Annotated in this window: 34 protein-coding genes and 1 pseudogene (1 of these 35 running past the window's edge); 18 read left to right on the top strand and 17 right to left on the bottom strand. The window is 71.6% G+C overall.

Annotated features, from left to right (window positions below; all coding sequences use genetic code 11):
- Together AB0F88_RS26830 and AB0F88_RS26825 are read left to right on the top strand one after the other, a co-directional pair.
- A partial coding sequence (locus tag AB0F88_RS26830) for an amino acid adenylation domain-containing protein (protein WP_362689568.1) occupies nt 1–3,885 on the top strand: 3,885 nt, incomplete at its 5' end.
- A gap of 55 nt (nt 3,886–3,940) precedes the next feature.
- Nucleotides 3,941–20,665 (top strand): non-ribosomal peptide synthase/polyketide synthase, encoded by a 16,725-nt coding sequence (locus AB0F88_RS26825; protein WP_362689565.1) that lies wholly within the window; start codon nt 3,941–3,943, stop codon nt 20,663–20,665.
- A 219-nt stretch (nt 20,666–20,884) separates the two neighbouring features.
- Here the strand turns inward: AB0F88_RS26825 and AB0F88_RS26820 are convergent, their stop codons facing one another.
- Nucleotides 20,885–22,168 (bottom strand): MFS transporter, encoded by a 1,284-nt coding sequence (locus AB0F88_RS26820; protein ID WP_362689562.1) that lies wholly within the window; start codon nt 22,166–22,168, stop codon nt 20,885–20,887.
- A gap of 42 nt (nt 22,169–22,210) precedes the next feature.
- Here AB0F88_RS26820 and AB0F88_RS26815 point away from each other — a divergent pair, with 42 nt between their 5' ends.
- Nucleotides 22,211–22,378 carry a hypothetical protein gene (locus AB0F88_RS26815; protein ID WP_362689559.1) on the top strand — a complete coding sequence of 56 codons (168 nt, stop codon included), beginning with the start codon at nt 22,211–22,213 and terminating at the stop codon, nt 22,376–22,378.
- A gap of 633 nt (nt 22,379–23,011) precedes the next feature.
- Here the strand turns inward: AB0F88_RS26815 and AB0F88_RS26810 are convergent.
- A complete protein-coding gene (locus AB0F88_RS26810; protein WP_362689603.1) occupies nt 23,012–23,221 on the bottom strand; it encodes a hypothetical protein in 210 nt (69 codons plus the stop codon).
- 120 nt (nt 23,222–23,341) lie between these two features.
- Between AB0F88_RS26810 and AB0F88_RS26805 the strand changes: the two genes are divergently transcribed.
- The 8 genes and pseudogenes from AB0F88_RS26805 (at nt 23,342) to AB0F88_RS26770 (ending at nt 33,236) form a co-directional block, all read left to right on the top strand.
- The gene (locus tag AB0F88_RS26805) at nt 23,342–24,157 is read left to right on the top strand and encodes a glycerophosphodiester phosphodiesterase family protein (protein WP_362689556.1); all 816 of its coding nucleotides are present in this window, start codon (nt 23,342–23,344) and stop codon (nt 24,155–24,157) included.
- Nucleotides 24,158–24,358: 201 nt separating this feature from the next.
- Entirely contained in the window at nt 24,359–25,042 is a 684-nt protein-coding gene (locus AB0F88_RS26800; RefSeq protein WP_362689553.1) for an SAM-dependent methyltransferase, read from the top strand.
- A 344-nt stretch (nt 25,043–25,386) separates the two neighbouring features.
- A pseudogene (locus AB0F88_RS26795) lies at nt 25,387–25,509 on the top strand (transposase); the annotation flags it as partial.
- Between the two features lie 43 nt (nt 25,510–25,552).
- Nucleotides 25,553–26,308, top strand: coding sequence for a DinB family protein (locus AB0F88_RS26790; protein ID WP_362689550.1), 756 nt, complete (start codon nt 25,553–25,555; stop codon nt 26,306–26,308).
- Between the two features lie 42 nt (nt 26,309–26,350).
- A complete protein-coding gene (locus AB0F88_RS26785; RefSeq protein WP_362689547.1) occupies nt 26,351–26,557 on the top strand; it encodes a hypothetical protein in 207 nt (68 codons plus the stop codon).
- 166 nt (nt 26,558–26,723) lie between these two features.
- A complete protein-coding gene (locus tag AB0F88_RS26780) occupies nt 26,724–26,915 on the top strand; it encodes a hypothetical protein (protein ID WP_362689544.1) in 192 nt (63 codons plus the stop codon).
- 724 nt (nt 26,916–27,639) lie between these two features.
- A complete protein-coding gene (locus AB0F88_RS26775) occupies nt 27,640–32,091 on the top strand; it encodes a WD40 repeat domain-containing protein (RefSeq protein WP_362689541.1) in 4,452 nt (1,483 codons plus the stop codon).
- A 212-nt stretch (nt 32,092–32,303) separates the two neighbouring features.
- On the top strand, nt 32,304–33,236 hold the full coding sequence (locus AB0F88_RS26770; RefSeq protein WP_362689538.1) for a hypothetical protein: 933 nt from the start codon (nt 32,304–32,306) through the stop codon (nt 33,234–33,236).
- A gap of 170 nt (nt 33,237–33,406) precedes the next feature.
- Here the strand turns inward: AB0F88_RS26770 and AB0F88_RS26765 are convergent, their stop codons facing one another.
- Nucleotides 33,407–33,652, bottom strand: coding sequence for a Tn3 family transposase (locus AB0F88_RS26765; RefSeq protein WP_362689535.1), 246 nt, complete (start codon nt 33,650–33,652; stop codon nt 33,407–33,409).
- Between the two features lie 347 nt (nt 33,653–33,999).
- Between AB0F88_RS26765 and AB0F88_RS26760 the strand changes: the two genes are divergently transcribed.
- The 6 genes from AB0F88_RS26760 to AB0F88_RS26735 all read left to right on the top strand — a co-directional run bounded on the left by AB0F88_RS26760 (nt 34,000) and on the right by AB0F88_RS26735 (nt 39,968).
- Nucleotides 34,000–35,400, top strand: coding sequence for an FAD-dependent oxidoreductase (locus tag AB0F88_RS26760; RefSeq protein ID WP_362689532.1), 1,401 nt, complete (start codon nt 34,000–34,002; stop codon nt 35,398–35,400).
- A 94-nt stretch (nt 35,401–35,494) separates the two neighbouring features.
- Nucleotides 35,495–36,748, top strand: a complete 1,254-nt coding sequence (locus AB0F88_RS26755) for an MFS transporter (RefSeq protein ID WP_362689529.1) — start codon at nt 35,495–35,497, stop codon at nt 36,746–36,748.
- Nucleotides 36,749–36,780: 32 nt separating this feature from the next.
- Nucleotides 36,781–37,125 carry a metalloregulator ArsR/SmtB family transcription factor gene (locus AB0F88_RS26750; RefSeq protein WP_362689526.1) on the top strand — a complete coding sequence of 115 codons (345 nt, stop codon included), beginning with the start codon at nt 36,781–36,783 and terminating at the stop codon, nt 37,123–37,125.
- Between the two features lie 20 nt (nt 37,126–37,145).
- Complete coding sequence (locus AB0F88_RS26745) at nt 37,146–38,198, top strand: ArsO family NAD(P)H-dependent flavin-containing monooxygenase (protein ID WP_362689600.1); 1,053 nt, start codon at nt 37,146–37,148, stop codon at nt 38,196–38,198.
- Between the two features lie 244 nt (nt 38,199–38,442).
- Entirely contained in the window at nt 38,443–38,688 is a 246-nt protein-coding gene (locus tag AB0F88_RS26740; protein ID WP_362689523.1) for a hypothetical protein, read from the top strand.
- Nucleotides 38,685–39,968, top strand: coding sequence for a M28 family peptidase (locus AB0F88_RS26735; RefSeq protein WP_362689520.1), 1,284 nt, complete (start codon nt 38,685–38,687; stop codon nt 39,966–39,968). The genes AB0F88_RS26740 and AB0F88_RS26735 overlap by 4 nt, the downstream gene beginning before the upstream one ends.
- Before the next feature lie 88 nt (nt 39,969–40,056).
- On the opposite strand, the gene AB0F88_RS26730 is transcribed toward AB0F88_RS26735, so the two are convergent.
- From AB0F88_RS26730 to AB0F88_RS26710, 5 genes are all read right to left on the bottom strand, one after another.
- Complete coding sequence (locus AB0F88_RS26730; protein WP_362689517.1) at nt 40,057–40,482, bottom strand: arsenate reductase ArsC; 426 nt, start codon at nt 40,480–40,482, stop codon at nt 40,057–40,059.
- Nucleotides 40,475–41,593: an ACR3 family arsenite efflux transporter gene (arsB, locus tag AB0F88_RS26725; RefSeq protein WP_362689514.1), complete on the bottom strand. Its 1,119-nt coding sequence runs from the start codon at nt 41,591–41,593 to the stop codon at nt 40,475–40,477. Before arsB ends, AB0F88_RS26730 begins: the two co-directional genes overlap by 8 nt.
- Before the next feature lie 24 nt (nt 41,594–41,617).
- Nucleotides 41,618–41,959 carry a metalloregulator ArsR/SmtB family transcription factor gene (locus AB0F88_RS26720; protein WP_362689511.1) on the bottom strand — a complete coding sequence of 114 codons (342 nt, stop codon included), beginning with the start codon at nt 41,957–41,959 and terminating at the stop codon, nt 41,618–41,620.
- Nucleotides 41,960–42,329: 370 nt separating this feature from the next.
- A complete protein-coding gene (locus AB0F88_RS26715) occupies nt 42,330–43,580 on the bottom strand; it encodes a GNAT family N-acetyltransferase (RefSeq protein WP_362689508.1) in 1,251 nt (416 codons plus the stop codon).
- Nucleotides 43,570–43,926, bottom strand: a complete 357-nt coding sequence (locus tag AB0F88_RS26710; protein WP_362689505.1) for a metalloregulator ArsR/SmtB family transcription factor — start codon at nt 43,924–43,926, stop codon at nt 43,570–43,572. Before AB0F88_RS26710 ends, AB0F88_RS26715 begins: the two co-directional genes overlap by 11 nt.
- A 678-nt stretch (nt 43,927–44,604) precedes the next feature.
- On the opposite strand from AB0F88_RS26710, the gene AB0F88_RS26705 reads away from it, so the two are divergent.
- On the top strand, nt 44,605–46,965 hold the full coding sequence (locus AB0F88_RS26705) for a molybdopterin-dependent oxidoreductase (RefSeq protein WP_362689502.1): 2,361 nt from the start codon (nt 44,605–44,607) through the stop codon (nt 46,963–46,965).
- A gap of 59 nt (nt 46,966–47,024) precedes the next feature.
- Here AB0F88_RS26705 and AB0F88_RS26700 read toward each other — a convergent pair whose 3' ends face one another.
- The 9 genes from AB0F88_RS26700 to AB0F88_RS26660 all read right to left on the bottom strand — a co-directional run.
- Nucleotides 47,025–47,207 (bottom strand): hypothetical protein, encoded by a 183-nt coding sequence (locus tag AB0F88_RS26700; RefSeq protein ID WP_362689499.1) that lies wholly within the window; start codon nt 47,205–47,207, stop codon nt 47,025–47,027.
- Between the two features lie 22 nt (nt 47,208–47,229).
- Nucleotides 47,230–48,186: a GNAT family N-acetyltransferase gene (locus tag AB0F88_RS26695; protein ID WP_362689496.1), complete on the bottom strand. Its 957-nt coding sequence runs from the start codon at nt 48,184–48,186 to the stop codon at nt 47,230–47,232.
- Nucleotides 48,183–48,578 carry a metalloregulator ArsR/SmtB family transcription factor gene (locus tag AB0F88_RS26690; RefSeq protein ID WP_362689493.1) on the bottom strand — a complete coding sequence of 132 codons (396 nt, stop codon included), beginning with the start codon at nt 48,576–48,578 and terminating at the stop codon, nt 48,183–48,185. The genes AB0F88_RS26695 and AB0F88_RS26690 overlap by 4 nt, the downstream gene beginning before the upstream one ends.
- 65 nt (nt 48,579–48,643) lie before the next feature.
- Nucleotides 48,644–50,941, bottom strand: coding sequence for a heavy metal translocating P-type ATPase (locus AB0F88_RS26685; RefSeq protein WP_362689597.1), 2,298 nt, complete (start codon nt 50,939–50,941; stop codon nt 48,644–48,646).
- Nucleotides 50,942–51,123: 182 nt separating this feature from the next.
- The gene (locus AB0F88_RS26680; RefSeq protein WP_362689490.1) at nt 51,124–51,345 is read right to left on the bottom strand and encodes a heavy metal-associated domain-containing protein; all 222 of its coding nucleotides are present in this window, start codon (nt 51,343–51,345) and stop codon (nt 51,124–51,126) included.
- Between the two features lie 63 nt (nt 51,346–51,408).
- Nucleotides 51,409–52,632: a pyridoxal phosphate-dependent aminotransferase gene (locus AB0F88_RS26675; protein WP_362689487.1), complete on the bottom strand. Its 1,224-nt coding sequence runs from the start codon at nt 52,630–52,632 to the stop codon at nt 51,409–51,411.
- 10 nt (nt 52,633–52,642) lie between these two features.
- On the bottom strand, nt 52,643–53,068 hold the full coding sequence (locus tag AB0F88_RS26670; protein WP_362689485.1) for a FixH family protein: 426 nt from the start codon (nt 53,066–53,068) through the stop codon (nt 52,643–52,645).
- A gap of 64 nt (nt 53,069–53,132) precedes the next feature.
- Entirely contained in the window at nt 53,133–53,417 is a 285-nt protein-coding gene (locus AB0F88_RS26665; RefSeq protein WP_362689482.1) for a hypothetical protein, read from the bottom strand.
- Between the two features lie 4 nt (nt 53,418–53,421).
- Nucleotides 53,422–55,239 carry the 3' portion of an ABC transporter ATP-binding protein gene (locus AB0F88_RS26660; protein ID WP_362689479.1) on the bottom strand. The gene runs 93 nt beyond the window's last position, so 1,818 of the gene's 1,911 nt are visible here — the last part of the coding sequence; its start codon lies off the right edge, out of view; the stop codon is at nt 53,422–53,424.

Genomic DNA, 55,239 nt, shown 5'->3' with positions numbered 1-55,239 from the left:
ATCGAGACCGCCCTGCTCACCCACCCGGCCGTCGCCCAGGCCGCCGTCATCGTCCGCGAGGACCGGCCCGACGACCGGCGCCTCGTCGGCTACGTGGTGCCCGCAGGGGAGGCGGACGTCGCGGAGATCCGCGCCCACCTGGCCCGGCTGGTGCCCGAGTACATGGTCCCCGCCGCGATCGTGCCCCTGGACGCGCTCCCGCTGACGGTGAACGGCAAGCTCGACCGCGAGGCGTTGCCCGTCCCGGACCACGGCGCCGGCGTTACCGGGCGCGGCCCCTCCACGGCGCGGGAGGAGATCCTGTGCGCCCTGTTCGCCGAGGTGCTCGGCCTGCCGGCCCTGGGCGTCGACGACGACTTCTTCGAGCTGGGCGGGCACTCGCTGCTGGCGGTGACGCTGGTGGAGCGGGCACGCGCGGCCGGTGTCCCGGTGGACGTGCGGGCCCTGTTCACCAGCCCGACCGTGGCGGGTCTGGCGGCGCTCGCCGGAGAGGCCGCCCCGCGAGTGGTGGTCCCGGCCAACGGCATCCCCGCCGGTGCCACGGCCATCACACCCGAGATGGTGACGCTGGCCGACCTGACGGCCGAGGAGATCGACGGCATCGTGGCGCGGGTGCCCGGCGGGGCGGCCAACATCGCCGACATCTACCCGCTGGCCCCGCTCCAGCAGGGCATCCTCTTCCACCACCTGATGGAGGACGAGAAGGGCACCGACCTCTACACGCTGCCGTTCGTCCTGCGGCTCGACTCCCGGGCGCGGGTGGACGCGCTGCTCGCCACCATGCAGCGGGTCGTCGACCGGCACGACATCCTGCGCACGGCCTTCGTGTGGGAAGGGCTCAGGGAACCGGTCCAGGTCGTCCTGCGCACCGCGTCGATCCCGGTCGAGACGCTCCACCTGGACGGCGGCGACGTGCCGGTGGACGTCACCGGCCGCCTGCTGGCCGCCCGCACCACGCCCATCGACCTCCGGCGCGCGCCCCTGCTCCGGGTCGTCGTCGCGCGGGACCCCGGCGACCGGCGGTGGTACGTCCTGCTCGAAGTCCACCACATCGTGCAGGACCGCACGTCACTCGCGCTCGTCTTCCAGGAGATCCGCGCGATCCTCGCCGGGGCCGGGGACACGCTGCCCGCGCCGCTGCCCTTCCGGGACTTCGTCGCGCAGGCCCGGCTCGGCACGTCGGCGCGGGAGCACGAGCGGTTCTTCGCCGAGTTGCTGGGGGACGTCGCCGAGCCGACCGCGCCGTACGGCGTGCTGGACGTGCACGGGGACGGCGGCGACGTCTCCGAGGTGCGGGTCCGGCTCGACGACGCGGTGGCGCGGCGGGTGCGCGAGCAGGCGCGGCGGCTCGCGGTCAGCCCGGCGACACTGTTCCACGTCGCCTGGGCGCGGGTGGTGGCGGCCACCTCCGGCCGCGACGACGTGGTGTTCGGCACGGTGCTGTTCGGCCGGATGAACGCCGGCGCCGGAGCCGACCGGGTGCCCGGCCTCTTCGTGAACACCCTGCCCGCGCGCCTCGACACGGGCGCGCCGACCGTGCGCGACGCCGTGCACGCCATGCGGCGGCACCTCGCGGAACTCCTGGAGCACGAGCACGCGCCCCTCACCCTGGCCCAGCGGGCCAGCGGCGTTCCCGCCCGGACACCGCTGTTCACCTCGCTGTTCAACTACCGCCACAGCGGGGGATCCGAGGAGGCGCCTCTCGACGGGATCGAGTACGTGTACGCGCACGAGCGCTCCAACTACCCGCTGGAGCTCTCCGTCGACGACAGGGACACGTACTTCACCTTCCACGTCCAGGCGGTCGCCCCCATCGACCCGGGAACGGTGGCCGCGTTCACGCACACCGCGGTCGAGGGTCTCGTCGCCGCGCTCGAGGACGATCCGGAACGCCCGTTGCGGCGGGTCGGCGTTCTGGGCGAGCGCGACCGGCTGCCGGCCGGCCCGGCCGGCACCGCCCGCGACGTCCCGCAGGCCACGCTCGTGGAACTGTTCGAGGCGCAGGCGGCCCGCACCCCCTCGGCGACCGCCGTGGTCGCAGGGGACGTCCGCCTGAGCTACGCCGAGCTCGACGACCGGGCGAACCGGCTGGCGCGGATGCTCGTCGCACGGGGGGCGGGACCGGAGTGCCGGGTCGCGGTCATGATGGACCGCTCGCCGGATCTCGTCGTCACCCTGCTCTCGGTGATCAAGGCCGGGGCGGCGTACGTGCCGATCGATCCGGAGTACCCGGCCGACCGGGTGGCCTACCTGCTGGAGGACGTCGCCCCGGAACTGGTCGTCACCACGGGCGCGGTTGCGGGCGCGCTGCCGGACGGCGTGCGCCGCCTGGTGCTGGACGATCCCGCCACCGTCGCGTACCTGGACGGCCTCTCCGGTGGAGACCTGACGGCCGCCGGACGCGGTGGCGCGCCGCTGCCCGGCCATCCCGCCTACGTGATCTACACCTCGGGGTCGACGGGACGGCCCAAGGGCGTCACGGTCACGCACGGGAACGTCACGCGGCTGTTCGCCGCCACCGACGAGTGGTTCGGGTTCGGGCCGGACGACGCGTGGACGTGGTTCCACTCCTTCGCCTTCGACTTCTCGGTGTGGGAGCTGTGGGGCGCGCTGCTGCACGGCGGCCGGCTCGTCGTCGTCCCGTTCGCCGTGTCCCGTTCGCCGGAGGACTTCCTGCGCCTGCTCGTCCGCGAGCGCGTCACCGTGCTGAACCAGACGCCGTCCGCGTTCCACCAGCTCGTCCAGGCCGACGGCGACAACCCCCGGCTGGGGCGCGAGCTGGCACTGCGAACGGTGATCTTCGGCGGTGAGGCGTTGGACCCCGGCCGGCTGGAGGGCTGGTACGCCCGCCACGCCGACGACGCGCCACGCCTGGTCAACATGTACGGCATCACCGAGACCACCGTCCACGTCACCTACGCACCGCTGACGGCGCGGGACACGTCCGGGAAGGGAAGCGTCATCGGCCGGGGGATCCCGGACCTGCGGGTGTACGTGCTCGACGGAGGGCTCCAGCCGGCGCCCGCGGGCGTGGCGGGCGAGATGTACGTGTCGGGCGCCGGCCTGGCCCGCGGCTACCTCGGCCGGTCCGGGCTCACGGCCGAGCGGTTCGTCGCCGATCCGTACGGCGGCCCCGGGGAGCGCATGTACCGGACGGGCGACCTGGCCCGCCACAACGCCGACGGCGAGCTGGAATACCTCGGCCGGGCCGACCAGCAGGTCAAGATCCGCGGATTCCGCATCGAGCCCGGCGAGATCGAGGCCGCACTGGTCTCCCACCCCGTGGTGGGCCAGGCCGCGGTGGTCGTGCGCGAGGACCAGCCGGGGGACAGGCGCCTTGTGGGCTACGTCGTCCCGGCCGGTGAGCTGCCGTCCGGTGAGCTGCCGTCCGGTGAGCTTACGGCCAGGGCCATGGAGATCCTCCACGCGGCCTCCACCGGGGACGTGGAGGCCCTCCGCGCGGTCGGCGTCGCGCTTCGCGCCCATGCCGGGACCCTGCTGCCGGAGCACATGGTCCCCGCGGCCGTCGTGGTCCTTCCCGCGCTGCCGCTGACCGTGAACGGCAAGCTGAACCGTGCCGCCCTGCCGGCACCCGACTACACCGGCCAGACCGCGAGACGGGAACCCGCCTCGGCCGAGGAGGCGGCCCTGTGCCGCGTGTTCGCGGAGGTGCTGGGCGTCCCCGACATCGGGGCGGACGACAACTTCTTCGACCTCGGCGGGCACTCCCTGCTCGCCACCCAGCTCGCCGGTCACATCCGCGCCGCCCTCGGCAGGGACGTCCCGATCCGCGCGATCTTCGAGACGCCCACGCCGGCCGGGCTGGCGAAGCGGCTCGGCCCGGAACAGCGGCGCCGGCCGGTCCTTCGCCCCCGGTCACGCTGACCACCGCCCGTTCCCCGTCCTCTGTACAGCCCGTCGTCCGTCAAAGAGAGCTTCGATGATTCCCCTTTCCTTCGCTCAGCAGCGGTTGTGGTTCCTGGACGAGCTGCAGGGGCCCAGCGGGTTGTACAACATCCCGATCACGCTGCGGCTGGCCGGCGATCTCGACCGGGAGGCCCTGCGCAGGGCACTGGCGGACGTGATCGAGCGACACGAGGTGCTGCGCACGGTCGTCTCGGTGCGGGACGGCGTGCCGGAGCAGCGGATCCTCGCCCCGGACGAGGTCGATCCGCGGCTGCCGGTGATCGACGTGCCGGAGGACGAGACGGCGCGGGTGGTGGCCGAGGAGGCGGGCCGTCCCTTCGACCTCGCCCGCGACATCCCGCTGCGGGCCCGCCTTCTGGCGGTGGGCCCGCGGGCGCACGTCCTGGTCCTGGTGGTGCACCACATCGCGGGCGACGGCTGGTCGCTGGCCCCCCTGGCCCGGGACGTCTCCACCGCGTACACCGCCCGCGCGGCCGGCCGTGCCCCGGAGTGGGAGCCGCTGCCGGTGCAGTACGCCGACTACGCCGTCTGGCAGCGTGACCTGCTGGAGGAGTCGGACGATCCGGAGAGCTTCCTGAACCGGGAGCTGGCGTACTGGCGGAATGCCCTGGCCGGCCTGCCGGAGGAACTGCCGTTGCCCTTCGACCGTCCCCGTCCCCTGGAGGCGGGCCATCGCGACGGCACGGTGGACCTGAACATCGACGCCGGCCTGCACCGGCGGGTGAGCGCCCTCGCCCAGGCCGAGGGCGTCACCATGTACATGGTGCTCCACGCCGCCCTCGCCACCCTGCTGTCGCGCCTCGGCGCGGGCACCGACATCCCCATCGGCACCCCGGTGGCCGGGCGCACCGAGACGGCCCTGAACGACCTCGTCGGCCTCTTCGTGAACACCCTGGTGATCCGTGGTGACCTGTCGGGACGCCCCTCGTTCCGCGAGGTGCTGGGCCGGGTGCGCGAACGCCAGCTGGACGCCCTCACCCACCAGGAGCTGCCCTTCGAACGCCTGGTGGAGGACCTGGCCCCCGTCCGGTCCATGGCCCGCCAGCCGTTGTTCCAGGTCATGCTGGCGTTGCAGGACAACGCCGAGGCGACCCTCGGGCTGCCCGGTCTCGACGTGACCGTGGTGGCCGGCCGGGAGGTGCCGGCCAGGGCCGACCTCTCGGTGTCCCTCGGGGAGGGCTTCGGCCCCGGCGGCGTCCCGGCCGGCATCGCGGGCGGCATCGGCTACTCGGCGGAGCTGTTCGACCACGGCACGGTGGAGGCGCTGGCCGAGCGGTTCGTCCGGGTGCTCGACGCGGTGACCGCCGACCCCGCGCGGCCGGTCGCCGACATCGACCTGCTCACCCCGGCCGAACGCCACCTGGTCCTGGCCGGATGGAACGACACCGCGCACGAGGTCCCGGCGGCCACGCTGCCGGAACTGTTCGAGGCGCGGGTGGCCCGCACCCCCGGCGCGACGGCGGTGGTCTTCGAGGACACCGAGGTGACCTACGCCGAGCTCAACGCCCGGGCCAACCGGCTCGCCCGCCTCATGACCAAGTACGGGGCGGGCCCGGAGACCGTGGTCGGGGTCCACCTCGAACGCTCCGCCGACCTCGTCGTCACCCTGCTGGCCGTGGTGAAGGCCGGTGCCGCGTACGCGCCGCTGGACCCCGACCACCCGGTGGAACGGCTCGCCCACCTCCTCGACGACGCCCGCCCGGCCCTGGTCGTCACCACCGGCGACCTGCACCCGCGCCTCCCCGCAGGCGGGAGACACCTGATCCTGGACGCCCCGGACACGGCGGCCGTCCTCGACGGCCAGTCCGCCGGCGACCTGTCCGACGCGGACCGGCACGGACCGCTGCTGATCGACCACTCCGCCTACGTCATCTACACCTCCGGCTCCACCGGACGGCCCAAGGGCGTCGCCGTGCCGCACCGGGGAGTGGTCAACCGGCTGGCGTGGATGCAGCACCGGTACCCCATCGGGGACACGGACCGGGTGCTGCAGAAGACGCCGTTCGGGTTCGACGTCTCGGTGTGGGAGTTCTTCTGGCCTCTCCTCCAGGGAGCGGTCCTGGTCGTGGCCCGTCCCGGAGGGCACCGCGACCCCGCCTACCTGGCCGGCCTGGTACGGACCCGGCAGGTCACCGTCACCCATTTCGTGCCCTCCATGCTCAGGGCGTTCCTCGCCGAACCGGCGGCCGCCCGCTGCACGTCCCTGCGTGCCGTCCTCACCAGCGGCGAGGCGCTCACCCCCGACCTGCGCGACCGCTTCCTCGCCACGCTCGACGTCCCGCTGCACAACCTCTACGGCCCCACCGAGGCGTCGATCGACGTCACCCACGCCTCCGACCTCACGCCGGACGCTCCCACCGTCCCGATCGGAACTCCGGTCTGGAACACCCGCGCCTACGTCCTGGACGCCCGCCTGCGGCCCGTCCCCGCCGGCGTTCCCGGCGAGTTGTACCTCGCCGGGGTGCAGCTCGCCCGCGGGTACCTGGACCGTCCGGGCCTGACCGCCGAGCGGTTCGTCGCCGGCCCGTACGGCGCCCCCGGGGAGCGGATGTACCGCACCGGCGACCTGGCCCGCTGGAACGTCCACGGCCAGATCGAGTACCTGGGCCGCACCGACGACCAGGTCAAGATCCGCGGCTTCCGGATCGAGCCGGGCGAGGTCGAGGCCGCCCTCGCCTCCCACCCCGCCGTCACCGCGGCCGCCGTGGTCGTCCGCGAGGACCAGCCGGGCGACAAACGCCTCGTCGGGTACGTGGCCACCGGCGCCGACATCGAGGGCGCCGCCGTCCGCACCCATGTGTCCGGGCTGCTGCCCGAGTACATGGTGCCCTCGGCCGTGGTGATCCTGGACGCGCTCCCGCTCACGGTCAACGGCAAGCTCGACCGGGCCGCGCTCCCCGCTCCCGATTACACCGCCACCGGCAGCCGCGGACCGGTCACCGCCCGCGAAGAGATCCTCTGCGCCGCCTTCGCCGACGTCCTCGGCCTGCCCGCCGTCGGGGTCGACGACAACTTCTTCGACCTCGGCGGGCACTCCCTCCTCGCCGTCACCCTCGTCGAACGCCTCCGCGCCCACGGCCTCGTCGTCGACGTCCGCGCGCTGTTCACCACCCCCACCGTCGCCGGCCTCGCCGCCGCCGCGACCGACCCCGCCACCACCCATGCCCCCGCCGCCCGCATCCCCGCCGGCGCCACCGCCATCACCCCCGACATGCTCCCCCTGGCCGACCTGACGGAACAGGAGATCGCCCGGATCGTCGCGGCCGTCCCCGGCGGCGCCGCCAACATCGCCGACGTCTACCCGCTCGCCCCGCTCCAGGAGGGCATCCTCTTCCACCACCTCGTCGGCCACGAGACCCAGGACGACACCTACGTCCTCCCGACCGTCCTCGCCTTCGACACCCGCACCCACCTCGACACATTCACCACCGCCCTGCGGAAGGTCGTCGACCGCAACGACCTCCTCAGGACCGCCGTCCTCTGGCACGGCCTCCGCCGGCCCGTCCAGGTCGTCCTCCGCCGGGCCGCACCGCCGATCAGCGAGGTGACGCTGACCGGCGAACCCCGGGAGCCGGTCGCCGAACTCCTGGCCGTCTGCCCCAAGACCATGGACGTCACCCGGGCCCCCCTCGTCCAGGTGTACGTGGCCGAAGACCCCGGCGCCCCGGGCAGATGGCTCGCGCTGGTACAGGTCCACCACCTCATCCAGGACCACACCTCGCTCGACATCATCCTCGGCGAGATCAGCGCCTTCATCCACGGAACCGACGACCGGCTCCCGGCCGTCACCCCCTACCGGGACGTCGTCGCCCTCACCCGCTCCCAGGTCTCCACGCGGGAACACGACGCCTACTTCCAGCGCCTGCTCGGCGACGTCACCGAGCCCACCGCCCCCTACGGACTGGCCGACATCCACGCAACCGGCGCGGACACCGCAGAGGCCACCGCCCGGATCCGTCCGGACCTGGCCTCGAGGCTCCGCGAGCAGGCCCGCCACCTCGGCGTCAGCCCTGCGACGATCTTCCACCTCGTCTGGGCCCGTGTGCTGGCCGCGACCTCCGGCCGCGACGACGTCGTCTTCGGGACCATCCTGTTCGGCCGGATGGGCGCGGGAGCCGACCGTACCGTCGGGCTGTTCATCAACACCCTCCCGGTCCGTCTCGACACCCGCGGAACCCCGGTGCTGGACGCCGTCCGCGCCACCCAGGCCCAGCTCGCCGAGCTGCTCCGCCACGAACACGCCCCGCTCACACTCGCCCAGCGGGCCAGCGGCATCCGGGGGAACGCCCCCCTGTTCACCTCGCTGCTGAACTACCGCCACGGCGGCGCGAGCACCGGCCGGACCGGCACCGGACTGCCCGGCGTGGAGGTGCTCTTCACGCACGAGCGCAGCAACTACCCGGTCGGCATGATCGTGGACGACACCGGCGACGCGTTCCACCTCACGGCACAGTCCGTCGCACCGGCCTCTCCCCACGCCCTGTGCGCCATGGTGGAGACGGCCGTGGAGGGCGTCGTCACCGCGCTGGAGACCTCACCTCACCGGCCGCTGGACCGTATCGGCGTGCTGGGTGAGGCCGAGCGTCGGCGGGTCCTCGTCGAGTGGAACGACACCGCGCGAGACCTCCCCGCCCGGACGCTACCCGAGCTGTTCCAAGCCCAGGTCTCCCGCACCCCCGAGGCCACCGCACTCATCCACCACGACGGCGACCACGTCAGCTACGCCGAACTGAACACCCAAGCCAACCGGCTCGCCCACCTGCTCATCGCCCACGGCGCGGGCCCCGAACACCTCATCGCCGTCGCCCTGCCCCGCTCCATCGACCTCATCGTCGCGTTCCTGGCCGTGACCAAAGCAGGCGCCGCCTACCTACCCATCGACCTCGACCACCCCGCCGACCGCATCACCCACATCCTCACCAACACCGCCCCCACCCTCCTGATCACCCACACCACCACCCCGCTACCCGACGACCTGCCGCTGGTCACTGTCCACCTCGACACCCACCCCCACACCCATCACCCCGCCACCGACCCCACCGACCACCACCGCACCCAGCCCCTGCACACCCACCACCCCGCCTACCTGATCCACACCTCCGGCTCCACCGGCACCCCCAAAGGCGTCACCGTCACCCACCACGGCCTGACCCACCTCATCACCGCCCAAACCGAACGCTTCCACCTCACCCCCGCCAGCCGCGTCCTGCAATTCGCCTCCCCCGCCTTCGACGCCGCCATCGCCGAGATCACCGTCACCCTCACCACCGGCGCCACCCTCATCACCGCACCCCGCCACCACCTGCTACCCGGCCCCGACCTGACCCACCTCATCACCCACCACCACATCACCCACGCAACACTGCCACCCACCGCACTACCCCACCTGAACCCCGCCACCCTGCCCACCCTCACCCACCTCATCACCGCAGGCGAAGCCCTCCCCCCACACCTCGTCCACCCCTGGACCCGAGACCACACCCTCATCAACGCCTACGGCCCCACCGAGACCACCGTCTGCGCCACCACCGCCACCCTCACCCCCCACACACCCGATGCTCCCGTCACCATCGGCACCCCGATCACCAACACCCACACCTACCTGCTGGACACCGCACTAAAGCCCGTCCCGATCGGCGTGCCCGGCGAGCTCTACATCACCGGCCCCACCCTCGCCCGCGGCTACCACCACCAGCCCGCCCTCACCGCCGAACGCTTCGTCGCCAATCCGTACGGCCGACCCGGTGAGCGGATGTACCGCACCGGCGACCTCGCCCGCTGGAACGGCAACGGTCAGCTGGAACACCTGGGCCGCACCGACCACCAGATCAAGATCCGCGGCCACCGCATCGAACCCGGCGAGATCCAAGCAGCCCTGCTCACCCACCCGGCCGTCGCCCAGGCCACCGTCATCGCCCGCGAGGACCACCCCGGTGACAAACGGCTCGTCGGTTACGTGGCGGGGCGTGAGGGTGCCTTGGTCGACGCCGTGGCCGTACGCGCGCATCTGGCCGTCTCCCTGCCCGACTACATGCTCCCCGCCGCCCTCGTCGTACTGCCCGGGCTTCCGCTCAACGCCAACGGCAAGCTCGACCGGGCCGCCCTTCCCGCCCCGGCGTATGAGGCCATCGAGGGAAGCAGGCAGGCACGCGACCCCCGCGAAGAGCTCCTGTGCCAGGTGTTCGCCGACGTGCTCGGCCTGCCACAGGTCGGCATCGACGACGACTTCTTCGACCTGGGCGGGCACTCCCTGCTCGCCACCCGCCTGACCAGCCGGATCCGCGCCGTCCTCGGGGTCGAGGTGCCGATCCGGGCCCTGTTCGAGACCCCCACCGTCGCGGGACTCGCCGGGTATCTGGCCGGCGCCGACGCCGCGCGGCCCGCCCTTGTCGCCGGGTCGCGTCCGGAGGTCGTCCCGCTGTCGTTCGCCCAGCAACGCCTGTGGTTCCTCGGCGAGCTCGAAGGACCCTCCGCGCTCTACAACATCCCGTTCGCGCTACGGCTCACCGGCGACCTGGACCGGGACGCTCTGCGTGCCGCGCTGTCCGACGTCGTCACCCGGCACGAGGTCCTCCGCACCGTCTTCGGGCACGTCGACGGCGTACCCGAGCAGCGCGTCCTCGCCCCCGAGACGGTTCACCTCCCGGTGGCCGATGTCGCCGAGGGCGAGCTTGACGTGGCCATCCGGGAGGAGGCCGTGGGTCCCTTCGACCTCGCTCGTGACCTGCCGTTGCGAGCGCGGCTGCTGGCCGTCGGTCCCCGGGAGCACGTCCTGGTCCTGGTGCTGCACCACATCGCCGGTGACGGCTGGTCCCTGGCGCCGCTGGCCCGCGACATCTCCGCCGCCTACACCGCCCGCTCCGGCGGCCTGGCCCCAGAGTGGGAGCCGCTGCCGGCGCAGTATGCCGACTACGCCCTCTGGCAACGCCAACTCCTCGGCACCCCGGACGACCCGGCGAGCGCCCTCCACCACCAGCTGGACCACTGGCGCGAGGCCCTGGCCGACCTGCCCGAGGAACTCACCCTGCCCGCCGACCGGTCGCGGCCACCGGTAGCCACCCACCGCGGCGGCACCGTGCAGGTGCGCGTCGACGCCGACCTGCACCGGCGGCTCGCCGAGCTGGCGCGCGCCGAGGGCGTCACCATGTTCATGGTGCTCCAGGCCGCCCTCGCCACCCTCCTGTCACGCCTCGGCGCGGGCAGCGACATCCCCATCGGCACCTCCGTCGCCGGACGCACCGACGAAAGCCTGAACGACCTCGTCGGCTTCTTCGTCAACACCCTCGTGATGCGCACCGACCTGTCCGGCGACCCCACCTTCCGCGAACTCCTGCACCGGGTGCGCGAACGGACCCTGGACGCCTTCGCCCACCAGGACGTGCCGTTCGAACGGCTGGTGGAGGACCTGGCCCCCACCCGGTCCATGGCCCGCCACCCGCTCTTCCAGACCATGCTCGCCCTGCAGAACACCGCGCCCGCGAGCCTCGACCTGCCCGGCCTGGACATCGAGCAGGTGGGCTTCGGCTCCCTGCCCGCCAAGTTCGACCTCGACGTCGAACTGCACGAGACCCGGACCGGCCTGGCCGGCACCATCACCTACGCCGCCGACCTGTTCGACCACGACACCGTCGAGACACTGGCCGAGCGGTTCGTCCGGGTGCTGGACGCCGTGGCCGCCGACCCGGCCCGGCCGGTCGCAGGCATCGACCTGCTCACCCCGGCCGAACGCCACCGCATCCTGGTCGAGTGGAACGACACCGCGCGCGAGGTCCCGGCCGCCACGCTGCCCGAGCTGTTCCAGGCCCAGGCGGCCCGCACCCCGGACGCCACCGCCGTGGTCTTCGAGGGCACCGAGCTCTCCTACGCCGACCTCAACGCCCGCGCCAACCGGCTCGCCCGCCTGCTCGTCCGGCACGGCATCGGTCCGGAGACCCTGGTCGGGGTCCGGCTCGAACGCTCCGCCGACCTGGTCGTCACCCTGCTCGCCGTGGTGAAGGCCGGTGCCGCCTACCTTCCGATCGACCACACCTATCCCGCGGAGCGGATCGCCTATCTGATGGAGGACGCCGGGCCCGCGCTCCTGGTCACCACCGGCGAGCCGGACCCGGAGGACGGCGGGCGGGTGCCGTACCTCGTCCTGGACGCCCCGGAGACGGTACGCGCCCTCGCCGCGTTGCCCGCGACCGACCTCGGCGACGGCGACCGTGTCCATCCCCTCCTGGTCGAGCACCCGGCGTACGTCGTCTACACCTCCGGCTCTACCGGCCGCCCCAAGGGTGTCGCCGTGCCGCACGAGGCGATCGGCCGCCTGGTGCGGGAGGCCAACTACGTCGAGCTGCGTTCCGACGACGTCGTCGGCCAGCTGGCGTCGGTGTCCTTCGACGCCGCCACGTTCGAGCTGTGGGGCGCCCTGCTCAACGGAGCGGTCCTCGCCGTGGCCCCCTCCCGGAACCTCTCGGTCTTCGAGCTGCGCGAGTTCGTTCGCGATCACCGGGTGAGCGTCATGTGGCTCACCGCGGGACTGTTCCACGAGGTCGTGGAGACGGACCCGACCGTCCTGCGCGGGCTGCGCTGCGTGCTGGCCGGTGGCGACGTGCTGTCGCCCGCCGCCGTCCTGGCGGTGACGGAGGCGTTCCCGGAGATGCTGCTCATCAACGGCTATGGCCCGACCGAGGGCACGACCTTCACGAGCGCGCACACCCTGCGGCCCGGCGAACCGGCGGACGGCCGCACGGTTCCGATCGGCACCCCCGTCTCCGACACCCGCGTCCACGTGCTGGACGCCGCGCTCCGGCCCGTCCCGCCGGGTGTGATGGGCGAGTTCTACGTGGCGGGCGCCGGTCTGGCCCGGGGGTATGTGAACCGGCCGGGCCTGACGGCCGAGCGGTTCGTCGCCAACCCGTACGGCACACCCGGCGAGCGCATGTACCGCACCGGCGACCTGGTCCGCTGGACCGTGGACGGGCTCCTGGAGTTCGCCGGGCGGAGCGACGAGCAGGTCAAGATCCGTGGTTTCCGGGTCGAACCCGGCGAGGTCGAGGCCGCCCTCGTCACGCATCCGATGGTTGCGCAGGCCGCCGTGATCGTCCGGGAGGACCAGCCGGGCGGCAGGCGTCTCGTCGGCTATGTCGTTCCCCCGCGCTCCGGCTCCGGCTCCGGCTCCGGCTCCGGCTCCGGCTCCGGGGAGAGCGTGACCGGCGCGGAGGTGCGGTCGCACGCCTCGCGCCTGCTGCCCGATTACATGGTGCCCTCGGCCGTGGTCGTCCTTCCCCGGCTCCCGCTCACGGTGAACGGCAAGCTCGACCGGGCAGCCCTGCCCGCGCCGGACTACGTCGAGGGGACCGTCGGCCGCGAACCGCGTACGCCTGGGGAAGACCTGCTCGCCCGGGCGTTCGCCGACGTGCTCGGCCTGCCACAGGTCGGCATCGACGACGACTTCTTCGACCTGGGCGGGCACTCCCTGCTCGCCACCCGCCTGACCAGCCGGATCCGCGCCGTCCTCGGCGTCGAGATGCCGATCCGGGCCCTGTTCGACACCCCCACCGTCGCCGGGCTCGCCGGGTATCTGACCGGCGCCGACGCCGCGCGCCCCGCCCTTGCCGCCGGGTCGCGTCCGGAGGTCGTCCCGCTGTCGTTCGCCCAGCAACGCCTGTGGTTCCTCGGCGAACTCGAAGGCCCCTCCGCGCTCTACAACATCCCGATCGCGCTGCGGCTCACCGGCGACCTGGACCGGGACGCTCTGCGGCGGGCCCTGACCGACGTGACCGGCCGTCACGAGGTGCTGCGGACCCTGTTCCCGACGCACGACGGCGACCCCCGGCAGCGGATCCTCACCTCCGACGAGGTCGACGTCGACCTCCCGGTGGCCGAGGTCGCCGAGGACGAGCTGGCCGCGGCCATCCGGGAGGAGGCCGCAGACCCCTTCGACCTCGCCCGTGACCTGCCGCTGCGGGCGCGGCTGCTGGCCGTCGGTCCCCGGGAGCACGTGCTGGTGCTGGTGGTGCACCACATCGCCGGTGACGGCTGGTCGCTGGCGCCGCTGGCCCGCGACATCTCCGTCGCCTACACCGCCCGCGCGGCCGGCCTGGCTCCGGAGTGGGAGCCGCTGCCGGTGCAGTACGCCGACTACGCCCTGTGGCAGCGCGAGTTCCTGGGCGAGGACGGCGACGCGGCCGGTGCCCTTCACCGCCAGCTCGACTACTGGCGCGAGGCCCTGGCCGACCTGCCCGAAGAGCTTTCCCTGCCCGCCGACCGGCCCCGCCCACCGGTGGCCACCCACCGCGGCGGCACCGTGCAGGTGCACATCGACGCCGATCTCCATCGGCGGCTCACCGACCTGGCGCGCGCCGAGGGCGTCACCATGTTCATGGTGCTCCAGGCCGCCCTCGCCACCCTCCTGTCACGCCTCGGCGCGGGCAGCGACATCCCCATCGGCACCTCCGTGGCCGGACGCACCGACGAAAGCCTGAACGACCTCGTCGGCTTCTTCGTCAACACCCTCGTGATGCGCACCGACCTGTCCGGCGATCCCTCCTTCCGCGAACTCCTGCACCGGGTGCGCGAACGGACCCTGGACGCCTTCGCTCACCAGGACGTGCCGTTCGAACGGCTGGTGGAGGACCTGGCCCCCACCCGGTCCATGGCCCGCCACCCGCTCTTCCAGGTCATGCTCGCCCTGCAGAACACCGCGCCCGCGAGCCTCGACCTGCCCGGCCTCGATGTCGCGACGCTGACCGGCGGTGATCAGTCCGCCAAGTTCGACCTCGACGTCCAGTTCCAGGAGGCCTTCACGTCAGGCCCCTCCGGCATGTTCGGCAACCTCACCTACGCCACCGATCTGTTCGACCACGGCACCGCTGTGACCCTCGTGGAACGGCTCGTCCGGTTGCTCGACGCCGTCAGCTCCGACGTCACCCGGCCGGTCGCCGGAATCGACCTGCTCAGCCCGGCCGAACGCCACCGGGTCCTGGCCGAGTGGAACGACACCGCGCGCGAGGTCCCGGCGGGGACGCTGCCCGAGCTGTTCCAGGCCCAGGCGGCCCGTACCCCGGACGCCACCGCCGTGGTGTTCGAGGGCACCGAACTGTCCTACGCCGACCTCAACGCCCGCGCCAACCGGCTCGCCCGCCTGCTCGTCCGGCACGGCATCGGTCCGGAACAGCTCGTCGCGGTGATCCTTCCCCGCTCGGTCGACCTGATCGTCGCCCTGCTCGCCGTGGTGAAAACCGGCGCGGCCTACCTGCCCATCGAGCCCGACCAGCCCGCCGAGCGCGTCGCGCACCTGCTCGGGGACGCGCGTCCCGCGCTCCTGGTCACCGGCCACGACCTCCTGCCGCGGACGGAGGTCCCGTACCTGCTCCTCGACGACGACCTGGACCTGGCCGTCCAGCCCGGTCACGACCTGCCGGACGCCGAGCGTCACGGTCCGCTGCTGCCGGCGCATCCCGCCTACGTCATCTACACCTCGGGCTCCACCGGCAGGCCCAAGGGCGTGGCCGTCACCCACCGGGGCGTGGTCAACTACGTCACCCGTGCCCGCCACGCTTACCCGGACCTGTCCGGCAGCACCCTGCTGCACGCCTCCATCGCCTTCGACCTCGGCGTCACCGCTCTGTACGGCGCCCTGACCGCCGGCGGACGCGTGCACATCGCCGATTGGGACGAGACGCTCCCCGCCACGCTCGCCGGCCACGAGATCACCTTCCTCAAGGCCACTCCCAGCCACCTCGCGTACCTGCAGACCCTGCCCGGCGATTGGGCGCCCACCGGTCGGCTCATGCTCGGCGGGGAACCTCTCCACACGGCCCAGCTCGACCAGTGGCACGCCGCCCATCCCGACGTGCCCGTCATCAACCACTACGGCCCCACCGAGACGACCGTCGGCTGCACCGACCACCTGGTCACCTTCCCCCGGGAGAGCGGCCCCGGGACGGCCCCCATCGGCCGACCGATGTGGAACACGCAGACCTACGTCCTGGACACCCGCCTCCAGCCCGTCCCCCCGGGCGTCCCCGGGGAGCTGTACGTCGCCGGCGCCCAGCTCGCCCGCGGCTACATCCACCGTGCCGCCCTCACCGCCGAACGGTTCGTCGCCAACCCGTACGGCCGACCCGGTGAGCGGATGTACCGCACCGGTGACCTCGCCCGCTGGAACGGCGACGGTGAGCTGGAACACCTGGGCCGTACCGACCACCAGATCAAGATCCGCGGCCACCGCATCGAACCCGGCGAGATCGAAGCAGCCCTGCTCACCCACCCGGCCGTCGCCCAGGCCACCGTCATCGCCCGCGAGGACCACCCCGGTGACAAACGGCTCGTCGGTTACGTGGTGGGGCGTGAGGGTGCCTTGGTCGACGCCGTGGCCGTGCGCGCGCATCTGGCCGTCTCCCTGCCCGACTACATGCTCCCCGCCGCCCTCGTCGTACTGCCCGGGCTTCCGCTCAACGCCAACGGCAAGCTCGACCGGGCCGCCCTTCCCGCCCCGGCGTATGAGGCCATCGAGGGAAGCAGGCAGGCACGCGACCCCCGCGAAGAGCTCCTGTGCCAGGTGTTCGCCGACGTGCTCGGCCTGCCACAGGTCGGCATCGACGACGACTTCTTCGACCTGGGCGGGCACTCCCTGCTCGCCACCCGCCTGACCAGCCGGATCCGGGCGGTCCTCGGCATCGAGATGCCGATCCGGGCCCTGTTCGACACCCCCACCGTCGCGGGACTCGCCGCCCGGCTGGGCGAGGTGAATCAGGTACGGCCCCGGATCACGCCCGGCTCGCGGCCGGACGAGCTGCCGCTGTCCTTCGCCCAGACCCGGCTGTGGTTCCTGCGCGAGCTGGAGGGCGGCAACGCCAACTACAACATCCCGGTGGCGCTGCGCCTCCGGGGCGAGCTGGACGCCGGAGCGCTGCGCGCCGCCCTGTGGGACCTTCTCGTCCGGCACGAGGTGCTGCGAACCGTCTTCCCGGCCGCCGGCGGCGTACCTCGGCAGCGGATCCTCCCGCCCGAGCACGTCTCCTTCGACATGCCGACGGCCGACGTCCTCGAAGCGGATCTACGCGAGCAGGTCCTCCAGGTGTCGGCCCTGCCGTTCGACCTGCGTTCCGACATCCCGTTGCGGGCCCGGGTGTTCCGGCTGAGGCCGCAGGAGCACATCCTCCTGATCGTGGTGCACCACATCGCGGGCGACGCGTGGTCCATGGGTCCCATGGCGCGGGACGTGTCGATCGCGTATGCCGCCCGTTCCGGTGGCGAGGCACCGGCCTGGGAGCCGCTGCCGGTGCAGTACGCCGACTACGCCCTCTGGCAGCGTGACCTGCTGGGAGACCCGGACGACCCGCACAGCCCGCACGCCGCCCAGCTCGCCTACTGGCGCGAGACCCTCGCCGGGCTGCCCGAGGAACTCGCCCTGCCCGCCGACCGGCCCCGCCTCCCGACAGCCACCCAGCGCGGCGCCACCACCGGCATCCACGTCGACGCCGACCTGCACCGGAGGCTCGCCGAGCTGGCGCGTGCCGAGGGCGTCACCATGTTCATGGTGTTGCAGGCCGCCCTCGCCACCTTGCTGTCGCGCCTCGGCGCCGGCACCGACATCCCCGTCGGCACCCCCATCGCCGGACGCACCGACGACAACCTCGACCACCTCGTCGGCTTCTTCGTCAACACCCTCGTCATCCGCACCGACCTGTCCGGCGGCCCCACCTTCCGCGAACTCCTCCACCACGTCCGCGAACAAGCCCTCGGCGCCCTCGCCCACCAGGACCTTCCCTTCGAGCAACTCGTGGAGGACCTGGCCCCCACCAGGTCCATGGCCCGCCACCCCCTCTTCCAGACCATGCTCGCCCTGCAGAACGTCGCGCCCGCGAGCTTGGAACTGCCCGGCCTGCACATCGAAAGACTCGACATCGGCGACAACCCGGTCTTCGATCTGACGTTCATGCTGGGGGAACTCTTCGACTCCGAGGGGGGCGCCGCCGGGCTGGACGGTGCGGTCACGTTCGCGACCGACCTGTTCGACCGGGCTACCGCCGAGGTGCTGGTGGAGCGTTTCGTTCGGGTGCTGGCGGCGTCAGCGGCGGACCCGGATGTCCGGGTGGACACCGTCGACGTGCTGGGTGAGGCCGAGCGCCGGCGGGTCCTCGTCGAGTGGAACGACACCGCGCGAGACCTCCCCGCCCGGACGCTGCCCGAGCTGTTCCAAGCCCAGGTCTCCCGCACCCCCGAGGCCACCGCACTCATCCACCACGACGGCGACCACGTCAGCTACGCCGAACTGAACACCCAAGCCAACCAGCTCGCCCACCTGCTCATCACCCACGGCGCGGGCCCCGAACACCTCATCGCCGTCGCCCTACCCCGCTCCATCGACCTCATCGTCGCGTTCCTGGCCGTGACCAAGACTGGCGCCGCCTACCTACCCATCGACCTCGACCACCCCGCCGACCGCATCACCCACATCCTCACCGCTGCCGCTCCCACCCTCCTGATCACCCACACCACCACCCCGCTACCCGACGACCTGCCGCTGGTCACTGTCCACCTCGACACCCACCCCCACACCCATCACCCCGCCACCGACCCCACCGACCACCACCGCACCCAGCCCCTGCACACCCACCACCCCGCCTACCTGATCCACACCTCCGGCTCCACCGGCACCCCCAAAGGCGTCACCGTCACCCACCACGGCCTGACCCACCTCATCACCGCCCAAACCGAACGCTTCCACCTCACCCCCGCCGGCCGCGTCCTGCAATTCGCCTCCCCCGCCTTCGACGCCGCCATCGCCGAGATCACCGTCACCCTCACCACCGGCGCCACCCTCATCACCGCCCCCCGCCACCACCTGCTACCCGGCCCCGACCTGACCCACCTCATCACCCACCACCACATCACCCACGCAACACTGCCACCCACCGCACTACCCCACCTGAACCCCGCCACCCTGCCCACCCTCACCCACCTCATCACCGCAGGCGAAGCCCTCCCCCCACACCTCGTCCACCCCTGGACCCGAGACCGCACCCTCATCAACGCCTACGGCCCCACCGAGACCACCGTCTGCGCCACCACCGCCACCCTCACCCCCCACACACCCGATGCTCCCGTCACCATCGGCACCCCGATCACCAACACCCACACCTACCTGCTGGACACCGCACTAAAGCCCGTCCCGATCGGCGTGCCCGGCGAGCTCTACATCACCGGCCCCACCCTCGCCCGCGGCTACCACCACCAGCCCGCCCTCACCGCCGAACGCTTCGTCGCCAACCCCCACGGCCACCCCGGCGAACGCATGTACCGCACCGGCGACCTCGCCCGCTGGACACCCGACGGCCAGATCGACTACCTCGGCCGCACCGACCACCAACTCAAGATTCGCGGCCACCGCATCGAACCCGGCGAGATCGAAGCAGCCCTGCTCACCCACCCGACCGTCGCCCAGGCCACCGTCATCGCCCGCGAAGACCACCCCGGCGACAAACGGCTGATCGGCTATGTCGTGCCCACCGCCTCGACGGAGCCTCCCGAGGCCGCGCCCGCCGCGGGCCCTGACACGGACTTCGGCGCGGCCGCGGTACGCTCTCACCTCTCCCGCCTCCTGCCCGACTACATGGTCCCCTCGGCGGTCGTCGTCCTCGACGCCCTCCCGCTCAACGCCAACGGCAAGCTCGACCGGGCCGCCCTCCCCGCCCCCGACTACACCGGCGGCAGCACCGGCCGGGAACCGCGCAACCTTCGCGAGGGGCTGCTCAGCCGCATATTCGCCGAGGTCCTGGGCCTGCCGCAGGTGGGGATCGACGACAACTTCTTCGACCTCGGCGGACACTCGCTGCTCGCCGTCCAGCTGCTGAGCCACATCCGGGACGCCACCGGTGCGGAACTGTCCCTCGTGAACATGTTCCAGCACCCGACCGTGGCAGGGCTCGCGTCGTGGCTGGACGGCGGCGCCGAGGAGGACCCGTTCCAGCCCGTGCTCCCGCTACGAAGCCACGGAGAGCGGCCGCCGCTGCTCTGCTTCCCGCCCGCCAGCGGCCTGAGCTGGAGTTACACCGGCCTGATCAGGCACCTGCCCTCCGAGCAGCCGGTGTACGGGCTGCAGTCGCCGGCCTTCGAAGGCACGGCTCCCCCGGCCGATCTGGACGCCCTGGTCACTCTCTATCTGGATCGCGTCAGGAGCGTCCAGCCGAGCGGTCCCTACCACCTGCTCGGCTGGTCCATCGGCGGCAACCTTGCCCACGCCGTCGCGGAGCGGCTGCAGCGGAGCGGGGAGAAAGTGGCCCTGCTGGCCCTCATGGACAGCTACCCGCCGGACCTCGAAGCCCCGGTCGTCGAGGTCGACGACCACGACATCCTGCTCGATCTTCTGCGCTCGCTGGGGTGCGGGACCGAGGGGATCGAGCACCCGCTCACGGTGACGGAGACCCTGCGCGTCATCCGTCGCGAATTCGCCACCACCTGGGTCCTGGAGGAGGACCACGTCCGCGCCTTCGCGCAGACCATCAAGGACAACCTCCGGCTCTTCCAGCGCAGCGCGCCTGAGGTTTTCGAAGGCAACATCCACCACTTCCCCGCCACGGAAGGACGCGTCCCGGAGGAAGGGGTCATGGGCCGGTGGCGTCCCTTCTTCACCGGACGCCTGCACACCTACCCGGTCGATTCCACGCACAGCGACATGACCGGGCCGGAGCCCCTGCGCCAGGTGGCCGCGGTACTGGCCGGCCTTCTGGAAGGACGCCCGGAGTGACCCCTGCGTGCCGACGCCCGGCTCGTTCCCCAGCCGAGGGAGAGCCGGGCCCGCTCCGGAAAGGCGGCGGAGGGGCCACGCGGGTCCCCTGCGAGCCCGGCTGAGCTCTTGACGTGAGAAGGCCCGTTCCTCACCGGAACGGGCCTGGCGTAGGACCTTCGCCTGACCGCACGCCGCGACGGCCTCACCTCGGGCCGGCGGCACGTACACTTCGCCGGACTACGTCGCCGTGGTGGAACCGGTCTCCGCCCGCGACGGCCCTGGCTCCTGCGAGCCGGCCGGCAGGGTGGTGTCGGCGACGCGCATGCTCACGAGACAACCGCACAGGGCCAGCACGGCCGCCCCGGCGACGATCGGAGCCCGCGGCCCCATCGCATGGGCGACCGCGCCGGCGATCGGGGCGCCCAGCGCGCTCGCGCCCACGACCAGCATCTGGGTGGCCATGGACACCCGGCCCAGCAGTGCGGTGGGAACCGCCGTCTGGCGCAGTGACACCACAAGGAGCGCCCATACCGCGTTCACGACCCCGAACCCCAGGCTGAACAGGCACGCCACGAATCCCGAGGGGGCGACTCCGATGCCGATGCCCACCAGTCCGATTCCCAGGAGTCCGAGGCGGAGCAGCCTGCTGGTCCTGACACGTGACACCAGGTAGGGGGACACGGCTGCCCCGATCAGGCCGCCGACCGCGAACGCGGAGGTCAGCACGCCGTAGCCGAAACTGGACAGGCCCAGGGACTCGTGAGCGAAGAGCACCAGAACGGCCATCACCCCTCCTATCGTCATGTTGGTCAACACGGTCAGGAGGAGAAGCCGGTTCAGCAGCGGGTGACGGATCAGCCAGGCCACGCTCTCGGCGATGTCACGGCCCCAGGCCGCGGGGCCGCCCGCGGGGGTGTCGCCGCGGCGCTGGAGAGGGCCCGGCATTCGCATGACGAGTACGGCGGCGATCGCGAAGGTGGCGGTGTCCACGATGAGCGGAACGGCGGGAGAGATGTCGAAGAGGAACGCACCGACCGGCGTGCCGAGCAGTCCTCCGGTCACCAGCACGCTGATCTGCAGCCGGGCGTTGGCCTTGGGAAGCATGCCGGGCTCCACGATGGCGGGAACCATCCCCGCCCAGCCGCCGTTGAAGAACACCTGCCCGGTCGCGAGAAGGAATCCGGCGGCGACCACCACACCGAGCGCCAGGTCCTGGGTCGCCACGACGACCGTGAGAGCGCCCATGAGAAGGGCGCGCAGGCCGTCGACGATCCACAGGATGCGGCGACGGTCGACCCGGTCGGAGAGCACCCCGGACGCCAGGCTGAACAGCAGGAACGGCAACTGGCCCGCCAGCGCCACGAGCGCGATCTGCCGCGCGTCGTCGGTGATCTGCGCCGCGAGCAGCGGCAGGGCGACCGCGCGCATACCGTCCCCGATGCTGGAGATGGTCACCGCGGCCCAGATCCAATGGAAACGTGGCCCCAGCCGGGCCCCGGCCGTCGGCCGACTGAAGATCATTTACTTGCCTTGGGTACGGGCGGCGCGTGGGCCGGTGAACGAGTGATCGACGAGCGGGAGAGGGCACACACGCCCAAGCCGCTCGCCGCTCCGGCATCGAAGCCGTGGCCCCGTATGCCGGAGCTCGCCAAGGTCCGTGATCAGGAGGCGTTGTCCATCTGGGCGATCGAACTCCTGGGACACATGTGGGGCCAGGATCTTTCGACGTGATCGGGGCAGCTCACCCGGTCTGCCTCACCGAAGACGGCGGCCCGCCCCGCGGTCACGACGAGGAGGATCGGTCACGACGAGTACCGCCCCTCGTCGTGACCGAGCACGACACATGAGGCGTCGGGATCCTCGAAAGGGTTGGTCACGGTGATCCCCCGATCACTAAGGGACGAACAGCGGAAACGGCAGCCGCCAGGGCGGCCGACCACGCGAAAGCGCCTGGGCAGGATGGGGCTTCCGGCCTCCCTACGATGAACCGGTCAGGTGATGATTCGCTTAACAGGAGGCGACGCCTGAGCGAGTTGATTCCGATGTTTCTGTGGGATAGATGGCTTCCCGCGTGTCGCATGCGCCTGACTCGCAGGGAAATCGCTCATTCGGGGGCCACGCCGACGCGGATGCCGGTGGTGAGGACGCAGGCCGCCAAAGCGGGGTCAAGGTCGGCCAGGGGGGATGGCCGAGGAACTCGGCCATCGGGACACGGCTCGGGCGGACCAGAGGGCGGCCTCGGCGAGGTGAGCCGGCGTGTGGTTGTGGACCTTGCGGCTCGCCACCGGCCATCCCACGGTCAGCAGGGCCTGGATCGATGGTGGCTACCATCGCAACAACCCGCCGCCTCACCAGAGAAAACCCCTAAAACCGGCGCGGAACCTGGCGGATGACGAAGCGGGTGCGCTGCTCGGCGCGTGAGACCGAGAACCAGAGCTTGACCAGGTGCAGGCCCGGGTCGATCAGCATCTGCTCGAAGCGCGGGACCTGCCGCAGAAACTCCAGGTACTGCTCGGTCGTTCGGTTTTCCGTGCCCCTCTCCCCCGCCGGGCCATAGCGACACGCGCGGCACAGCGGTGCCGAGGCGATTGCTCATCTGCCCGGCATCGGCCAACCACTCGCATGTCAACTCGATGTCATGAACGCGGGTCAGATTCAGGGTCGTAGGACGTTCCCCGGATGTCGAGGAGACCCATGTTCCGACGACTCGGCCTCGCCGTCATGACCACGCTGGCGGTGCTGGCGGCGGTCGTTCCCTCGGCCGCCGCGCAGCCGCCGGCCCCCACCACGGTCGCCCACCGCGGGGCATCGGCGTACGCGCCGGAGAACACCGTCGCGGCCTTCGAGCTGGCGGACGCGCAGGGCGCCGACATGTTCGAGCTCGACGTCCAGGAGACCAAGGACCACGAGCTGGTCCTGATGCACGACACGACACTGGCCCGCACCACCAACGCCGAGAGAGTGTTCCCCGGCCTGGCGCCCTGGAGGGTCGGCGACCTCACCCTCGCGCAGATCCGCAGGCTGGACGCGGGCTCGTGGTTCGACGCGAAGTACAAGGGCGAGCCGGTGCCCACGCTCGGAGAGACCCTGCGCGCGATGAGCGCGAGCCGGCTCGGCCTGCTGCTGGAGATCAAGGCGCCGGGGCTCTACCGGGGCATCGAGACCCGCGTCGCCGACGAGCTGCGACGCCACCCCTCGTGGCTGGGGCCCGGACGGCTCGTCGTGCAGTCGTTCGACTGGAACTCGATGCGCACGTTCCACCGGGTCATGCCAGGCGTCCCGATCGGCCTGATCGGCACGCCCGCGATCGCCGACCTCCCGCGACTCGCGAGGTTCGCCGACCAGATCAACCCGCCCTACAACGAGCTCACCCCCGAGTACGTCAGACGCGTCCACCGCCACCGCATGGAGGTCTTCACCTGGACAGTGGACGACCCGGCGACGATGCGGCGCGTGACCTCCTACCGGGTGGACGGCATCATCACCAACAAACCCGACCTGACGCCCTGAGGGGGCGGACCACCCACCCGGCTCCTCGTGACGACGATCCCTCCGGCCGGGACTCCCCGGATCCCCGGCCACGGGACGCCGACCGGCGCAAGGGCCGGGGAGATGTCTCCCGGTGTTCACCCCGGCCAGGTGACGGCGGTGGCCGCCCTGTTGGAAGCATGAGCCCGAGAGACAGGAAACCACGACACTGGAGCACGCACGGTGACACCGACCAACCCCGCCGCCGACGCCTCCGGCGGCACCTCCCTGCTGCGCGAGTTCCTCCGGTCCCCGCTGCTGACCGCCACGGTCGCCCCGAGCTCGCGACGGCTCGCCGCGCAGATGGTCGTGCCGATCCCCGAACGCGGGGAGCCGACGGTCGTCGAGCTGGGACCGGGAACCGGCGCCTTCACCCGGGTCATCCAGGATCGCCTGGGGGGCAGGGGCCACCATCTGGCCGTCGAGCTCAACCCGCGCCTGGCCGTGCTCCTCGGCCGTCGCTTCCCCGGCGTGGAGGTCGTGCACGCCCACGCGGCGGAGCTGCCCGGGTTGATGGCCGAGCGCGGCCTGTCCGCCGACGTCGTGGTCAGCGGCCTGCCCTGGGTCGCGTTCCGACCGGTGGCAGGCGCCCGGCTGCTGCCGCTGGTGGCCGGCTCCCTGTCCCGGGACGGGGTGTTCACCCAGTTCGCCTACCGCTGGACGCGATGGGCGCCACCCGCGCGAGAACACCTCCATGATCTTCGTACGACCTTCGAGGAGGTCGTGCTCAGCCGGACGGTGTGGCGCAACCTGCCCCCCGCCCTGGTGTACCTCGCCCGCTGCCCCCGGCAACGGCGCGGAGAGGATGCCGACGAGCCGGTGACCGTTTCGACCTCCGTCTCCCGCCCAGGCCCTTCGCACCACTAGAGAGACGCGAGGCGGTCACAGACCCGGGACTGAAGCCGCCGAAACGGGCCTGGAGAAACTCGCCCCTGGTCACGCTGGTCACGCTCACCGCCCGGTAGAGCGGCTTGGCCACCTCGTACAACCGGGTGCCCAGCGGATCAAGCTGAGCGAGCGGTTCCTCGCGGGCGCGGCGCTCCCGATCGCCTGCACCGCGTGAGTGCGCAGGAGCGAAGCAGGCCCGCGCACGCCTCCAGGTTGACGGCAAGCAGACCCAATCGCCTGCAAGGACATGTCTGCGCTGCAATCCACTGCCCCTGGAAGCGCCTTCGGCCTCCTTGCCCCGAATCGATATCGAATACCCCTAAATCTCTGGTTCAGTGCAACGGATCGAGCCCCTGCTGCCCGCGACCGACGGCAGGGGGCGTCCCTGGCGTGACCACCGCGAGGTCATCAACGAGATCTTGTGGCGGTTGCGAACCGGATCGCCCTCCAAAGGTGGCGCGGGCGGGGCGGGTGCGGAAGACTGCCTCGATGGCTGCTGAATACGCCCAGAGTGACCAGTTCCGTGGTGCCCGCATCCACCTGTGCGACCTTGCCGGTCTCGAGATCCGCGATTGCGAGGTCAGCGGCCTGAAGATCGTCGACTGCTACGGGAGCGACGTCTACCTCGGTGGCGACTTCGCGCGTCTCGTCGTCAACGACGTCGACGTGACCGCCTACGTCGAGGCCGAGCTCGACCGGCGCCACCCCGCGCGGGTGCTGGCGCGTGAGGCCGCGTCCCCCGACGACTACCGGGCTGCTTGGGATGCCATCGAGGCGCTGTGGGCGGCGACACTCGACCGCGCCGGGCTGTTGCCCGAGGCCAAGCTCCACGAGCGGGTCAACGGCGAGTGGTCGTTGGTCGAGACCCAACGGCACCTGCTGTTCGCCGGCGATGCCTGGCTCGGCAACGCCGTGCTGGAGGAGGAAGCGCCGTACCACCCGTTGGGCTTCCCTTCCGGCGGGATGCCGCCCGACGCGGCGGCGAAGCTCGGTCTCACCCTCGAAGCCACCCCGACGCTCGACGAGGTGCTCGCGCCGCGGCTCGCCCGCATGGCCACGATGCGGCGTGTCGTCGACGGGCTCACCGAGGCCGAGCTCGATCGGGTATGCGCTCGCAGGCCGGCGGACCCGTATCCCGATCAGGAGTACGTCGTGCGCCGCTGCCTCAAGGTGGTGCTGAAGGAAGAGGCCGAGCATCACCGTTATGCGGTGCGCGACCTCGCCGTGCTCGAGGCCGGTGCCTGAACCGGCGCCGACCCGGCCGGAAACGACCTCCAGCCGCATTGCGTGCCGCTGGGACGGTCATCTGACGGTCACGTCGACCACAAGACCACGCTGAAGCGCCCGCCCTCACTCTCCCCGGTCGCCACCCAGCCCGAACTGCCCGCGCCGACGACGGAGACCCCGACCGAACGCCCCAACGTGGTCGACAAGCCGCGCCCCGAGCCTGACCCCGACGCCCTCGCCGTCGCCCAGCCCCTCGCCGTCGCCTAGCCCCTCGCCGTTCCCAAGCCCGAGCCCGACGAAGGTCAGGGAGCCCGACCCCAGCACGGCCGAAGGCCTGTGCGGGGCCGGGTTCACCGTCGTCGACCGGCATCGCCGGCAGAGCGGCCGGGCCAGCGCCTATCTCCTGTACGAACAGGCGACCGGCCTCAACTGAGTGGCCACCCTGTCGAAGAACGTCATCCCGGGCACCACCCAGACGGGCGCCCCGCTGCGCGTGCAGAAGGGCGCCCCCGGTAACGGCTGGGGCCGCCACACCGCCTACGCCGGCCCGATCCGCCTCCTGGCGAAGAGGAAGCGCGTCGTCCGGGGCGGCGACTTCGCCAGGGCGGCGTGGCAGGGCGGCTGACCCACCGCGGCTAGACCCGCTTCTCGTGCCAGGTGTAGTAGAGGTAGGTGCTGCCGGGCCCGGTCAGCGTGCCGTAGACCTGCCAGAAGCTGTTCGGGGCGAGCGAGAAGCGGAAGACCTTGTCACCGGACGAAGGCGGTCACCTCCTGGGGCAGGTTGACCACGTCGCACGCGTTGCCCTGCTCGTCCAGCAATGGAGCGTTGGTGATGTTCCAATATCGCTCCTGCACATGTCCCGGCCTGCCAGGACATGTGCAGGTCATAACGGTGCGGCGGCATGATGTCGATCGTGGCCTCGGTAGGAGCGTTGACGGGGTGATAACCCGCCAGGTGGTCATGAATGGTCACCGGCCGGGCCAGAACAATCTGCTCAGATCGAGTAGCGCTCAGTGAGGCCGGACCGATAAGCCCTTGGATATCGATGGTGCCGGAGGGCCGCTCCACGGTCTGATCGCCGTCACCTGATGTTCAGGCATGGTGCCGCGAGGTCAGGAGCAGCAACGTGGACCGACAGGGCGAACAGCAGCCCATGCCACCTGAGCCAGGTGCCCATGAGCTGCCGTCCGGTCAGGTCGCCGCGGCTCAAGACGGTGTGCGTGGCTGGGTGCGCCAAGCGGCTGCCCTGTCGGCGCGAGGGGTGGGGTGGGCGACACCGCGGGCGCTGCTGGCAGGATTGTGTGCCAGCGCGTTAGCTCCGCTGGCGGTGGTGGAGCCGGGCCCGGCAGTGGCACTGGCCGGGATCGGCGTGGTCGGCTCGCTCGGGGCGAACCTGCTGTCCGATGTCATCGGCGCCTCCCTGATCGCCGCCCGCGCCCGAACCCGAGGCGGTGCCCAGGCCGACGCCGTCCCTCCAGCCAACGGCCCGGGGAATGCTGCCGGTGCGGAGGCTTTCGCCGCTGAGCTGGCCGGACGCGTGGAACAGGTGGAGGGGGAGCTGGCCGCCCGCTTGGAGGAGATCTTGCGAGCCGGCGATGCTCGCGCTGAGGCGCTGGCTGAGACGCTGGCGGTGGTGCTGAGCGAGTTGCAGGCCGCGCAGGTGGTGATCAGCGAGGCGGTCGCCTCCGGCGAGGGGGTGTTGCTGGAGGAGATGGTGGCGGGGTTCGCCGCGCTCGGTGAGCAGACAGCGGTGCTGGCGCCGATGCTGGGCCGGCTGGACGCGGCGGCGGGCCGGATCCAGCGGACCCTGTACCGGCAAGATGCTGAGCACCGTTTCGACCGTAGCCAGCGCCAGCGGCAAGAAGCGCTGCTGGTGGTGATGCGTGAGCAGCTGAGTGAGAAGTTGAGCGCCCTGGAGCGCCGCCTTCCCGCCGGACCGAACCTCTTGCCGGAGGCTGGGGCCGGTGGCGGGGTGGTGTGGATGGACGGGTGTCCGTATCAGGGGCTGGCGCCGTTCGGTCCGGCTCAGGCGGGGGTGTTTTATGGGCGGGGCCAGGCCACCGCCCGGCTGGCGGCGATGGTCACCGCTCACCTGGGCGGCGAGGGGCTGATCGTGGTGACGGGCGCCTCGGGGGCGGGCAAGTCCTCGCTGCTGCACGCCGGGCTGCTGCCTGCCCTGGCCGCCGCACCCCTAGACGAAGCAGACAGCGGCGGCAGTAGCGGCGGAGCGTCCTGGCCGCAGGTGACCTTCACCCCCGGGGCGCGGCCGCTGCAGGAGCTGGCGGTGCAGCTGGCGGTGCGCTGCAACGCCGACCCCGACACCGTGCTGGCAGAACTGCACACCGACCCGGGCCGGGCCAGGGGGCGGGCCCGGCAGATCCTGGCCGCCGAAGCGATCCGCCGCTACCAGCAGGGCGCAACCGGTGCGGGTCCGCAGCGGCTGGTGGTGGTCGTCGACCAGTTCGAGGAGGTGTTCACCCCAGCCGCGGACACCTACGCCGGGGAGGCAGAAGCGTTCGTGGCCGCTTTGGAGGCGATCGCCACCGAAACAGATCCAGTAGGCGTCGGCCCGCTTCCCGCGAGCCCGCAGGAGGGGGCCCGTTGGGGTGAGGACCGTCTTGGCGGGGGGCCGGTGGGGATCGTGGTGCTCGCGGTGCGCGGTGACTTCGTCGACCGGTGTGCCGCCTACCCGGTGCTGGCGCGGGCGCTGGAGGAGCGGGTGTTCGTGCTGGGCCCGATGAGCGAACAGGAACTACAACGGGCGATCACCGGGCCCGCCGCGGCGGCCGGACTGGCCGTGGAGGATGGTCTGGCCGAGCAGGTGGTACGGGAACTGGCCGGCCATACCCAACCCGCTGGTGCGGGGCAGGCGGGAGTGGGGGCGTTGCCGCTGCTGTCGATGGCAATGGTGCGCACCTGGCACAACCGAGAAGACGGGCGGTTGACCCGGCAGGGCTATGACCGCTCCGGCGGTGTCGCCTCCGCCGTTCAGGACGCCGCCGAAGAGGTCTACGACGCCTTCGACCCTCACCAGCGGGAGATCGCCAAACGCGTCATCACGGCGTTGACGCTCACCGCCGCCGACGGCCAGGTCGCCCGGCGCCGCGTGGCCTGGGGCGAGCTGGCCGTTGTGTGCGAGCCCGGGCAGCCCGAGCTGACCCAGCAGGTCATCGAGGCTTTCGCCGCTGCCCGGCTGATGGTCACCGGCCCTCCCTCCCCGGCCGGGTCGCCGGACACGATCACCGTGAGCGCCGCCGTTCCAGGTCTTGGCGAGGTGCCCTCCGATGCTCCGGCGACGACACCGATGGCCTTGACTGTGGCCGGTACGGTCGAACTCGCCCACGATGTCCTGGTAACCGCGTGGCCGCGGCTGCGCTCCTGGCTGGCAGAAGATCAGGCCGACCGCGTCCTGCACGGGGAGATCCTGCACGATGCCACCGAATGGGACGACGCCGGCCGTGATGCATCCTTCCTCTACCGCGGGATCCGGCTGGAGGCTGCTCGTCACGCCGCCACCCGCTGGCACGCCGACCCCGGCCGCTACCTTGGCCTGTCCGGCCCCGCCGAGGCCTTCCTGCACGCCGCCGGCCGCGCCGCGACCCGCACCCGGCACCGCTGGCAGGCGCTGTTCGTGGCATTGGCCGCACTACTGGTGATCGCGATCGTCACGGCGGGGGTTGCTATCCGTTTCGGTCAGGAAGCCGAACAGCAGCGCGCCGTGGCACTCAGCCGCAACGCACAGCTCCTGTCCCGCCAAACGGCCCTCTACAGCCAGTCCCTGCTTTCCGGCGACCCAGCGACATCGGCACGGTTGGCTGCGGCGGCCTGGGCCATCGCCCCCACCGTCGAGGCAAGGAGGAGCATGTTCGCACTCCTTAGCCAGCCCGCACGCGCTGTCCTGACCGGCCATACGGGCGAGGTGACATCGGCAGTCTTCAGTCCGGACGGTACTCGCCTGGCCAGCGCCAGTCACGATAGAACGGTGTGGATCTGGGATCCGGCCACGGGTCAGCGGGTCGGTGCCCCCCTCACCGGCCACACCGGCCGCGTGTTATCGGTGGCGTTCAGCCCGGACGGCACCCGCCTGGCCAGCGCCGGAGACGACAAGACGGTGCGAATCTGGGATCCGGTCACCGGCAAGCAGGTCGGCGCCCCCCTCACCGGCCACACCAACTGGGTGTACTCGGTGGCGTTCGGCCCGGACGGCACTCGCCTGGCCAGCGCCGGAGCCGACGGGGCGGTGCGAATCTGGGATCCGGTCACCGGCAAGCAGGTCGGCGCCCCCCTCACCGGCCACACCAGCTCGGTGTTATCGGTGGCGTTCGGCCCGGACGGCACCCGCCTGGCCAGCGCCGGAGACGACAAGACGGTGCGAATCTGGGATGTCGCCACCCACCTACAAGTCGGCGCCCCCCTCACCGGCCACACCAACTGGGTGTACTCGGTGGCGTTCGGCCCGGACGGCACTCGCCTGGCCAGCGCCGGAGCCGACAAGACGGTGCGAATCTGGGATCCGGTCACCGGCAAACAGGTCGGCGCCCCCCTCACCGGCCACACCAGCGCGGTGTACTCGGTGGCGTTCAGCCCGGACGGCACCCGCCTGGCCAGCGCCGGAGCCGACCAAACGGTGCGAATCTGGGATGTCGCCACCCACCTACAAGTCGGCGCCCCCCTCACCGGCCACACCTACTGGGTGTCGTCGGTGGCGTTCGCTCTGGACGGCACTCGCTTGGTCAGTGCCGGATTCGATGGGGCGGTGCGGGTCTGGGATATCGTCACTCACCGGCAGGTCGGCGCCCCGCTGAGCGGCCACGCCGACTCGGTGTCGTCAGTGGCGTTCAGCCCGGACGGCACCCGCCTGGCCAGCACCGGAGCCGACCAAACGGTGCGAATCTGGGATCCGGTCGCGGGCAAACAGGTCGGCGCCCCCCTCACCGGCCACACCAGCTCGGTGTACTCGGTGGCGTTCAGCCCGGACGGCACCCGCCTGGCCAGCGCCGGAGACGACAAGACGGTGCGAATCTGGGATCCGGTCACGGGCAAGCAAGTCGGCGCCCCCCTCACCGGCCACACCCGCTGGGTGTACTCGGTGGCGTTCAGCCCGGACGGCACCCGCCTGGCCAGCGCCGGAGACGATAAGACGGTGCGAATCTGGGATGTCGCCACCCACCAACAAGTCGGTGCCCCGCTCACCGGCCACACCGGCCGCGTGTTATCGGTGGCGTTCAGCCCGGACGGCACTCGCCTGGCCAGCGCCGGAGACGACGGGGCGGTGCGAATCTGGGATGTCGCCACCCACCTACAAGTCGGCGCCCCCCTCACCGGACACACCAGCTCGGTGTCATCGGTGGCGTTCAGCCCGGACGGCACCCGCCTGGCCAGCACCGGAGCCGACAAGACGGTGCGAATCTGGGATCCGGTCACCGGCAAACAGGTCGGCGTCCCCCTCACCGGCCACACCCGCTGGGTGTCATCGGTGGCGTTCAGCCCGGACGGCACTCGCCTGGCCAGCACTGGAGACGACAAGACGGTGCGGATCTGGGATGTCGCCACCCACCAACAAGTCGGCGCCCCCCTCACCGGCCACACCGACTCGGTGTCATCGGTGGCGTTCGCTCTGGACGGCACCCGCCTGGCCAGCACCGGATTCGACGAGACGGTGCGGATCTGGGACGTCGCATTGCCGCGTGATCTCCTCCGGGCAGTCTGCGGCATTGCGGGGCGGTCGATCACCGCTCAGCAGTGGCAACGGTACATCCCCGGCGAGCCGTATCGGCAAAGCTGCCCTGCCCCCCGCTAGAGCCTTTTTCAAAGGATGTGGATGAGCTGGCTGTTCAGCTAGTGCGTTGAAGACCTGCCAGCCAGTCGCTGACATGCTGGGCGATCTTGCTGTGGTGAGGGTAGAGGGCGATCTCACGCACGGGTCGGTCCGGGTCGGCGAGGTCGACCTCGTAATCGCCATCGGGCAACCCTCCGCCGAACCCGTCGCGCGACGAGCAGGTACGCGACCGCATGCGAAGGACCCGGGGGCGCAGGCGGATCGCGGTGGGCGCGGTGGGCACGGTGGGCGCGGCCGTCGTGGCGGCGGCGGTGGCGCTGACCGTGCCGCTCCTGCCTGCCACGCCGCAGCCCGAGACCACCACGACGGTCTCGGGCGGGCTCATGCCCGTGCTGCCGGAGCAGTTCACCTCGGCGGACGGCACAGGCTACCGGCTCGTGGCCAGGACCGCGATCGAGAAGACGGGCGATGCCAAGGCCACGCTCAAGGTCCCCTACACCGGCAAGCCGCTGGACGTCGGCGGCATGTGCGTGGGGCCGGACGACAGCCCGCCGCGAATCGAGGTCAAGGGGTCTCGGCTGCGCGTACCGGTCTCGTTCATGAACTGTGATCGGGAGCTGCGGCTGCAGCCGCTAGATGTCCCCGAAGGCGCCACGGAGGTGACGGCCACTTTCAACACGGTGATCTCCGGTCAGAGCTGCACTCAGGAGGAGCCGGGTGGTCCGTGCGTCACCCAGGCGCGCGCGCATGGTTCGTGGGTGCTGGGCGTATACGAGTGGACCCCGCCCGCACGACCGATCACGCCAGAACCACTGCGAAACATCCCCGAGAAGATAGGCAAGTGGCAGCTCACCGAAACGAGAAGCGGCCTCTGGCCGCAGGACACCACGGCCACCTTCAAGGTCGGCGGCAAGGCGGGCAAGGTCGCCCTCGACCAGCTCTGCTCGGGCGAGCTGGCCACTCGGCTGCAGTTCAGCTTCCGGGCGAACGGCCAGAGCGGGGGCACCATCAAGAGTTGCGGTGTCTGGACCTCAGGTAAGTTCCCGATGGCGATGAGCGAGCTCTACCTGACCGAGCCCACCACCATCACCGTGGAGCTCTCCATGGTCGGTCAGTCCACCAACCGCCCGATCCGGTGGTCGGTCGGCCTGTTCGAGCGATCGTAGGAACATGTCCACCACACCAATATGGGTCGGCCGAGGCAGGGCCAGAAGCGGCCATTGAGCGCGCTGCGGCGGAGTGAACATGGCGACCTCGGAAGTCCACTCCCACAGCGATGGCCCGCAAACGGCTCGCGGACCATCGCCACGCCCTGCGGTCAGCGTGCCACAACCGCTCAGGGCAGCAGTGCGTGCAGGCTCTCCCCCTTGTTCGACTGGCGGGAGATCTTCCTACGGAAGGCCGGGCCCGGCAGGCATTTGGCCAGATGGACGGCCCGGCGCAGCATGCCCCACTCCTTCAGCGCGGCCGCCAGGGTATTCTGCTTGCCGACGATCAGCGAGGCGGTGGCCTGGCCATATTTCAGCGGCCCGGATTTCAGCGGCCCGGCCATCCGCGGCAGATCCGGCCAGCAGTCGGCCACCGGGTCCTCATTCCAGCGCGTGGGTCAATACCGCCTTCAACACCGGCGCCTCCAGCGGGACGGCGACCATCGGGCTGCTGGTGGGCAGCCTGCCTCTGGTTTTGCGCTTCGTCATCGCAGCGGTCCCGCCTCTCGGCGACAACGTGAGACGGCGGGAGCCGCCGGCATCCGTACCTCACAACTTAGGTACCCATCTATATTGACAACCCTCAAATCAATGGGGCAGGCTGGGTATTACTTCGACAGGCTTCTAATCAGGCCGGGAGTGGGTAGGGCTTGGTGGACCGGAGCTCACCTCCATCCCGGCATCCTTGACGATCAGCACGCGATTCACAGGAGAGACGATCATGAGCGATGGACAGCGCGGCCCGGCGGCCGTGGAGATCGAGCCGTTCACGTCCGAGGGCGGCGAACCGCCCGTGGTGGTGATCGGTGCGGGCCCGGTGGGCCTGGCCGCCGCCGCCCACCTGGTCGAGCGCGGCCTGAACTTCCTCCTCCTGGAGTCCGGGCAGCAGGCAGGAGCCTCGATCGCCCAGTGGGGGCATGTGCGTACCTTCAGCCCGTGGCGCTACAACGTCGACGCCGCGGCCCGGCGCCTGCTCCAGGGCGAAGGCTGGAGCGCGCCGGATCCCGAGTGGCTGCCGACCGGCGCCGAGCTGATCGACGACTACCTCACCCCGCTGGCCAAGCACCCGGCGATCGCCCCCCACGTGCGCTTCGGCGCGACGGTGACCGCGATCAGCCGCCTGGGTCACGACCGGGTCCGCTCCATCGGCCGCGAGCAGGTGCCGTTCCTGATCCGCCTGGCCGACGGCCGCGAGATCCGCGCCCGGGCGATCGTCGACGCCTCCGGCACCTGGACCACGCCCAACGTTCTGGGGGCGAACGGCCTTCCCGCCTACGGTGAGCCCGAGGCGGCGGTGCTCGTCGACCACGCGCTGCCCGATGTGCTGGGCGCCGACCGCGAGAGGTACGAGGGCCGCCACACCCTCGTGGTGGGCGCCGGCCATTCGGCGGCCACCACGCTGCTGGCTCTGGCCCGGTTGCAGGACACCCCCGTCACGTGGGCGATCCGGGCGGGCAGCGCGGCACGCGCCTACGGCGGCGGCGAGGCCGACGCGCTGCCCGCCCGCGGCGCCCTCGGCACCCGCCTGCACACTCTGGTCGAGGAGGGACGTGTCCGGCTGCTGACCGGTTTCTTCACCCACTCCGTCACCGAGGCCGACGGCCAGGTGACGGTGCTCAGCCGCGACCCCTCCGGCGCCGAGCAGTCCATCACCGTCGAGCGCGTCGTGGCCGCCACCGGATACCGGCCCGATCACTCCATCGCCTCCGAGCTGCGCCTGGACCTCGACCCCGTCCTTGGCTCCACCCGGGCGCTGGCCCCGTTGATCGACCCCAACCAGCACTCCTGCGGCACCGTACCGGCCCACGGCGTCCGCGAGCTGTCCCACCCCGAGAGCGGCTACTACGCCGTCGGCGTCAAAAGCTACGGCCGCGCCCCCACCTTCCTGATGGCCACCGGATACGAGCAGGTCCGGTCCGTCGTCGCCGCCCTGGCCGGAGACTGGGACGCCGCCCACGACGTGCGGCTGGAGCTGCCCGAGACCGGCGTGTGCTCCTCCGGCCTGGCCGAGGCGCAAGAGCGGCGGGTCGGCCTGGCCACCGGCATCGGTGGCGGCCTGCTCGCCACCCCGCTCCCGCTGGTCACCGTCGGCGGCGACGACGGTGGTGGCTGCTGCGGCTGAACGCGCCGGCCGTCGACCCGTACCGAAGCCGCAGACGCAGGGAGCGTCAGATGTCCGAGGGATACCCCACCGCCGGTCGCACCGGTGGCCGCGGGTGAGCTCCGCCGAGGTCGCCGCAGAGGCCGCCGCCCCCGCTCCCGGGGGCGGCGGCCGGCCGCGTCCGGCTCAGGGATGGCGCATCGTCGCCGCCCTGGCCGTGACGCAGACCATCGGCTACGGCGTGCTCTACTACGCCTTCTCCGTCTTCCTCACCCCCATGGCGGCCGACCTGCGGGCCGGCGGCACCCAGATAGCCGCCGCGCTGACCGGCTCGATCCTGGTCGCCGCGCTGTGCGCCCCGCTGGTCGGCCGACTGCTGGACGCCCGCGGCGGCCGGGGCCTGATGACCACGGGGTCGGTCATCGGCACGCTCGCCGTCCTGGCCTGGTCGCGGGTGGAGAACCTGCCCCAGCTGTACGCGGTCTTCGCCGCGATCGGCGTCGCGTGCGCGATGGTGCTGTACGAGAGCGCCTTCGCCGTCATCGTCAGCTGGTTCGACGGTACCGGCCCGGATCACGACGGCGGCCGGGCCAACGCCCTGCTCGCGCTCACCGTCGTCGCCGGGTTCGCCTCCACCGTCTTCCTGCCGCTGACCGGCCTGCTGGTCGACTCCTACGGCTGGCGCACCGCCCTGGTGGTCCTGGCCGTGATCTACGGAGCGGCGGCGATCCCGCTGCACGCGCTCGTCGTGCGCCGCCCCGCCCGCGCCGGTCGCCGGCCGGCCACGACCCGCGAGCGGGCCGAAATCGTCCAAGCCGCCACCCGCCGGCGGCCGTTCTGGCTGCTGGTGACCGCCTTCACCGCCAACGGCGGCGCGGTGGCGGTGATGGCCGTCCTGCTCATCACCTACCTCGTTCATCTGGGCCACTCACCGGTCCTGGCCGCCACACTGGCCGGGCTGCTGGGGGTGCTGTCGGTGACCGGCCGTCTGCTCACCACCGGCCTGCAGCGCCGCCTGCCCGCCGCCCTCATCGCCGCCGCGATCTTCGCCCTGCAGGGTGTCGCCGCCGCGCTGCTCCCGCTGGCCGGGCGCACGGTGCCGGGCGCCATCGGCTGCGTGCTGGGGGTCGGGCTCGGGTTCGGCATCGCCTCCATCACCCTGCCGCATCTGCTCCTGCAGCGCTACGGCACGAGCGCCTACGCCTCGCTGTCGGGCCGCGTCGCCGCCTTCTCCGTCGCCGACAAAGCCCTGGCGCCGCTGGGCGCGGTCGCGCTGGCCCAGGCGGTCGGCTACGGGTGGGTGATGGCAGCCGTCTCGGTGGCCTGCGCGATCGCCGCGCTCGCGCTGGTCGCCTATCACCACGTATGATTTAGATAAATGTCGAATTAAGGGGTTGTCGTATGACCGCCACCACCCAGTGCTGTGCCCCGATCGCCCGCGAGCCCATCTCGCCGGCCGACGCGGCCGAACTCGCGGCGGCACTCAAGGCGGTCGCCGACCCCGTCCGGTTGCGCCTGCTGTCGATGATCGGCTCCCACCCCGGCGGCGAGGCCTGCGTGTGCGACCTGACCGGCGCCTTCGATCTGAGCGCCCCCACCATCTCCCACCACCTCAAGACCCTGCGGGTGGCCGGGCTGATCGACAGCGAGCGGCGCGGCACCTGGGTCTACTACCGGATCGTCCCCTCGGCGGTGGCCCGGCTGGGCGCGCTGTTCACCCCGCTGGCCGAGCCCGCGAACGCGTGAGCCCGACCGGGGCGACCGCGCTGCCGCCTTCGCCGCGGCGGGTCGAGGTGCTGGTGGTCGGCGGCGGGCAGGCCGGGCTGGCGGCGGGCTACCACCTGCGTCGCGCGAAGGCCGACTTCGTCATTCTCGACGCCCAGGACCAGCCGGGCGGCGCCTGGCGGCACGCCTGGCCCTCGCTGCGCCTGTTCTCTCCCGCCCAGTACAGTTCGCTGCCGGGCCGGATGATGCCCGCACCCGCGGGCGGGGGCTCTCCAAGCGCGGCCGACACCGTCGCCTACCTGGCCGACTACGAGCAGCGCTACGGATTGCCGATCGTCCGCCCCGTGCGCGTACGGGCCGTACGACGGGGCGGGGACCACCTGACGGTCCAGACCGACGCCGGCACCTGGCAGGCACGTGCCGTGATCAGCGCGACCGGCACCTGGTGGCGGCCGTTCATCCCGCACTACCCGGGCATCGGTGACTTCGAGGGCCGGCAACTGCACACCGCCGGCTACACCGGGCCCGAACCCCTGCGCGGTGAGCGTGTGGTGATCGTGGGCGGCGCCAACTCCGCCGCGCAGATCCTCGCCGAGGTCTCCACCGTCGCGAACACCACCTGGACCACCCTGCGCCCGCCCCGGCTGCTGCCCGACGAGGTCGACGGCAGGGCGTTGTTCGATCTGGCCACCCGTCGTGCCCGCTCGGCCGACGCGGCCGGCATCGGCGACCTGGGTGACATCGTCGCCGTACCGCCCGTTCGCGAGGCCCGCGAGCGCGGCGCCCTCAAGGCCGAGCCCATGTTCACCCGCCTCACCGCGACCGGGGTGGCCTGGGCCGACGGCACCGAGCTGGCGTGCGAGACAATCATCTGGTGTACCGGGTTCCGCCCCGCGCTCGGCCACCTGGCTCCGCTGCGACTGCGCGGCCACGACGGCCTGATCCCCACCGAGGGCACCCGCTCGCTCGGAGAACCTCGTCTGCATCTGCTGGGCTACGGCGACTGGACCGGCCCCGCCTCGGCTACTTTGATCGGCGCCGCCCGCTCCGCCAAAACCTGTGTCACCGACGTCCTTCGGCAGCTCGGATCCTGACAATCACTTGACGCGGGGAGACGCCGGGAAGCGCGGGGAGGCGATCGTTCGTGGTGAGCGGTGTCCGGACGCGGGGAAGGAACGCCGCCTGAACCGTGAGCCCACCCCGCCATTTTGATTAGATGTCTCTCTAACTTGACACTTCTCTAATCAAAGTGAAACGCTGGCCCTACTTAGATATCCGTCAAATCCGACGGTCGACGCGGCGTACGAACGTGCGCCACCGACTCGAAAGGGGCACACCATGGCGAGCGAGAGCACCGGTGGATTCACCGGAGACCTGCAGGAAGCCTTCACCCCGCCCGCGGCCGGAGGATGCTGCGGAGGTCCCGCTCCCAGCGCGTCCGACGACGCCGCCTCCATGGCCGTGTCGTGTTGCGGAGGCACGGCCGAGGCCGGGCAGAGCAGCCACACCGAAGGCTGCGCCCATGCATCGGCCACCCCGGCCGCCGCCGCTGCCGGTGACGCCTCCGGCGGATGCTGCGGATGAGTTCCCCGACCCCCGTCTCCTCTCCCGTGCCGCCAGAGGCGGCTGAGGTCCCCGGCCTGGCGGCCGCCCTGGAACAGGTGAGCGCGCGGCGGATGCTCGACTGCGTCGCGGAGCTGGCCTCCGACCGCTACGCGGGCCGCCGGGTGGGTACTCCCGGCGGCCACGCCGCCGCCACCTGGCTCGCCGACCGGTTACGCGCGCTGGGCGCCGAGGTTCGGCTGGACCCGTTCGATGTCGCCGAGGTGCGAGAGCTGTATCGCACGCCGGTGCTGCGGTGGAGCACCGGCCGGGCAACCCGGCGGTTGGAGCATCGCCGCGATTTCGTCGAGCACCCGACCTCGGCCGAACTGCCCGATCCGCGCTCGGCGCCGCTGGCGGACGCGGGCACCGCGGATCTCGGCGGGCGCTGGGTGCTGGCTCCGGCCGGCGAATGGGCGCAGATCTGCCGGCGGGCCGAAGCCGACGGTGCCCTCGGCGTGCTGACGGCGCGAAACACCGACGACGGCGGGTGGATGCCCAAAATGATCGCCGGGCCCGCCCGGCATGCGGTGGCGGTCATCGGAGTACGCGCCGACCTGCACCGGCAGCTGGCCGACGCCCTCGCCGCCGGGGAGGTGACCGTGACCGCGTCGGCGCCGCTGCGCGCGGTCGGCGCCGACGGCGTCAACGTTCACGGCCGCCTGCCGGCCGGGCCGGGCGTGCCGCGCAAGGGAGCGGGGGAAGGAACGGAGGGTGGGCCGCGGGTGCTGCTGACAGCGCACTTCGACGGAGTGGGCGACGACCCGGACCGTCGCCTGCCCGCCGCGGCCGACAACGCCTCCGGGGTGGCCGCGATCCTGGAAGCCGCCCGCGTCCTCACCACCACCTTGACCGTGCCGGTGGATCTGGGGGTGTCCTTCCTGGACGCCGAAGAGGTCGGTGCCTGGGGCTCGGCCCATCACGCCCCCGCCGTGGCGCCGGGCACCCAGGTCATCAACCTGGACGGGGCCGCGCAGCTGCACCAGGCCGCCTCCGTCGAGGCGGGCGGCCCGGCCCATGCCCTGCTGGCCGTCTTGGACCGGGCCGGGCGCCGCACCGGGGTGGCGTTGCGGGCCGGGGCGATGGCCTCGGACAACCGCCGCTACGCCGCGGCGGGACTGGCCGCGATCGGCATCGGCATGGGCATGCCCGGCTACCAGACCCCCGCCGAGACCCCCGACCGCGTCGAGCCGGCCACCCTGGTGGCCGCCGCCCGCCTGCTCGTCTCCACCGTCTGGCTGCTGGCCGGCACGCGCCCCTGAGCGGGGCCGCCGGACCCGGACTGTCAGCGTGCGGGCCCGCGGTCCAGGTGTTCGGGAACGCGGGCCCGGCTCGGATGCCCGCGCCGGATCATCGGGCGTCGACGCGGGCGTCGAGGTCGGCGATCAGGTTTTCGACACGGGCGCGGATCTCGTCGCGGATGCTCCGGACGGCGTCGATGTCCCGGCCGGAGGGGTCGTCGAGCCTCCAGTCCTCGTACCGCTTGCCGGGGAAGAACGGGCAGGCGTCCCCGCAGCCCATGGTGATGACCACATCGCAGACCCGCACCGCTTCGACGGTCAGCACCTTGGGCTGCTCAGCGGCGATGTCGATGCCGACCTCGGCCATCGCGGCCACCGCGACCGGGTTGATCGCCTCTGCGGGCTCCGATCCGGCCGAGCGGACCTCGATCCGGTCTCCCGCCAAGTGGGTGAGCCAGCCGGCGGCCATCTGGGATCGGCCCGCGTTGTGCACGCAGACGAACAGGACCTGGGGCGTATCGGCTGTGTCAGGCATTGACTGATCCCTTTGGCGTGGCGGTGGTGGAGAACAGGCGGCGGCCGGCCAGGCTGACGTAGACCAGCGCGACCAGGACGGGCACCTCGATGAGCGGGCCGACCACCCCCGCCAGGGCCTGGCCGGAGGTGACGCCGAACACGCCGACCGCGACCGCGATGGCCAGCTCGAAGTTGTTGCCCGCCGCGGTGAAGGCGAGCGTGGTGGTGCGCTCGTAGGTCAGGCCGATCGCCCGGCCGGCCAGGAAGGAGCCACCCCACATGAGGGCGAAGTAGGCCAGCAGCGGCACCGCGATGCGGGCCACGTCCCCAGGCCGGGAAGTGATCGTCTCGCCCTGCAGGGCGAACAGGATGACGATGGTGAACAGCAGCCCGTACAACGCGATCGGCCCGATCCTCGGCAGGAAGCGCTCCTCGTACCAGTCACGGCCCCGGGCGCGCTCGCCCAGCGTGCGCGACAGGTAGCCCGCCACCAGCGGGATGCCGAGGAAGATCAGCACGTATTGGGCGATGTCCCAGGCCGATACCTGCAGCGCGCTGCCCTGGCCCAGGCCTAGCCAGGTGGGCAGCAGGTCGAGGTAGAACCAGCCCAGCAGGCCGAAGGCGACGACTTGGAAGATCGAGTTGATCGCGACCAGCACGGCCGCGGCCTCACGGTCGCCGCAGGCGAGATCGTTCCAGATCAGCACCATGGCGATGCAGCGGGCCAGGCCGACGATGATCAGGCCGGTGCGATATTCGGGCAGGTCGGGCAGGAGCAGCCAGGCCAGCGCGAACATCAGCGCCGGGCCGATCACCCAGTTGAGCACCAGAGAGGCGAAAAGCAGGCGGCGGTCGCCGGTGACGGTGCCCAGGCGGTCGTAGCGGACCTTGGCCAGCACCGGGTACATCATCAGCAGCAGGCCCAGCGCGATCGGCAGCGAGATCTCACCGATCTTGACCGCCTCCAGCGCGGAGTTCAGGCCGGGCACCAGGCGCCCCAGCAGCAGCCCGGCGGCCATCGCCAGGCCGATCCACACCGGCAGGAGGCGATCCAGCGTCGACAGGGCGCCGATCACGCCCGGCTGCCCCGCCGGGGCGGAAAGCGGAGCTCGGGTGGACGGTGAGGACATGGGGTTCCCCTTTCGTGGTCGCGCTCAGGCCGTGGCGGGAACGTTGATCAAGGCCGAAAGCTCGGCCAGGGTCTCGGGAACCAGGCGGTAGTACACCCACGAGGCCCGGCGCTCGGAGACCAGCAGCCCGACCTCTTTCAGGACCTTCAGGTGGTGGCTGACGGTCGGCTGTGACAGCTCGAAGGCGCCGGTCAGGTCGCACACGCACACCTCGCCACCGGCGTGGCTGGCCACGATCGACACGATGCGCAGCCGTACCGGATCTCCCAGTGCCTTGAACACCCGCGCCACGGCGACGCCCTGCTCGGCGCTGAGCGGCTCGCGCGTCAGCGGCGAGCTGCACTCCAAAAGCTCAAGCGGCTCCATCGAACCCTCCCATATAGAGATCCATCGAAGTCGACTGGCATCTATATTGACACAGGTCTATTAGCGCACGATACGGAGGGGCCGCCTTCTCGGGCGCCGGACACGTGAAGCCGGCCGGCGGGGCGCGCACCCGCCGCTCGATCTCCCTCGGATCGGCCCTGCCTCCGTGGCCTCCGTGGCCTCCGCGGCGCTCTTGCCATCCGGGCCGGGCGACTCCCGGCCCGGGGAGCGGTTGCCGGGAAAGGCCGAGCAGGCGCCATCGCGGCCCATGGTGACCACCACGCCGGCGGCGCGGACGATTACCCGCGAGAGCCGCCGACGGTCTCTCGGTACGACACCGGTGGCCGGCGGAATCGTCGTGGCGGCGTCGTCAGGTGCCGGTGACCGTGCTGCGCCGTTCCAGCATGACCACGTCGCGCCAGAGGCCGTGCCGGCGGCCGACGCGCTCGCGCACGCCGACCACGCGAAAGCCGAGTGCCCGGTGCAGGGCGAGGCTGGGGGCGTTGTCGGGGAAGACACCGGCCTGGATCGTCCAGATGCCGGCCTGTTCGGAGGCGGAGATGAACGCGCTCAGCAGTGCGCGGCCGACGCCGCGGCCCTGGCAGCCCGGGTGGACGTAGAGACTGTGTTCGACGACCCCCGCGTAGACCGGGCGAGCCGACGTCGGGGAGGCGGCCACCCAGCCGGCGACCTCGCCGGTGTCGATGTCGACGGCGACGTAGCGTGGACGCGCCAGCTTGCCCGCGGTGAAGCGTTCCCAGGTCGGGGCGACCGTCTCGAAGCTTGCCTGGCCGCCGTCCAGGCCCGCCTGGTAGATGGCGAGCACCGGCCCGGCGTCGGTGTCGCGCATCGGCCGGATCTCCAGGCCGGGTGAGATCGCGGGCTTGGTCGCCTGGACGATCGCCGGGTGAACCCCGTCGCCGTGATCGGCGGTCAGGGTGATCGAGGCGTCGATGAATCCGCTTTCCAGCAGCAGGTCGTGATACCCGGCGAGGGTGAGGGATCCGGCGGCGCAACCCACCCGGTGCCCGGCCGCCGCCCGCGGGCCGGGGTCCGCTCCCCCGCCGGCTTCGGCATCGGCCCCGGAGAAGACGACGTCGCTGATGCCGAGGCGGCCGCCGGGCCGCAGCACCCGGAAGGTCTCGGCGAGCACGGCCGCCTTGTCGCCGGAGAGGTTGACCACGCAGTTGGAGATGACGACGTCGACCGCGCGGTCGGGCAGCGGGATGGCCTCGATGGTGCCGCACACGAACTCGGTGTTGGCCGCGCCCGCCTCGGCGGCGTTGCGCCGGGCGAGCGCGACCATGTCGGCGCTGGCATCCAGGCCGTAGACCCTTCCGGACGGGCCGACCCGGCGGGCCGACAGCAACACGTCGATGCCGCCCCCGGAGCCCAGATCGAGCACGGTCTCGCCCGCGCGCGGCTCGGCGACGGCGACCGGGTCGCCGCAGCCCAGGCCGGCGCGCAGCGCGCCCTCGGGCAGTCCCGCGGTGTCGTCGTAGCCGGCCGCGCCGAGGCAGCCCTCGGCGAACGCGTCAGGAGCGCGGTCCACGACGGCCTCACCGGCCGACGCCGCGCGGGCCAGAGCGGAGTAGCGCTCGACGACCTCCTCATGTGCCATGGCGTGCTCCTCGGTCGCAGGTGAGGGTGGCCGGGACGGGATTGCCCATCACCACGTCGGCCGCGGTGGGAAAGCAGCTCACGCAGGCCTCGTTGATCCGGTACAGGCTGGAGGTGCCGTGCCGTTCCACCAGGACGAACCGCACCTCGGACAGGATCCTCAGGTGGTGCGAGACCGTCGACTGCCCGACCCCGACGGCGGCGACGATCTCCCCGACGCTCATCGGCTCGCGCCGCCGGGCCAGCGACGACACGATCTGGATGCGGGTGCCGTCGGCCAGCGCCCTGAACCAGCTCGCGTACTCCTCCGCCACCCCGCGCTCCAGCGGCTCCGGCTTCTCATTCATCGTAAATCGACGATAATCGATGAAAGGTTGCCCGGCAACGAGGGTGCGCGCCGGGCAGGTCACCCCTCGACGACCTCCCGCCCTCTTCGCCGATCCGGGCGGCGCGTCGCGGCGCCGCCGCCCGCACGGCCCTCTCAGGTGACGTAGCGTCGCGAGGTCGTCGTCCGAACCACCGACGACACGCAGCCGGCCCGCACGCGGGCGCACCGGCCGGGTTCTCGCGCTGGCACCAAGGTGCCAGGCAACTTGCTGCCTGGCCGGACCACTTTCCCGGAATGGGGCCGGTCACAAGAGTGGTGCCATACGACACTGCGATCCCTTAAGTGGGGCACCGCGACAACGACCTCGTTCACGCATCGAATCCAATCGATTCACGGAGAATTCACAAAGTTTTCACAAGCCATGGATGCGGCAATTCCGACCGCGTTCGCGATCGCCGTGCGAAACGTCACGGCGCTTGCCACTCCGCGAGAGTTTCATTGCGACGGGAGAACTTCCTCAGTGGAGCAGGACAACACACTTCCCGCAGATCATCGAGGTGTCACGCGGCGCGGGGTACTGCGAGGCGCGATGCTCGCCGGCGCCGGAACCGCCGCGGGGGGCGTCCCGGGCCTCGTCCCCTACACAGGTCAGGCCGCGTTCGCCGCAGCGGCACCGCTCCCGGGCCGGGAGTCCACCATGCCGGACTTCACCGCGGGATCGGCGGCGCTGACCCCTGATCGCGTGGTCAACGGCGCCTGCCAGTTCTGTAACAGCAACTGCCGGATTCAGGTCTCCCTGAAACTGGGACGGGTATTGGAGATCCGCGGTGAGCGGGCGGATCCGGTGCAGGATGGAAACCTGTGCGTCAAGGCCCCCATGATGACCGAGCTGGTCTACAACCCGCTGCGCCTCACCACGCCGCTTCGCCGTGTTTCCGGCCGGAAAGGCGATCCCGACAGCCGTTTCGCCCCCATTTCCTGGGACGAGGCCCTGGACGTCGTCGCGCGGCGCTGGCTCGCCCTGCGTGACGCCGGAGAGGCCCGCGCCATCGCCAACCGGACCAGCGGCCGTCTGCCCCGGGGCACCGGCTCGCTCGCCTCCCGGGTCTTCGCCCTGCTGGGCAGCCCCAACGACACCGACGTCGGCCCGGTGTGCAACGACGCCGGCGGCAACGCCCTGGCCACCACGTTCGGGCTGGGAAACTTCACCAACGGCTACGGCGTCGACGGCGCGACCGGCAAGGAGGATCTCGGCGCGGCGAAGTTCTTCCTCTTCCTGGGCACCAACCAGGGCGAGACACACCCGGTGACCTTCGCCCACCTGCTGCACGAACGCGAACGCACCGGGGCGCGCCTGGTGGTCGTGGACCCGCGCAGCACCCCCACCACCGAGCAGGCGGACCAGTGGGTGGCTCCCAAGCCGCACACCGACTTCGCCCTCGCCCTGGGCATGCTGCACCACATCGTCACCACCGGCCGCCACGACAAGGCCTTCGTCGAGCGGTGGGTGCTCGGCTTCGACAAGCTGCGCGAGCACCTGGTGGCGCGGGGCTACACCCCCGAATGGGCGGCCGGCGTCACCGGCGTCCCCGCCGAGACGATCCGGCGGCTGGCGGTCGACTACGCGACCACCCGGCCCGCCGCGATCTTCTGCAACGCCGGCATATCCCATCAGCTGGGAGCGTTCGACACCTACCGCACCTTGGCGATGCTCGCCGCGGTGACCGGCAACATCGGCGTGCCCGGCGGCGGCTGCAACTTCATGCACAACACCTGGCCCGGCGGGCTGGATCTGCCCCCGCTGAAGGTCACACCCCCCGCCCGGGGCCCGGCGCTGCCCGTCGGCCCCGACTCCTTCGCGGAATCGATCCTGACCGGCCACCCCTACCGCCTCAAGGCGATCATGACGGAGGGCAACCCGCTCATCAGCTCGGCCAACACCGGCAAAGTGCGCGAGGCCTTCGCCAAGCTGGACTTCTACGTCTACACGGGCCTGTTCATGGAGGAGGCCGCCTACTACGCCGACATCATCCTGCCCGTCTGCAGCGGCCTGGAGTTCGAAGGCGTCTACATGCGCCGCGACGACCGTGCCATCCGCTGGCAGGACGCCGCGGTGGAACGGGTCGGCCAGGCACGCTCCGACACCGAGGTCTGGATCGACCTGGCCCACGCGCTCGGCCGTAACGACCGCCGCCGTCCCCGCTCGTACTGGACGGACGCCTTCCCCGTGGAGTGGAAGGACTACGGCACGCTGTGGGACACGTTCGTCGCCCACACCCCCGGGATGGCGGGCATGACCCGCCGGCGGCTGCGCGCGCGCAGCGAACCGCTGCGCTGGCCGTGCCCGAGCACCGACCACCCGGGGGTGAGCACGCTGTATCTCGACCACCCCAGCTGGTACAGGGCGGCTGAGTCGCTCGATCCGGCCAACCGCGGCAAGCGGTTCCTGACGGCGAGCGGCAAGGTCGAGATCTACACGCCGGAGCTGGAAAGCCGGCTCGCCCCGAGCGGGCACCACGCACTACCGGTCTTCTACACCCACCCCGAGGTGACGGGCGCACACCCGACCATCGCCTACGAGGACCGCTACATCACCAACCCGATCAATCCCGGGGCGCTCACCCGGCCGGTGCGCCTGGGCGTCGCCGGTTCCGACGCGGTCCACCGCAAGTACCCGCTCATGGGGATGACCGGCCGTCCCAGCGTGGTGCACTTCGCCTCCCTCACCCACTGGACTCCCACCGGCAAGCGGCTCAACGGCATTCGCCTGGTGCAGATCCACCCGGCCACCGCTCGCGGGCTCGGTATCGCCGACGGCGATGCGGTCGTGGTCGAGAGCCCGCGCGGCGCGGTGAGCGGCACCGCCCTGCTGGACGAGGGTATCCGCGCCGACACCGTCTACCTTCCCAACACCTTCGGGCCGGCCCAGCGGGTCGGTGACGGCTACGACGATCCCCGCTACGAGGCGGCCAACACCCTGATCGACGACCGCCTCTACGACAACCTCTCCGGCCAGCAGGCCTACAAGTGCTTCGCCTGCCGCGTCCGCAAGAAGTGACCCGGTGAACGCGGGACAGGCCGGCGGGGTTCACCCGCCGGCCTGTCCCGTTCCGGAATCTAGATCACTTCGTCTCCCCCGGTATCCGGGGCAGGGGAAAGGACGTCCCAGCCGGCCCCCGGAACGAGGGCCGGAAGGCGCAGGATGTCCCAGCCCGCGCCCCGCACGGATTCGCCGGTGAGCACGGTGAGCACGGTGAGCGCGTCGAGGTCGGGGCGCGCCAAGGTGGGCAGGTCGAGCATGGCCATCTCCGTAGGTGTCGGGTCAGCGGGTGGTGTCGAGCAGTGGCCTGTGAAGGTGGTGCAGTCGCACGCCGGTGAGGTAGGCCGGGCTGTAGGGCCGCAGGTCGAGCTCTTCGGCGAAGCTGAACATCTCCAGTCGCAGCGCCGCTCCGCGCTCCGGCCGGCCGTCGGGGCCGACGGCGTAGGCCAGGACGAAGGACGGGTCGGTGAGGGCACCGAGGTTGACGATCCGGTCGGCCTGGTCGGAGCCGGACGCGGGGTCGACGAGGTGGGAGGGCAGGGCGACGAATCCGAGGCGGCTCTTGAAACCGAACAGGCCCGGCTTGGTCAGGTGGCCGTACAGGTTGGGGTCGCTGCCCAGGCTCACCCAGGTGAACTCGCGCCGACGGGCCTCCTCGATGACCTCCATGTAGAGCAGGCGGGCCAGGCCGGTCGCGTGGTACCGGGGTGCCACCGCGCTGAACCGCGCTCGTACCTCGTCCTTGTCTCGCGACTGCAGGTTGAGGCACGCCCCGGCCAGTGTTTCGCCGTCCCACGCGCAGAGGGCGAAATACCGTTCGCCCTCGGCCAGGATCCGTTCGCGCTGCTGGACGGCGAGGAGCCACCCGTGCCGCATCGCGGTGACCTGGCTTTCGTACAGGGGCAGGAACTCCTCCAGCAGCTTCGGGGACACCGGGCGGACCTCGAAACGCAGCCCGGCGGCGAGGCCGCGGCGACGTGCCGCGAAGACGTTGCGCCTGTCCCTGCTGTTCAGGCCGTTGAGAAACTCCTCCTCGCTTCCCGCTGTGGCCGCGCGCCAGACGACGACCTGCGGCTTGGGAAGGAAGCCCGCGGCGGCGAGCTCCGTCCAGTGTTCGGCCGGCGGGTTTTGCACGCGTACGACGTCGACCTGGTGCCGGTGGCGTCTCCACTCGCCGCCGAGCGCCTCCTGGACGTCGACCACGGCCAGAGGCAGGCCGGCGACGGTCTTGAGGATCACCGTTGCTCGCCGTTCGTCTCGGTGGGCGCCGCCCGCGACAGGGCCGCCGCGTCCGCCGGTCCGTCTCGGGCTTCCAGCAGCCGGGACAGGTCGCTCAACGTCGAGGACACGGCGCGGTAGTAGACCCAGGTGCCGCGTCGCTCCGCGGTGATGAGCCCGGCCGCCCGCAGCACCTTCAGGTGGTAGGAGATCGTCGGGGACGACAGGTCGAAGTCACCGGACATGTCGCACACGCATACCTCGCGGTGGGGGTGCGAGGCGATCAGCGAGAGCAGTCGCAGGCGCACGGGATCCCCCAGCGCCTTGAACGTCTGGGCCAGATCCCCCGCCGCGGAGGGGCCCAGTGGTTCGCGCGCCAGCGGCGCGCACGCGTTGAACACGGCCGGATCCATGTGATGCTCCTGGCTCGCAGATGCCGCCCGGACCGGAGGGCGGCGGCTGCTCCCAGCCGCCGCCGTCACCCGTTTCCGCTCCCGCCGGTCGCCTGGAGCGCCCTGCCCGGGGCGGGCGCGCCGGCGGCCGGCGGCGCGGTGATCGGGCTCGGTGCGGACGCCGGGGCGCCCGCCTGGAAGCGGCGCAGTCTCAGGCTGTTGCTCAGCACGAACACGCTGGACATCGCCATGGCGGCCCCGGCGATCATCGGGTTCAGCATGCCCATCACGGCCAGGGGAACGGCGGCGACGTTGTAGGCGAAGGCCCAGAAAAGGTTGCCCTTGATTGTTTTCAGCGTGCGCCTGGACAGCCGTACCGCGTCCGCCGCCGCGCGCAGGTCTCCGCGTACGAGGGTGATGTCGCCGGCCTCGATGGCCGCGTCCGTGCCGGTGCCCATGGCGATGCCCAGGTCGGCCTGGGCCAGGGCGGCGGCGTCGTTGACTCCGTCGCCGACCATCGCCACGACCCGCCCGTCGTGCTGGAGCCGCCGGATCACGGCGACCTTGTCGGCGGGCATGACGTCGGATTCGACGTCGGTGATCGCGACCTGCGCGGCGACCGCCCGCGCGGCCCGCGCGTTGTCACCGGTCAGCAGGATCGGCGCGAGCCCGAGCCTGCGCATCCGGGCCACGGCCTCGGCGCTGGTCTCCTTGACGGTGTCGGCGACGACCAGCATGCCGCGCACCTGTCCCCGCCATCCGGCGAAGACCGGTGTCAGGCCGAGCTCTTCGGCCTCCTGGCGGCTTTCTTCCAGTTCGGCGGGCATCGACAGTTCCGAGCCCAGCCAGCCCGCCCGGCCGACGAGCACGGCCGTGCCGTCGACCTCGCCGCGCACGCCCAGGCCGGTGCTGCCTTCGAACGCGGTGACGGCGGGCAGGGGGCCGGCGCGGTCGCGCGCGGCGGCCGCGATGGCCTTGGCGATCGGATGCTCCGAGGCGTCCTCCAGCGCGCCGGCGAGCCTGAGCACCTCGTCGGCGTCCTGGCCGGGGGCCGCGACCACGTCGGCCAGGCGCATGGAGCCGGTGGTGACCGTCCCGGTCTTGTCCAAGACGATGGTGTCGATCCGGCGTGTCGACTCGAGGATCTCCGGGCCGCGGATGAGGATGCCCAGCTGGGCGCCGCGCCCGGTGCCGACGAGCAGCGCGGTCGGTGTCGCCAGGCCGAGCGCGCACGGGCAGGCGACGACGAGGACGGAGACGGCGGCGGTCAGCGCTGCGGCGACGTCCAGGCCGTTGCCGAGCCAGAATCCGAACGCCGCGACGGCGATCGCCACGACGACGGGGACGAACACCGCGGCGATGCGGTCGGCGAGGCGCTGCACGGGCGCCTTGCCGGCCTGTGCCTGTGTCACCAGCCGGGTGATCCGGGCGAGCCGGGTGTCGGCGCCGATTCGGGTCGCCCGGACGATCAGTCGCCCGCTGGCGTTGACGGTGGCGCCCGCGACGGTGTCCTGCGGCCCCACCTCGACCGGCACGCTCTCGCCGGTCAGCATGGAGGCGTCCACCGCGGAGGTGCCCTCGACGACGATTCCGTCGGTGGCGATCTTCTCGCCCGGCCGGACGACGAAGAGGTCGCCGACGGTGAGCCGGTCGACGGGCACGCGGGTCTCACGGTCGTTCCTGATCACCGCCACGTCCTTGGCGCCGAGTTCCAGCAGCGCCCGCAGGGCTGAGCCGGCGCGGCGTTTGGAGCGATGCTCGGCGTAGCGGCCGGCGAGGATGAAGACGGTGAGGCTGGCCGCCACCTCCAGGTAGATGTGGTGCAGCCCCTCCCCGGCGACGGGACGCATCACGAAAGGCATCTGCATTCCCGGCAGGCCCGCGTATCCGAAGAACAAGGCGTACAGCGACCAGCCGAACGCCGCGGTCACGCCCAGTGAGATGAGGGTGTCCATGGTGGCCGCGCCGTGCCGCAGGTTCTTGTAGGCCGCCACGTGGAAGGGCCATGCCCCCCAGGTCGCCACCGGGGCGGCGAGCGTCAGCGACAGCCACTGCCAGGAGGTGAACTGCAGCGGGGTGATCATCGCCATGGCGACGACCGGCACGCTGAGGGCTCCCGATATCGTCAGCCGCCGGCGCAGGGCGGCCAGGGTCTCGTCACCGGATTGCTCGGCGGAGTCCTCCTTGGAGGCGGCGGCGGGCTCGGGGGCCGGCAGGGCGGCGCTGTAGCCGAGTGCCTCCACCACGGCGATCAGGTCGTCCACCGAGACGCCGGCGTCGTGTTCGACGTGTGCCTGTTCGACGGCGAAGTTGACCTCGGCGCGCACGCCGTCCATGCGGTTGAGCTTGCGTTCGATGCGGGCCGAGCACGAGCCGCAGGTCATGCCGCCGATCAGCAGCGTGACCTCCGACCGGGTCGCGAGCCCCGGAGCCGATACCGACACCGCTCTCATCTCCTTTCCACGGGCCTACAGTTCCACCGGGGGTACGAAGGTTCCCAGGGCGTAGGCGAGCGCGAAGACCGCCGCCAGCAGCAGCAGGAATCCCGCGACCTTGACGCTGCTTCTCACGACAGGACTCCGGCGAAGCGGTATTTGGTCGTCTCCACCGCGGCCTGGACGGTTTCGGCGGGGACGGGGGCCGGTGCGCTGATCCGCACCTGGCCGGCCTGGAGGTCGATGTCGATGGCCTCAAGGCCGGGGATGGCGGCGTTGAGGGCGGTTCGCACTCGCTTGGCGCATCCGCCGCACGTCATGCCCTGCACCGCGTACGTGGTGACGACGCTCATGGGGTGGTCCTTTCCTGCCGGTGTCCGGGAGTCCGGGCGGGGAGTCGATCGGGGTGCCGGGACTCATCGCCCGGCCGTGGTGGCCCTGCTGCCGGGGATGGCGGCCAGGAAGTCGTGGATGCGCTTCAGCGCCTCGCGCAGCGTTTCGGGGCCGGCGACGTAGGAGATCCGGATGTGGTGCGGGGCGCCGAAGTCGGCGCCGGGGACGACGGCGACCTGTGTGGTGCGCAGGAGCTGTTCGGCGAAGGTCGCGGCGCTGTCGATCGCCTGGCCGTGCGCGCCGGGCCCGTAGGCGCCCGACACGTCGACGAAGGCGAAGAACGCTCCCTGGGGTTCGACGGCGAGCCGCAGTCCGGGCAGGGCGGCCAGGCCGTCACGCAGGATTCGCCGGCGTTCGTCCAGCGCGATGCCGCGCTGTCGTAGTTCGGCGGTCGGCTCCGCGCGCAGCACCGCCAGCGCGGCGTGCTGGGAGATCGAGGACGCGGCCGAGGTGGTGTGTCCCTGCAGGGCGGCCATTGCGGCGATCACGGGGGGTGGGGCGGCGGCGAACCCGACGCGCCATCCCGTCATCGCGAAGGTCTTCGACCATCCGCCGACCGTGACGGTCCGCTCCCGGATCGCGCGGCCCAAAGAGGCGACGCCGGTGAACTCGGCGCCGTCGTAGACGAGGTCGCCGTAGATCTCGTCGCTGACGATGGTCAGGTCAGCGCCCAGCGCCACGTCGGCCAGCGCCGCCAGTTGCGCCCGGGTGTAGACGACGCCGGTGGGGTTGGACGGGCTGTTGATCAGCAGCGCTTTGGTGCGCGGGGTGATCCGTTCGGCGACGGCTCGCGGCGTCAGTTTGAAACCGGTGTCGGCTCCGGTGGGGATGACGACCGGTGTCCCGCCGGCGAGGGTGATCATGTGAGGGAAGCTCACCCAGTACGGGGCCTGGATGATCACTTCGTCGCCCGGGTCCAGCAGGGTCGCGAAGGCGTTCGCGAGGGCCTGCTTGGCACCGTTGGTGATGATGATCTCCTGGGCGGTGCAGGGGGCGTTCCACATGCGCGCCAGTCGTGCGGCGACGGCCTGGCGCAGCGACGCGATGCCGGCGACCGCCGTGTAGCGGGTGAATCCCCGGTCGATCGCCTCGGTTCCGCCTTCGCACGCCTCGCGCGGCGTCGGGAAGTCGACCTCACCGCCGGTGAGGTTGATGACGTCGACGCCGTCTTCGGCGAGCTGTTTGGCGCGGGCGTCGAGCGCCGCCGTGCTCGACGGCGGCAGCTGCGCCGCACGACGACTCAGCATGGCCTTCCTCCTACCTGGCCCTGATGTTGAACCGGACCGCGGCCGGTGGTCCCGAGCCGTGGCCGATCTGGACGTTGATCGCCCAGTAGCCGGACATGCCCAGCACGAGCTTGGCCTCGTACCCATCTCCCTTGCGGGTGGCCGTCTGCTGGGCGCCGCCCATGTTCATGCTGGGCATGTCGTAGTCGACCTTCACCGTGGCGTCGGGGACGAGGGCTCCGGCGGAATCCTTGACGGTGAACTGCGCGGTGGTGGCCGTCCCGCCTTTGGCCGGGCAGGGATTGGTGGTGAACTGCACCGTGAGTCCGGCGTTCTGCTGCTGGGTGAGGCATTCGGCCGGCGACCTGGTGTCGTCGGCCCTGCTCTGCGCGCAGCCCGCCATGGTGACGATCGCGATGGCCGCGGCCGCCACGGCCCGGCGTGGGCGCCTGCTCATCACTTGCCTCCTGTCGTGGGTTTCTCGGTCGGTCCGGCGGGCGGTGCGCTGTCGGCAGGCGGGGCTATCCGCAGCACGAACTCTTCGCGGCCGGAGCTTTCCCGGCCTCGGCGACGGGGGCGGTGGCCGTCGTGGCCGCGGGCTTGGGGCCGCAGCACGAGGCCTTCGCCGCCGGGGCCGCACCGCCGGCGGCAGCGGCGGCGGGTTCGGTGGCGGTCGTCGCGGCGGGCTTGGGGCCGCAGCAGGAGCTCTTGGCCGCGGGCTTGGGCTCGGGCTTGGCGGTGGCCGCCGGCTCGCTCTGGGCGGCCGACCAGAACAGCTGGCCGAGGTTCTGCTCGGTGGTGGACATGGGATTACTTCCTTCCAGCGGGTTGGGCGGTGGTTTCTCCGGTCTGGACTTTGCACAGCTCGGCGAGGCGGCTGTCGCGGGTGAGCAGTTCCACCGGCGTGCCGGACTCGACGATCCGGCCCTCTTCGAGGACGAAGACGCGGTCGAGGTCTTCGACGAGGGTCAGCCAGTGGGCCACGACGATCGCGGTGCGTCCTTCCAGCAGCCGCCGGATCGCGGCCAGGACGGTCCGTTGCCGGGCCGGGTCCACGCTGGAGACCGCCTCGTCGAGGACGATCACTTTGGGGTTGGCGAGCATGGCGCGCGTCAGGGCGACGAGTTGCCGTTCCCCGGTGGACAGCCGCGATCCGCGCTCGCCCACCTTGGTCTGGTACCCGTCGCCGAGTTCGGCGATCACCTCGTGCGCGCCCAGCGCGCGGGCGGCCTCGACGATCTGCTCCTCGGTCGCCTCGGGGCGGCCGAAGCGGATGTTCTCCGCGACGGTCCCGTCGAAGAGCTGGGCCTCCTGGGTCACCAGCAGGATCTGCTCGCGCACGGAGGACTTGGTCACCTGCGACAGGTCGTGGCCGTCGATGTGGATCGTGCCCGAGGTGGGCGTGTAGAAGCGGACCAGCAGCTGCATGAGGGTGCTCTTGCCGGCGCCGCTGGCGCCGACGACGCCGACGTGCTCGCCGGGGCGGACCTCCAGCGACACGTCGTGCAGGACCTGGGTCCCGTCGTCGTAGCCGAATCCCACGTGGCCGATCTGCAGGTGGCCGCGAACCTCACTCAGCGGGTAGCCGGTGTCGTCCTCCCCGGGCAGGTCCAGCACCTCCAGGACGCGCTGGGCCGAGACCGCCATGTCGGAGGCCTGACCCAGCTGGTTGGCCACGTCGCGGACCGGGTTGAGCATCCGCTTGGAGAACAGGGCGAACGCGGCCAGGGTGCCCGCGGCCAGGGCGGCGCCCTGGGCCATGCCCATGGAGGCCATCATCGTGTCGGTGCCCAGCAGCATCCAGGTCATGGGCATCATGCCGGCGGCCAGGTCGAAGAAGAAGCCCGATCCGAGGGCGTGGCCGTTGATGATCTGCAGGCCGCCGAAGAAGATCAGCAGCGCCAGGGCGATGTGGACGGTGAAGCCGAGGTAGGAGGTCAGCCACAGCCGTTTGGTGGAGAGCCTGTTGTGGATGACGGTGTACTGGGCCGATCGCTGCTCCAGGTCGGCCATCATGCTGTCCTCGCGGCCGAAGGCGCGGATGTCGGCGAGGCCGTCGATGCGCTGGTTGAGGTAGCCGACCATGCCGTCCCACGCCTCGCGCTGGTGGCCGGTGTCGGCCTTGAGGTGACGGGTCCAGCGCAGCGCGATGAAGACCATGAGCGGGATGACCACGAGGGTCGGCAGGGCCACGCCGGGGCTGAGGGCGAGCAGGAACACCGCGAAGGCGATGAACCACACGGCGCTTTGCACGAGCTCCATGCCGGTCTTGGTGATGTAGCCGCGAAACCGCTCGGCCTCGAACAGCACCCGGGTGACCCACGTCCCGCTGGCCTGGGAGACGTGGCGTGACAGCTGGACGTTGTGCAGCCGGGTCACCAGGTCGTTGCGCAAGGTGACGGTGATGCGCTCGTTGACCCGGATCATCGCGAGGTTGTAGGTGATGCGGATGATGTTGTCCAGGACCGCGAGGATCACCAGGTTGATCGCCGTCTGGGCGACGGCCTCCATGTTGCCGGTGACGATGTGGCCCACGCCGAGCATCACGGCGTACATCTGGGCGATCGTCATGACGGAGCTGAGGATGGTCACCAGGGTCGCCAGGGCGATCCATCCGATGTGGGGTCT

It is taken from the genome of Streptosporangium sp. NPDC023963 (genome assembly GCF_040639135.1).
Taxonomy (GTDB): Bacteria; Actinomycetota; Actinomycetes; order Streptosporangiales; family Streptosporangiaceae; genus Streptosporangium.
The sequence above is the reverse complement of the archived record's forward strand: the minus strand, read 5'-3'. Positions and strand labels throughout refer to the sequence as shown.

Coding starts and splice junctions, on each gene's coding strand:
- AB0F88_RS26825 (WP_362689565.1), top strand. CDS start 3,941: ATGATTCCCCTTTCCTTCGCTCAGCAGCGGTTGTGGTTCCTGGACGAG.
- AB0F88_RS26820 (WP_362689562.1), bottom strand. CDS start 22,168: ATGATCTTCAGTCGGCCGACGGCCGGGGCCCGGCTGGGGCCACGTTTC.
- AB0F88_RS26805 (WP_362689556.1), top strand. CDS start 23,342: ATGTTCCGACGACTCGGCCTCGCCGTCATGACCACGCTGGCGGTGCTG.
- AB0F88_RS26790 (WP_362689550.1), top strand. CDS start 25,553: ATGGCTGCTGAATACGCCCAGAGTGACCAGTTCCGTGGTGCCCGCATC.
- AB0F88_RS26770 (WP_362689538.1), top strand. CDS start 32,304: ATGCGAAGGACCCGGGGGCGCAGGCGGATCGCGGTGGGCGCGGTGGGC.
- AB0F88_RS26760 (WP_362689532.1), top strand. CDS start 34,000: ATGAGCGATGGACAGCGCGGCCCGGCGGCCGTGGAGATCGAGCCGTTC.
- AB0F88_RS26750 (WP_362689526.1), top strand. CDS start 36,781: ATGACCGCCACCACCCAGTGCTGTGCCCCGATCGCCCGCGAGCCCATC.
- AB0F88_RS26740 (WP_362689523.1), top strand. CDS start 38,443: ATGGCGAGCGAGAGCACCGGTGGATTCACCGGAGACCTGCAGGAAGCC.
- AB0F88_RS26735 (WP_362689520.1), top strand. CDS start 38,685: ATGAGTTCCCCGACCCCCGTCTCCTCTCCCGTGCCGCCAGAGGCGGCT.
- AB0F88_RS26730 (WP_362689517.1), bottom strand. CDS start 40,482: ATGCCTGACACAGCCGATACGCCCCAGGTCCTGTTCGTCTGCGTGCAC.
- arsB (WP_362689514.1), bottom strand. CDS start 41,593: ATGTCCTCACCGTCCACCCGAGCTCCGCTTTCCGCCCCGGCGGGGCAG.
- AB0F88_RS26720 (WP_362689511.1), bottom strand. CDS start 41,959: ATGGAGCCGCTTGAGCTTTTGGAGTGCAGCTCGCCGCTGACGCGCGAG.
- AB0F88_RS26715 (WP_362689508.1), bottom strand. CDS start 43,580: ATGGCACATGAGGAGGTCGTCGAGCGCTACTCCGCTCTGGCCCGCGCG.
- AB0F88_RS26710 (WP_362689505.1), bottom strand. CDS start 43,926: ATGAATGAGAAGCCGGAGCCGCTGGAGCGCGGGGTGGCGGAGGAGTAC.
- AB0F88_RS26705 (WP_362689502.1), top strand. CDS start 44,605: ATGCCGGACTTCACCGCGGGATCGGCGGCGCTGACCCCTGATCGCGTG.
- AB0F88_RS26700 (WP_362689499.1), bottom strand. CDS start 47,207: ATGCTCGACCTGCCCACCTTGGCGCGCCCCGACCTCGACGCGCTCACC.
- AB0F88_RS26690 (WP_362689493.1), bottom strand. CDS start 48,578: ATGGATCCGGCCGTGTTCAACGCGTGCGCGCCGCTGGCGCGCGAACCA.
- AB0F88_RS26685 (WP_362689597.1), bottom strand. CDS start 50,941: ATGACCTGCGGCTCGTGCTCGGCCCGCATCGAACGCAAGCTCAACCGC.
- AB0F88_RS26680 (WP_362689490.1), bottom strand. CDS start 51,345: ATGAGCGTCGTCACCACGTACGCGGTGCAGGGCATGACGTGCGGCGGA.
- AB0F88_RS26675 (WP_362689487.1), bottom strand. CDS start 52,632: ATGCTGAGTCGTCGTGCGGCGCAGCTGCCGCCGTCGAGCACGGCGGCG.
- AB0F88_RS26670 (WP_362689485.1), bottom strand. CDS start 53,068: ATGAGCAGGCGCCCACGCCGGGCCGTGGCGGCCGCGGCCATCGCGATC.
- AB0F88_RS26665 (WP_362689482.1), bottom strand. CDS start 53,417: ATGTCCACCACCGAGCAGAACCTCGGCCAGCTGTTCTGGTCGGCCGCC.